The sequence below is a fragment of the Kitasatospora sp. NPDC052868 genome (assembly GCF_044547105.1).
Classification (GTDB): Bacteria; Actinomycetota; Actinomycetes; order Streptomycetales; family Streptomycetaceae; genus Kitasatospora.
In genome coordinates this window covers 1-57,671 of the sequence record NZ_JBITZW010000004.1, presented here as the reverse complement: position 1 = coordinate 57,671, position 57,671 = coordinate 1, and the positions used below count along the sequence as shown (strand labels likewise).

Genomic DNA, 57,671 nt, shown 5'->3' with positions numbered 1-57,671 from the left:
GTGCGCTGCTCGGTGACGGCGTAGATCTCCGCCTGCGCCGCGTTGACGATCTCGTCGACGTCGCCCTCGGCCGCGTAGCCCATGCCGGCGATCCGGGTGCCGGCCTCGACCAGCCGGCGCAGCACGGCGCGCTCGTGGACGATCTCGGCGTAGTACTCGGCGTTGGCGGCCGTGGGGACGGAGTTGACCAGGGTGTGCAGATAGCCCGGGCCGCCGACCCGGACCAGCTCGCCGCGCTTGGTCAGCTCGCCGGCCACGGTGATCGGGTCGGCCGGCTCGCCCCGGGCGTACAGGTCGAGGATCGCGCCGTGGATCAGCTCGTGGGCCGGGCGGTAGTAGTCGGCGGGCTTGAGCACCTCGACCACGTCGGCGATGGCGTCCTTGGAGAGCAGCATGCCGCCGAGGACGGACTGCTCGGCGGCGAGGTCCTGCGGGGGCACCCGCTCGAAGCCCTCCAGGCCCTCGGAGCGCTCGCCGTCGCCCTGGCGCTGCTTGCCGCCGTCGCGCTGGAAGCCGCCGCCGGAGCCCTTGCCGCCCTTCTGGAAGCCGCCGCCCTTCTGGAAGCCCTCGCCCTGGCCGCCGCCCTGGCCGCCACTGCGCGACCGGGAGACCGGGAGCCGGTCGCCGGGCCCCTCCGGGAAGGGCCCGTCGGCGTAGCCGGCCGGGAAGGGGTCGTCAGCGGTCTGCCAGTCCTCCTCCGGCGGCGGGGCGTCGTGGTCGTCGTACTGGGGGCCGGTCACGCGTGTTCCCCGATCAGCGAGTGGTGCGAGTTGGAGCGAGCCTTGCCGGTGGCTGGTGAAGCGGAGCTGCGCTCCTCTTTGTACGCCACCGCACCGACAAATCGGACGCCGAGGCGGGTGGGAGTGTCGGGCGGACGGCCCACGCTAAGGCGCCGGACGCCCTTCAGCCAAGGTGGTTATCCACAGGGGGTGTGGACGATGGGTCCCGCGCTGTGGAGAAGTACCGCAAACCTGTGGACGCCCCTGTGGAAAGCCCTGTGGATAACCAGACCATCGATCCACCGTCAACCCGCTGACCTGGGAATCCCTCTTCCCCGGGCTGTGCATGAGAAATTCTTCACACACAGGCGAGTGGCCCGGCCCACACACCCGCTCGGCGTAGTCGCTCACAATTGCGAGTAATGATCCCTAGGGGCTGGCACCTCTTACCTGTGGATGAGTAGCCTGGAGCCCATGACCCTGCCCTCCACCGATCGCCGCCGACACGACCGGGAGATCCTCTCCCTGGCGGTCCCGGCCTTCGGCGCCCTGGTCGCCGAGCCGCTCTTCCTGATGGCCGACTCGGCGATCGTCGGCCATCTCGGCACCTCCCAGCTGGCCGGGGTCGGCGTCGCCTCCGCCGCCCTCACCACCGCCACCGGGGTGTTCGTCTTCCTCGCCTACGCCACCACGGCCGCGGTGGCCCGCCGGATCGGCGCCGGCGACCGCCGGGCCGCCATCCAGCAGGGCATCGACGGCATCTGGCTGGCGCTGGCCCTGGCCCTCGGCGTGGTCGCCCTGACCCTGCTGCTGGCCCCCTGGATGGCCGGGGTGCTGGGCGCCTCGGACACCGCCGCCCCGTACGCCGTGACCTATCTGCGGATCAGCGCGCTCGGCATCCCGGCGATGCTGATGGTGATGGCGGCCACCGGCGTGCTGCGCGGACTCCAGGACACCCGCACCCCGCTGCTGGTGGCCATCGCGGGGTTCGCCGCCAACCTCGCGCTGAACGCCGGCCTGGTGTACGGCGCCGGGCTCGGCGTGGCCGGCTCCGCCTGGGGCACCGTGCTGGCACAGACCGGGATGGCCGCCGCCTACCTCTTCGTGGTGGTCCGCGGCGCCCGCCGGGAGCGCGCCTCGCTCCGGCCCGACCCGGCCGGCATCCGGGCCTGCGCCAGGGCGGGCGGTCCGCTGATGGTCCGCACCCTGAGTCTGCGGGCCATCCTGATGATCGCCACCGCGGTCGCCGCCGGGCTCGGCGACAAGGAGATAGCGGCCCACCAGATCGCCATGACGCTGTTCCTCTTCGTCGCCTTCGCCCTGGACGCCATCGCGATCGCCGGCCAGGCCATCATCGGCCGCTACCTGGGCGCCGCGGACGTCCCGGGGGCCAGGGCGGCCACCCGCCGGATGGTCGAGTGGGGGATCGGCTCGGGCGTACTGCTCGGGCTGCTGGTGGTGGTCGCCCGGCCGCTGTACGTGCCGCTGTTCACCCCCGACCCGGCGGTGCAGGCGCAGCTGAACTCCGTCCTGCTGCTGCTCGCGCTCTGCCAGCCGGTCTCCGGCCTGGTGTTCGTGCTGGACGGCGTGCTGATGGGCGCCGGGGACGGCACCTTCCTGGCCTGGGCGATGGTCGCCACCCTCGCGGTCTTCGCCCCGGTGGCCCTCGCCGTGCCCGCGCTCGGCGGCGGGCTGGCCGGGCTCTGGTGGGCGATGAACCTCTTCATGCTGGTGCGCGGCGGGTTCCTGTGGTGGCGCGCCCGCGGCGGCCGGTGGCTGGTGACCGGAGCCGTCCGCGCCTGAGCGGGCCCGCCCCGGAAACGACCGAGGGCCGGACTCCCCCGAAGGGGAGCCCGGCCCTCAGGCCACTGCTACTGAACGGACTCAGGCAGCGACGACGGCGACGTCGAGGTTGGCCTGGACGTCGGCGTGCAGCTTGACCGAGACCTTGTGGGTGCCCACGGTCTTGATCGGCGAGGCGATCGCGACGGCGCGCTTGTCCACGGCCGGGCCGCCGGCGGCCTTGATGGCCTCGACGACATCGGCCTGGGTGACCGAGCCGAACAGACGGCCGGCCTCGCCCGAGCGAACGGCCAGCTTGACCTGGACGCCCTCGAGCTTGCCCTTGACCTCGGTAGCGGCCTCGAGCGTCTGGATCTCGTGGATCTTGCGGGCGCGACGGATCGCGTCGACGTCCTTCTGGCCGCCCTTGGTCCAGCGGATGGCGAAGCCACGCGGGACCAGGAAGTTGCGGGCGTAGCCGTCCTTGACCTCGACGACCTCGCCGGCGGAGCCGAGACCCGGCACCTCGTGCGTGAGGATGATCTTCATTACTTGGTCACCCTCTCTTAGCGCGCGGTGCTGGTGTAGGGCAGCAGCGCCATCTCACGGCTGTTCTTCACGGCCGTGGCGACGTCACGCTGGTGCTGGGTGCAGTTGCCGGTGACCCGGCGGGCACGGATCTTGCCACGGTCGGAGATGAACTTCCGCAGCAGGTTCGTGTCCTTGTAGTCAACGTAGTTGACCTTGTCCTTGCAGAAGACGCAAACCTTCTTCTTCGGCTTGCGAGCAGGCGGCTTCGCCATTGTGTGCTCCATTTGGGGTTCACGGCCCGGCTGGCGTCTCACGACGCCGGCCGCCGGGCCGCACGAAATCTGTCAGCTCTTAGAACGGGGGCTCTTCCGAGAAACCGCCGCCGGACGGGGCGCCCCAGCTGCCGCCACCCTGGTTTCCACCAGAGGGAGCGCTGGAAGCCCACGGGTCGTCGGACGGGCCGGACTGGCCGCCACCGGAGTTTCCACCCCAGTTGCCGCCGCCCTGCTGGCCGCCACCGCCGCCCCAGTTACCGCCCTGGCCGCCGCCGCCCTGCTGGCCGCCGCCGAAGCCGCCGCCACCGGGAGCACCGGACCGGTTGGCCCGGGTGACCTTCGCGGTCGCCGAGCGCAGGCTCGGACCGACCTCGTCGACCTCGACCTCGAAGACCGTCCGCTTCTCGCCTTCCTTGGTCTCGTAAGACCGCTGGCGCAGTCGGCCCTGCACGATGACGCGCATGCCGCGCTGCAGCGACTCGGCGACGTTCTCCGCCGGCTGCCGCCAGACGTTGCACGTGAGGAAGAGGCTCTCGCCGTCCTTCCACTCGTTCGTCTGACGGTCGAAGGTGCGGGGGGTGGACGCGATGCGGAACTTCGCGACCGCCGCACCCGACGGGGTGAAGCGCAGCTCGGGGTCGTCGACGAGATTGCCGACGAGGGTGATGACGGTCTCGCCTGCCATGGTGGTGATGACCTCTCCGGAAGAGTTCCGTTCACCGCTGTTTCACGTGAAACAGCGGACGCGAGCTACCCGAGGCCCGAGGGCCTCAGAGGTGGCTCAGTGGGTGTCCGGGCGCAGGACCTTGGTCCGGAGAACCGACTCGCTCAGGCCAAGCTGGCGGTCGAGCTCCTTGACGACCTCAGGCGTGGCCTTGAGGTCGATGACCGAGTAGATGCCCTCGGACTGCTTGTTGATCTCGTAAGCCAGACGGCGACGGCCCCAGGTGTCGACCTTCTCCACCTTGCCGCCGCCATTGCGGACGACGGTGAGGAAGTTCTCGATCAGGGGGGCGACAGCGCGCTCCTCAACCGAGGGGTCGAGGATGACCATCAGCTCGTAGTGACGCATGTGTAACCCACCTCCTTTGGACTCAGCGGCCACGGTCTCTCCGTGGCAGGAGGGTTGTGCAGCGTCGGCACCGGAGTAGTGACGACACCGGCTCACCGTAGCGGCCGGGTCCGACACTCGGGCCCCATCGACCCGGAAGAGGGCGCAAGGGGGCACAACTACACCAGTGCAGACCGCACAGCCTACCCGCACCCGTACGGCCGAACAAAATGCATAGGGGTTGTGATCCATGCCCCAACCGCCGCAATCTGGACGGAACGGGTTTCCTGCTCGTTCGTCTCCTCGCCTGGAGGTGGGTCTCATGGCCCAGTCCATCCACCGGTTCCCCGCCCTCACCCTGAACACCGACGGCCACCGGCACCCCCGAGAGAACGCCCTGGTCGGCGTCACCGCCGTACTGGGCCTGCTGGCCTTCACAACCTCGTTCTTCCACGGTCTCCATGTGCTGAGCTCCTGGAGCGGGCTCTTCGGCGTCGTCACCGGTCTCTGGGGGCAGTTCGTCTCCGTGACCACGGCCGAGCGCTTCGTCCTGATCATCTCGCTCGTCGCCTCGGCCTTCGGCCTCTACCTGGGTCTGGCCCGGGGCGGTCTCTGGGGCTAGGGCCTGCTCCGCCAGGCCCCGGCCCCGTCCTTCCACGCGGAACCCCTGGCGCCCCCGTCGCGTACCTACCTAAGGGCAGGAAGGCGCCGGGGGCGCCGCCGCGCCCACAGCCGAAGAGGTGCCGGAGGATAAAGTCACCCCCGGGAACCTGGGGCCCACCGAGCCCGACCGACGAGGAGCACCGAGCATGAGCCTGCGCCTGAGGACGATCACCCGCGAGGAGCACCTCGCCTTCATCAGGAGCCGCGCCTCGGCCAGCCACATGCAGGTGCCGTCCTGGGGCGATGTGAAGGCCGAGTGGCGCACCGAGTCGATCGGCTGGATCGACGACTCCGGTCAGATCGTCGGCGCCGGCCTGGTGCTCTACCGCCAGCTCCCGAAGGTCAAGCGCTACCTGGCCTACCTGCCCGAGGGCCCGGTGATCGACTGGTTCGACCGCGACCTGGACCGCTGGCTGTCGCCGATGCTGGCGCACCTGAAGTCGCAGGGCGCCTTCTCGGTGAAGATGGGCCCGCCGGTGGTGATCCGGCGCTGGAACGCGCCGACCATCAAGGAGGCCATCGCCGGCAAGCAGGCCAAGCGCCTGCGCGACATCGAGGCCGACTGGTACGAGCCGCGCGCCTTCGAGGTGGCCGACCGGCTGCGCAAGGCGGGCTGGCTGCAGGGCGAGGACGGCGGCGCCGGCTTCGGCGACGTGCAGCCGCGCTACGTGTTCCAGGTGCCGCTGGCCAACCGCTCGCTGGACGACATCCAGAAGGGCTTCAACCAGCTCTGGCGCCGCAACATCAAGAAGGCCGAGAAGTCCGGCGTCGAGGTCGTCCAGGGCGGCTACGACGAGCTGCCGATCTTCCACCAGCTGTACCTGGTGACGGCCGAGCGCGACCGCTTCACCCCGCGCCCGCTGGCCTACTTCCAGCGGATGTGGAAGGCCCTCACCGCCGAGGACCCGAACCGCATGCGGCTCTACATCGCCTACCACGAGGGCGAGCCGCTGGCCGCGACCACGATGCTGGTGGTCGGCGAGCACGTCTGGTACTCCTACGGCGCCTCGGCCAACCACAAGCGCGAGGTCAAGCCGTCCAACGCCATCCAGTGGCGGATGATGCGCGACTCCTACGCCCTCGGCGGCGGGGTGTACGACCTGCGCGGCATCAGCGACACGCTGGACGAGAACGACCACCTGTTCGGCCTGATCCAGTTCAAGGTCGGCACCGGCGGCCAGGCCGCCGAGTACCTCGGCGAGTGGGACTTCCCGCTCAACAAGCTGCTGCACAAGGCGCTCGACCTCTACATGTCGCGCCGCTGAGCCGCTTGCGCCCCGCCGTGCCCCTCACCCCCTGGGAGATGACCCGATGACGCTGTCGCTCTACCTCGACACCGACCGCTGGCGCACCCACCAGCGCACCGTCCTGGCCGAGTTCCCCGGCCTGGTGCCGGTGGCGAAGGGCAACGGCTACGGCCTGGGCAACCACCGGCTGGCCGAGGAGGCGACCCTGCTGGGCACCGGCGTGCTGGCCGTCGGCACCGCCTACGAGGCGGCGGACGCCGCCGACTGGTACGGCGGCGAGCTGCTGGTGCTCACCCCGTACCGGGTCGGCGAGGAGGTGCTGCCGCTGCCGCACGCCCGGGTGATCCGGACGGTGGCGAACCTGGCCGGGCTGCGGGCGCTGCACGGCGCCCGGGTCGTGGTGGAGTGCATGACCACCATGCGCCGGCACGGGGTGGGCGCGGCCGACCTGCCCGCCGTCGCCGCCGAGCTGGACGGCGTCTCCTTCGAGGGCCTGGCCCTGCACCTGCCGATGGACCGCCCGGACGGCTCGGACCCGGTCGACGAGGTGGCGTACTGGGTGGACACCGCCCGGGCCGCCGGCGTGCCGGTGCACACCGTGTTCGTCAGCCACCTCGGCGCGGCGGGCATGGGGCAGCTGGCCCAGCGCTACCCGGACACCGTCTTCCGGGCCCGGATCGGCACCCGGCTCTGGCTGGGCGACCACGGGGCGCTGGAGGTCCGGGCGACGGTGCTGGACGTCACCCCGGTCGTCAAGGGCGACCGCTACGGCTACCGCCAGCACCCGGCGCCTTCCGACGGCCACCTGGTGGTGGCGGCCGGCGGCACCGCGCACGGCATCGGCCTGGAGGCGCCGAAGTACGTCCAGAGCATGTCCTCCCGGGCCAAGGGCATCGCCCGGGCCGGGCTGGCGACGGTCAACAAGACCAAGTCGCCGTACAACTGGTCCGGCAAGCAGCTCTGGTTCGCCGAGCCGCCGCACATGCAGGTCTCCCTGCTGTTCCTGGACAACGAGACCAAGCCGCCGGTCGTGGGCGACGAGCTCGCCCTACAGGTCCGGCACACCACCACGCACTTCGACCGCGTGGTGGACCGCTAGGCCCGTGGCCCAGGCCCCGTCGGTCGGACCGGCCCGAGGGCCCGTCCGACCGGGGGTCCGCCCTACCGTTCGGTGCTGTCGGCCGGTTCCGGCGCGGTCGGCTCGTCCAGCCACTGCTCGGGACCGGCCGGCGCGTATCCGGCGTAGGTCGCCTCCTCCTTCAGCTGCCGGGCGGTGCCCAGCACGAAGACGTCCGGCGCGTGGTCCAGCACTCCGCCGGACGGGTCGTCGCTGCCGTCCCAGCGCACCGGGTCGCGGTCGGGCAGCAGGATGTCCCGGATCACCACCCCGCACAGGTAGAGCGTTCCGAGCAGGTGCAGGACGATCGCGAAGTGGTACCAGGACTCGCCGATGCCCTGCTGCTTGGCGCCGGTGACGAAGCCCAGGTGGGACCAGATGCCGAGGGTGTACAGCACCTCGCAGGCCTGCCAGATCAGGAAGTCCCGCCAGCGCGGCCGGGCCAGCACCGCGAACGGGATCAGCCAGAGCACGTACTGCGGCGAGTAGACCTTGTTGGCCAGCACGAACGCGGCCACCACCAGGAAGGCGAGCTGCGCGAAGCGCGGGCGGCGGGGCGCCGAGAGGGCCAGCCAGCCGATCCCCAGGCAGCAGAGCACCATCAGCACCGCGATGAAGGTGTCCAGGTTCTCCAGCCCGACGCCGCGGGTCTGCATCAGGATCAGCCAGAAGGACCCGTAGTCCTCCTTGCGGTGCTTGCTGAAGACGTAGAAGGTCGACCAGCCCTGCCAGTTGGCCATCATGATCGGCAGGTTGACCAGCACCCAGGCGCCGACCGCGCCGCCCAGCATCGCCCGGAACTCGCGCCACCGGCCTGCCCGCCAGCAGAGCAGCAGCAGCGGGCCGATCAGCAGCACCGGGTAGAGCTTGGCGGCGGTGGCCAGGCCGATGAAGACACCGGCCCAGACCGGGCGGGAGCCGGACCACCAGGCCATCGCGACGGCGGCCAGCGCGACCGCCAGCAGGTCCCAGTTGACGGTGGAGTTCAGCAGCAGGCAGGGGGCGAGCGCGAACAGCAGGGCGTCCCAGGGGCGCCGGCGGTGGGTGCGCGACAGGGCGACCACCGCGACCACCGCGCAGGCCATCAGCAGGCCCGCGTTGATCGCCCAGAACCACTGCTCCTGGCTCTGGGTACCGCCGCCGCCGGGCGTCAGCCAGGCCGCCACCTGCATGAACAGACCGGTCAGCACCGGGTATTCGAGGAACTGGAGGTCACCCGAGGTGCCCGGGATCCGGTCGATGTACGGGTGCAGGCCGGCCGCGAAGCCGCGTCCGGAGAACAGGTGCGGGATGTCGCTGTAACAGGCGTGCACGTACTGCGGCGATCCGGGCTGGAACCAGGCGGTGTTGTAGCAGGGCAGCTTCTGCGCCATGCCCAGCACCGAGACCACGATCACCACCAGCGCGAGGAAGCGCGCCGGCACCCACCAGGAGACGCCCAACAGGGCGCGCCGGCCGGGCGGGCCGCCGATCACCTCGCTTCCGGCCGCCGCGACCGGATCCTCGTCCGCCGGGACGACCACGGTGTTGGCCGGCGGGGCGGGCGGTCCGGCCGGGTCCTCGGCGGGCGCCGCCAGGACGGGCCCGGCGGCCTCGACAGGCCCGGTCTGGCCGACGGATTCGTCACGCGCGCTCGACGTCATGCCGGACATCCTGCCGCACCTCCCCCACCAGGACGAGGAGGCCCCCTGAGCGGCACGGGACCGGTCCGGCGAATCATGACGAAACGGCGGTGGCGCCCCTCTGTGGAGGGGCGCCACCGCCGTTCGGAACCGTTCACCGCCGATCGTCAGGGTGCCATGCCCTGCTGGGCGCCGCTGCTCGCCGACGGCGAGGTGGTCGGCTTCGGCGGCTTGGTGCTGGTCGGGCTGGGATCGCTGGTCGACGCGGACGGGGAGGGCTGCTGGGAGGGGCACAGCCCGGGGATGAGGCAGCTGGGCGAGGCTCCGCCACCGCCGCCACCGCCACCGCCGCCACCCGGGTGGGTCGACTTGGTCTGCGTCGGGGTCGGCACGGTACCCGGGCAGTCCACGCCGGGCACGCAGGCCGGCGGCTGGGTCTGCGTCGGCTGCTGCGGCTGCGGCTGCTGCGGCTGCTGGGCGCCCGGGTCCGGGGCGGTGGTCGCCGCGGACTCCGTCATCGTCGGCGAGGGCGAGGCGCTCGCGGTGCTCGGCGCGCCCGAGGAGTCCACCTGGCTGCCGACCGGCTGCGGGGCGGGGAAGTCCATCTTCTTCTCGTTGGCCAGGGCGACCTTCATGTACCGGGTGAAGATGTCCGTCGGGGTGTCACCACCGTGGATCGAGTCCTTGCCGCCGGTGCCGTTGAGCGAGAGCCGCTCGTGCTTGGTCGGGTCCTCGCGCCACATCGCGACGCTGGTGGCCAGCTGCGGGGTGTAGCCGACCCACCAGGCCGACTTGTTCTGGTCGGTGGTACCGGTCTTGCCGGCCACCGGGCGGCCCAGCGTGTTGCTCAGCTTGCCGGTACCGTTCTTGGCCACGTTCACCAGCACGTCGGTGACGTTGTCCGCGACGGCCGGCTCCAGCGCCTGCTTCAGCTCGGGCTTGCCGAAGCCGGCCAGCTCCTTGCCGCTGACCTCGACCTTGGTCACCGAGTAGGGGTCGGCCTGCTTGCCGCTGGCCGCCAGGGTCGCGTAGGAGTCGGCCATCCGGATCGGGCTCACGGTGGAGGTGCCGAGCGCGAAGGTCGGCGTCTTGGGGTCGGCGAAGCTCTCCTTGCGCACGCCCATCGCCTCCGCGATGTTGGCCACGTTCTGACCCCCGACGTCCTGGTTGAGCTGGACGAACGGCACGTTGTACGAGTACTGCATGGCCTGCCGCAGCGAGACGTAGCCGCGCTTGCCGCTGTCCTCGTTCTTCTGCCGGTAGGGCTTGCCGTCGTCGCCGATCACCAGCGAGCCGTCCGGCTTGTGGATCTCGGACTTGTCGTCGGAGAGGTAGCGGCTGTCCGCGTTGATCCGCTTCGGCTTGCCCTGCTCGTCGGTCGAGGTCTGCACGCCGATCTGCATCGCGGCGGCCAGTACGAAGGGCTTGAAGGTCGAGCCGACCTGGACGCCCTTGGCGTCCGCGTTGTTGTCGAAGTGCTGGTTCTCCACACCGTCGCCGCCGTATATGGCGACGACCGCGCCGTCGCCGGGGCGGACGCTGGCGGCACCGAACTGGACCCAGTTGTCCTGCTCGGGGCGCTTCTGAAGGTTGAGCGTCTCGCCCTTGACGTCGTCCACGGCCTTCTTGAGGGCGTCGACCTTGTCCTTCTCGAAGGTCGTGTAGATCTTGAAGCCGCCCTTGTCGATCGCCCGCGCGTCGATCTTGGGGTCCTTGCTCATGACGTACTTGTTGGCGGTGTCGACCAGGTAGCTGATCTCACCGTTCATGTTGGACGGCGGCTGGACCTTGATCGGCTCCGGGAACGTGGTGCACTTGGCCCGCTCCTCGGGGGTGGCGTTCTTGGTCTCCACCATCCGCTTCAGGATCCAGTTCCAGCGCTCCTCGGCGCGCTCGTGGTTGCCCTTGAGCGACGGGTCGTAGAGCCCCGCACCCTTGAGCAGCCCGGCCAGCATCGCGCTCTGGCAGAGGTCCAGGTCCTTGGCGTTGACGCCGTAGTACGCCTGCGCGGCGGCCTGGGCGCCCTCCGCACCGCGACCGAACCAGCTGGTGTTGAGGTAGCCCTTCAGGATGTCGGGCTTCTCGGTCGTCTGGTTGATCTTCAGGGTGATGAAGAACTCCTTCACCTTGCGGTCAAGGGTCTGCTCCTGGGTGAGGTACGCGTTCTTGACGTACTGCTGGGTGATCGTCGAGGCGCCCTGCGTCTCGCCGCCCGTGGCCATGTTGTAGACGGCGCGCATCATGCCCACGGGGTCGATGCCGCTGTCGGTGCGGAAGGTCGAGTTCTCCGCCGCGATCACGGCGTTCTGCAGGTTGGGGCTGATGTCCGCGAGCTCGACGATCTGGCGGTTGGCCTCGCCCTTGCGGGTCATCTCCGAGCCGTCGGCCCAGTAGTAGATGTTGTTCTGACCCTTCACCAGGTCCTTGAGCGGAGGGACGGTGGTGCTCTGGTAGATGAAGAACACCCCGCCGACGCAGACCGCGAAGACCAGCAGGAACGCGGAGAGCCACTGCCGCCAGGACGGCAGCCAGCGGCGGACGCCCTGCTTGCCGAAGCGCGGGTAGTCGATGAAGCGCTTCTTGCCGGGCGGGCCCGGCTTGCCGCCCCGGCCCGCCGGAGCCGCCGCCGCACCCGCGGCGCCGCGCTTGCCGCCCTTCTGACCCGCCTTGCGCATCTCGGCACGGGTCATCCGGGGCTGCTGGGCGGTTTCCCGGCCCCCCGAGGAGCGCCGCCCGCCGAGTCCGCCCGAGCTGAGCTCGTCGCCTCCGGCCCCGACCGGGCGGCCGTTGTCACCCGGAGGCTGTCCGCCGCCGCCGTCGGGCGACCTTCGCCGTCGTTCGCTCATGTTTCCAGCTACTCCTCGCCAGGCCGTCGAGCCTGAAGGCACGGTTCACGTCCAATGCCCGCAACCGCCCTAACCCCGGAGGTGGTCCTCGTGCACACGCGACAGCGTACGCAGCCGAGATATCCACCTAATCGGGCATCAGGCACCAAACGCCACAAATGGGCGGCAGATCATTACACGGCCGTTGCCAAGCACACCCGCGCGTCGCCTTGTGATCACATTCACGCGTGCCCCCCTTGCCCCTTCGAGGACCCAGGTTTACTGTTCTCGATATATCGAGCCGATACATCGGAACGGCATACCTCCGGATACGGCGGTACCGCGGTCCGGCCGGGAGGAAGGAGGACGACGGCATTGAGCAGGCGCTCAGGAGTGCTGGAGTTCGCCGTTCTCGGTCTGCTGCATGACGCACCGATGCACGGATACGAGCTGCGCAAGCGGCTCAACGTCCTGCTCGGCTCGTTCCGCGCGTTCTCCTACGGGACGCTCTACCCGTGTCTGAAGAGCCTGGTGGCCCAGGGTTTCCTGGTCGAGGACAACCCGGACGTCGCGTACGTCCCGGCCACCGCGCTCAACGGCAAGCGGTCCAAGATCGTCTACCGGCTCTCCCCCGAGGGCAAGCAGCGCTTCGAGGAACTGCTGGCCGACTCCGGCCCCGACGCCTGGGAGGACGAGCACTTCGGCGTCCACTTCGCGTTCTTCGGCCAGACCGACCGGGCGGTACGGATGCGCGTCCTGGAGGGGCGCCGCAGCCGGCTGGAGGAGCGCCTGGAGCGGATGCGCAACTCGCTCGCCCGGGCCCGCGAGCGGTTCGACGACTACACCGTCGAGCTGCAGCGGCACGGACTGGAGTCGGTGGAGCGCGAGGTCCGGTGGCTCAACGAGCTGATCGAGACCGAGCGGGCCAACCGCACCGGCCGCCCCGGGGCCCCCACCGGCGGGCCCAACACCGCAACACCCCCCACGACTTCGGACGGCCGTGGCCAGGAGGACGGGTCCTCGGACCCGCCCGGGCCACCGTACGACCGCCCGGGGCGCTCCGCCCAGGAGCGCTGACACCGCGTCAGCCCTGTGCCACGCGGCAGGAGTGGGCGCCTCGCGCGCCCGTCACAGCAGTCATCGAAGAAGCAGGACGAGCACCGCCGAGTCTCGGCGGCGCTCATGAGATCACAGGGAGCAACCGGAATGGGTTCGGTTCGCGTAGCCATCGTTGGCGTGGGCAACTGCGCCGCCTCGCTGGTGCAGGGTGTCGAGTACTACAAGGACGCCGACCCGGCCGGCAGGGTCCCCGGGCTGATGCACGTCCAGTTCGGTGACTACCACGTCAGCGACGTGGAGTTCGTCGCCGCGTTCGACGTCGACGCCAAGAAGGTCGGCTTCGACCTGGCCGACGCCATCGGCAACAGCGAGAACAACACCATCAAGATCTGCGACGTGCCGCCGACCGGCGTCACCGTCCAGCGCGGCCACACCCTCGACGGCCTGGGTAAGTACTACCGGGAGACCATCGAGGAGTCCGACGAGGCCCCGGTCGACGTCGTCCAGGCCCTCAAGGACCAGCAGGTCGACGTCCTGGTCTGCTACCTGCCCGTCGGCTCCGAGGCCGCGGCCAAGTTCTACGCCCAGTGCGCCATCGACGCCAAGGTCGCCTTCGTGAACGCCCTGCCGGTGTTCATCGCGGGCACCAAGGAGTGGGCGGACAAGTTCACCGAGGCCGGCGTGCCGATCGTCGGTGACGACATCAAGTCCCAGGTCGGCGCCACCATCACGCACCGCGTGATGGCCAAGCTGTTCGAGGACCGCGGTGTCGTCCTCGAGCGCACCATGCAGCTGAACGTCGGCGGCAACATGGACTTCAAGAACATGCTCGAGCGCGAGCGCCTGGAGTCCAAGAAGATCTCCAAGACCCAGGCCGTCACCTCGCAGATCCGCGACCGTGAGCTGGGCGCCAAGAACGTCCACATCGGCCCGTCCGACTACGTGGCGTGGCTCGACGACCGCAAGTGGGCCTACGTCCGCCTTGAGGGTCGCGCGTTCGGCGACGTCCCGCTGAACCTGGAGTACAAGCTCGAGGTCTGGGACTCCCCGAACTCCGCCGGTGTCATCATCGACGCCGTGCGCGCCGCGAAGATCGCCAAGGACCGCGGCATCGGCGGCCCGATCCTGTCGGCGTCCTCGTACTTCATGAAGTCCCCGCCGGTCCAGTACTTCGACGACGAGGCCCGCGAGAACGTCGAGAAGTTCATCAGCGGCGAGGTCGAGCGCTGAGCATCGGGCTGACTGCTCGTAAGCTCTGAACGGACCCATGGTCTTGGACCATGGGTCCGTTCACCTTTTCCCGGCGAATGTTTCACGTGAAACACCGACCGGTTCCATGGCAATCTGGGCGGGTGGCGATCACGGAGAACGGCAGCACCACCCACCGGCCCGCGCAGCGCGCCACCCTCCTCGGCCTGCTCCGCGGCCGCGACTTCCGCCGGCTGCTGACCGCCCGGGTGCTCTCCCAGCTCTCCGACGGCGTCTTCCAGGTCTCGCTCGCCGCGTATGTGGTGTTCTCCCCGGAGAAGCAGTCCTCCCCCGCCGACATCGCCTCGGTCCTGGCCGTGATGCTGCTGCCGTTCTCGGTGATCGGCCCGTTCGCCGGCGTGCTGCTGGACCGCTGGCGGCGCCGCCAGGTGCTCTACTTCGGCAACCTGGCCCGGTTCGGGCTCGGCCTGGTGACCGGCGCCCTGCTGCTGGCCGAGGCCCCGTCCTGGCTGTTCTTCGCCTCCGCCCTGCTGGTCACCGCGCTCAACCGGTTCATCCTGGCCGGCCTGTCGGCCGCGCTCCCCCGGGTGGTGCCCCAGGAACAGCTGGTGACCGCCAACGCGCTCTCGCCCACCCTCGGCACGGTCGCCGCGGCCTCCGGCGGGGGCCTCGGCTTCGTGCTGCACCAGGTGATGTCCCCCGGTCCCCGGGCCGACGCCGCCCTGGTGACGGTCGCCGCGCTGCTCTACCTCTCGGCCGCGCTCGCCGCCCGCCGGATGGGCCGGGACCTCCTCGGGCCCGAGCACCGCACCGACCGCCCCCCGCTCGGCCGGGCCCTCGCCCAGGCCACCCGCGAGCTGGGCTCGGCCGTCCGGCACCTGGTCCGCGACTGCCGGCCCGCGGTGCACGCGCTGGCCGCCGTCACCGCCGCCCGGTTCTGCTACGGCGTGCTGATCGTCGTCGTGGTGATGCTGGCCCGCTACACCTTCAACGACCCGGCGGACAGCTCGGCCGGGCTGGTCACCCTGGGCCAGGCGGTCGGGCTCTCGGCGGCCGGGTTCTTCCTCGCCGCCGTGGTCAGCCCCTGGTGCACCCGCCGGCTGGGGCTGGCCGGCTGGATGACGGTCTGCCTGGCGGCGCCGGTGGTGTTCGTCCCGGCGCTCGGCCTGGGCTTCTCCCTGGTGCCGTGCCTGATCGCGGCGCTCCTGCTCGGCGTGGTCACCCAGGGCACCAAGATCTGTGCCGACACCGTGGTCCAGGAGTCGGTCGAGGACGAGTACCGCGGCCGCGTGTTCGCCATCTACGACGTGCTGTTCAACGTCGCCTTCGTGGCCGCCGCCCTGGTGACCGCCCTGGTGCTGCCGATCTCCGGACGCTCGGTGCCGGTGGTCCTGGGGGTCGCCCTGGTCTACGGGCTCTCCGCCCTGTGGTACTTCCGGGCCGCCCGCCGTACCGGGCCCATCCCCGGTGACCAGGCCTCCTGAGAACCCGCACACCCTCGAAACCCGTCGCGTCCGAGCGAGTCGCTAAGGTACGTCAGATCTGTCGGAGCCACAGCACTCTGTCTCGGGGGACAACCTGATGAGCACACCGCCTAATCCGTACGGCCAGCCGCCGCAGTACGGCTATCCGCAGGGACCGCCGGCCCCTCAGCCGTACGGTGCACCGGCTCCTCAGCCCTACGGTGCGCCGGCTCCTCAGCCCTACGGTGCACCGGCTCCGCAGTACGGGCCGCCGCAGGCGGTGCCGGCCGGCTACGGCCACCCCCAGCCCCAGCCCGCTCCGCCGGCCTACGGCTACCCGGCCCCGGCCCCCCAGCCCGCTCCGCCGTACGGGCAGCAGCAGCCGTACGGTGCCCCGCCCGGCGGCCAGCCGCCGTACGGCCAGCCGCCCCAGTACGGCCACCCGCAGGCTCCGCAGCCGCCCGCCGCGCCGGCCCGCAAGACCGGTGCCAAGGCCAAGCTGAAGGTCGTCGGCATCGTGCTCGGCGGTATCGCGCTGATCGTCGGCTACTTCGTCAGCGGGCCGAGCGTGAGCAGCGCCAAGGTCGGCGACTGCGTCAAGGCCAGCGGCTCGCGCGACGTCGACATCGTCAAGTGCACCGACAGCAAGGCGAACTACAAGGTGCTGGCGAAGTTCACCGACAGCACCGACACCACCCGCTGCCGGCAGACGGCGGGGACGACCAGCACGGTCTCCGGCAAGAGCGGCCGGCGCTGGAACAAGAAGCGCTACGTGCTCTGCCTCGGCCCGCTGACCACCGGCGTGCCGCCGGTCAAGACGTCGTCCTGACCGCCCCACCACCACGACCTTCCCCGGGGGACCCCACCATGTCCGTTCCACCTCCGCAGATGCCGTACGGCGCCCCGCCGCCCTCCGACGGCAGCAACCCCTATGCCACCGGCAACCCGTACGGGGCGCCGGCCGGTGCCCCGCCGGTGCCGCCGCAGGCCGGTCCGCCGCCGGGCTACGGCTACCCCGCCGCTCCCCCGCCCGGCCCCGCGCCCGCGTACGGCGCGCCCGCCCCGGCGCCCGGCTACGGCTACCCGCAGGCCGCGATGGCCCCGCAGGGCGGCCCGGTCTGCCGCTTCTGCGGCGGCTTCCCCGCCGTGGACACCACGGTCCGCGGGCACCAGGGGATCATCATCATCATGCGGTTCCTGAAGCAGCCGGGACCGTTCTGCCGCACCTGCGGCACCGCGGTGGTGCGCGACATGTCGGCCCGCACGCTGGTCCAGGGCTGGTGGGGCTACCTGTCCTCGATCATCACGCCGATCACCCTGCTGCGGAACCTGGCGGCCCACAACAAGATCAAGCAGCTGCCGCCGCCCGTCCCCGGCACCCACGGCCCGCAGCTCGACCCGGGCGTCCCGCTGACCAAGCGCCCGCACATGCTGATGCTGGTGCTGCCGGTGCTCTCGATCACCTCGTTCATCATCCTGGTGACCACCGGCGCGCTGGTCGGCGCGAACAACGACACTCCCCGGCCGATCCGCAGCATCGCGATGCCCACGGTGTCCGTCCCGGCCTTCCCCAGCCCGTCGTTCTCGATGCCGCCGATCCCGGAGATCACCACCCCGGCGGTCCCGAAGTCCTCGGCCCCGCCGGCGGCCTCCTCGGTGCCCAGCGACATCGACCGCGCCAAGGTCGGCGACTGCCTGCGCAACGAGAACGGGACGACCGCCACCCACGACACCAAGCCGCGGATCACGATGCTGCCCTGCAGCGACTCGCGGGCCCAGTACAAGGTGCTCCGCAAGCTGCTCGCCACCAGCGACGACAAGGGCTGCGACGCCGTGCCCGACTCGGACAGCAGCTACACCCGGGAGTCCACCAGCTCGGCCCTGAGCTTCGTGCTCTGCCTCCAGTCGGTGAACGCCTGACGGCACCGGGCGGCAACGCGCAAGGGGTGGCACCGGAGTCCGGTGCCACCCCTTTTGGGTCGGGCGCGGCTCAGCCCTGCTGCTCCGCCCACCAGGCGCGCAGCGCGACGACGGCCTCGTCCTGCTCCATCGGGCCGTGCTCCAAGCGCAGCTCCAGCATGTGCTTGTAGGCCTTGCCGACCTGGGGGCCGGGCCTGAGGTCGAGCAGCTCCATGATCTGGTTGCCGTCCAGCGCGGGGCGCACGGCGTCCAGCTCCTCCTGGTTGCGCAGCTCCTCGATCCGCTGCTCCAGGCCGTCGTAGGTGCGGGATAGCGCGGCGGCCTTCTTGCGGTTGCGGGTGGTGCAGTCGGAGCGGGTGAGCTTGTGCAGGCGCTCCAGCAGCGGGCCGGCGTCGGTGACGTAGCGCCGCACCGCGGAGTCGGTCCACTCGCCGCCGCCGTAGCCGTGGAAGCGCAGGTGCAGCTCCACCAGGCGGGAGACCTCCTCGGTGAGCTCCTTGGAGTACTTCAGGTCGCGCATCCGCTTGCGGGTCATCTTGGCGCCGACCACCTCGTGGTGGTGGAAGGAGACCCGGCCGTCGGACTCGAAGCGGCGGGTGCGCGGCTTGCCGATGTCGTGCAGCAGCGCGGCCAGCCGCAGGCTGAGGTCGGGGCCGTCCTGCTCCAGGTCGATGGCCTGCTCCAGCACGGTGAGCGAGTGCTCGTACACGTCCTTGTGGCGGTGGTGCTCGTCGCTCTCCAGGCGCAGCGCGGGCAGCTCCGGCAGGACGTGGTCGGCCAGGCCGGTGTCGACCAGCAGCCGCAGGCCCTTCACCGGGTGGGCGGACAGCAGCAGCTTGTTGAGCTCGGCCTGGACCCGCTCGGCGGAGACGATGGTGATCCGCTCGGCCATCGCGGTCATCGCGGCGACGACCTCGGGGGCGGGCTCGAAGTCGAGCTGGGCGGCGAAGCGGGCGGCCCGCATCATCCGCAGCGGGTCGTCGGAGAAGGACTCCTCCGGGGTGGCGGGGGTGCGCAGCACCCGGGCCTCCAGGTCGTCCAGGCCGTGGTGCGGGTCGACGAAGCCGCGGCCGGGCAGGTCGACGGCCATCGCGTTGACGGTGAAGTCGCGGCGGACCAGGTCCTGCTCGATGGTGTCGCCGTAGGTGACCTCGGGCTTGCGCGAGGTGCGGTCGTACGCCTCGGAGCGGTAGGTGGTGATCTCGATCAGGAACGAGCCCTGCGGGGTGTCCTTGCGGGCGCCCACGGTGCCGAAGGCGATGCCGACGTCCCACACGGCGTCCGCCCAGCCCTTGACCAGCTTGAGGACCTGCTGCGGCCGGGCGTCGGTGGTGAAGTCCAGATCGTTGCCGAGGCGGCCCAGCAGGGCGTCCCGGACGGAGCCGCCGACCAGCGCCAGCCGGTGCCCGGACGCCTCGAAGCGGCGGGCGATCTCGTCGGCGACCGGGGACACCCGCAGCAGTTCCTGCAGGCCCAGCGTCTGCGCCTCGCTCAGGCCGGGGACGACCTGGGTGGCGGTGCTGGAATGATGGGCGCCGGACTCATGGGCGGTGGACTCATTGGCAGTGGACACGGCTCACAAGGGTACGTGCCCCGAAGGGCCCGCCGCCCGCGCGTTTTCCGGCGTCCCACCGCAAGACCCGCAACACTGCACCCCCGGCTGCATCGTTACCATGCCGGTGGAACGAGTCTCGGGCAGCGCTGAGGGGCCGCCGGGCCGCGTGCCGTCACGGTCGGCCGAACGCCGTCCGGCCGCGGTTCTCACGGCTGATCGTTTCGGCCGACCGAGCACCCCAGCAGCATCCCCAGCAGCAGAGCATCAAGCAGCGAGCGATCGAGAACGGCGAGGGCGAAGCGCGTGAGCGAGCCGGCACGGCACTCGGGCCTGGAGGCGTACGGACATCCTGGACGTGCCGGGAGTGCCGCCGACGGGCGCCCACCCGGGCGCCGTGCGGTCCGGGTGGCCAGGCGGGCGGCGGCCGCCCTCGGAGCGGCGCTCGCGCTGCTGGCGGCCACGCCGCAGGCCGGGGCGCTGCCCGCCACGGGAGCCCGGCCGTCGGCGGAGTCCGGGGTGACGGCCGAGTACCCGGTGGTGATGACCATCGAGAGCGTCGAGCAGCCGGTGGCCACGCCGAACGGCACCGTGACGATCAAGGGCCATGTCACCAACGCCGGGAAGTCCGTGCTCAAGTCGGCGCACGCGGCGGCCCGCAAGCCCTGGGCGGGCAAGCCCCTGAACACCCGCAGCGACCTGGCCGCGGTGGCCGCCCGGACCAGTCCGGTCGGCGCGGACGGCATCGAGCTGGACAGCCCGCAGTACGCGCTGAACGAGCTGGGCCCGGGCCAGAGCCAGGCGTACACCCTGGGGATCGCGGTGAGCGACCTCCAGCTCTCCGGCGAGGGCGTGTACGAGCTCGCGGTGGACGTCTGGGGCTCGACCGCGGACAACCAGCGGGACCGCCCGCTGGGCATCGCCCGCACCTTCCTGCCGTACGACGACCCGGCGCCGAGCGAGGCGCAGCCGTCCAGGGTGACCACCCTGTGGCCGCTGGTGCACGCCCCGGTGCTGGCCGCGCAGACCGCCTCCGAGAACGACCAGAGCATCCCGGTGCTGCGCGACGACAGCCTGACGGCGGAGTTCTCGCCGGGCGGGCGGCTGTACGAGCTGGTGGACACCGGGGCCAAGCTGCCGGGGCTGACCTGGGTGGTCGACCCCGACCTGCTGGACACCGCGTTCGCGATGACCAGGGCGTACAAGGTGCAGAAGCCCGGCACCCAGGGCCAGTCGGCCAAGGAGGACAACGTCGTCCCGGGCACCGGCCAGGCCGCCGCGACGGCCTGGCTGGACAAGCTGCGGGCCGCCGTGGCGAAGTCGGGCAGCCAGGTGGTGGCGCTGCCGTACGCCGACCCGGACATCGCCTCGATCGCGCACAACGGCGCCGATCTGCCGGGCGTCGACGCCGCGCTCGGCAAGGCGTCCACCGCGGGCCGGCTGACCGTCGAGGGCCGGCTGTCGGTGGACACCCGGGCGGACGTGGCCTGGCCGTACCAGGGCTACCTGGACCAGCAGATCGCCGGCATGACGCAGCGCACCGGCAGCAGCCTGGTGCTGGTGAACGGGGCGAGCCTGCCGGAGTCGGACGGGCTGAAGTACACGCCGACCGCGCCGCGCCCGATCGGCAACGGCCAGACCGGGGTGGTCGCCGACAGCACGGTCTCCGAGCTGTTCGAAACCGATCTGAACACCCCGCAGGCGCAGAGCGAGGCCGTGCAGCGCTTCCTCGCCGAGACCTTCGTGATCTCCCGGCAGGAGCCGCAGAACCCGCGCGGCCTGCTGGTGATGCCGCCGCGCGAGCTGACCGCGAACAACGCCAAGGCGCTGGCGACGGCCCTGCTGACGGCGCAGGCCGGCAAGTGGGTGGAGCCGGTCAAGCTGGACGTGCTCGCCGCGGGCCCGGCCGATCCGAAGGCGAACTCCGCCGTCCCGGCGGCCACCGACTACCCGGCGCAGGCGCGCGCCTCGGAGCTGTCCTCGCTGGAGCTCACCGACACCATCAGGATCCAGAGCGAGCTGGACAAGCTGATGCGGATCCTCACCCTGCCGCAGCGGGTGCGCGGTCCGTTCAGCGCGGCCATGGTGCGCTCGATGTCCACCGAGTGGCGCTCCCAGCCGCCCGCTGGCAGCACCTACCGCGACGGCGTGTCGACGTACCTCGGCGAGCTGACCAAGGCGGTGAAGGTGCCGAAGAAGACCGTCATCACCTTCGCCGGCGACACCGGCGTGCTGCAGGTCAGCGTCCGCAACGACCTCACCCAGACGGTCACCAACCTCGAACTGGTGCTGACCCCGGCCCAGCCCAACCGGCTCAAGGTCGGCGCGCCGGAGCCGATCGTGCTGCCGGCCGCGCAGAGCGTCACGCTGCGGTTCGCGGCCGAGGCGCACAACAACGGGCCGGTCGCCATGACCGCCCAGCTGCGCACCACCGGTCCGGACTCACAGCCGTACGGCGAGCCGGTGACGTTCACGGTGGAGGTCACCTCGGTGACCAACGGCGTGCTGTACGTCTTCGGCGGCGGCCTGGTGCTGCTCCTGCTGGCGGGCCTGCGCTTCTACCGCCAGCGCAAGCGGCGGGGCCCGGCGGAGGACGGCGACGAACCGCTCGGCGCCGAGCCGGCGGCTGACGGACCGGCCGGCGGCACGGGCGGTGACCCGGACGGCGCCACGAGCGGCGGAGCGGTGCGGCCCGGGGAACGGCCCGCCACCGACGGGGGCGGGGGCCCCGGAGGTGAGGGACCTGCGCAGACACCGCGCGGCAGGACCGCAGATGGCCGGGATCGGGCCACCGGTGATGAGAAGGTTGGTCCTTGATACCGCCGACACCGCCCGACTCCGGGCCGGCCTCCCCCACGACAGCGAAGAGGTGACATGACCGGGCGCAGCGATGAGCGGCCGCCGGGCCGCGGTGAGGGCCGGCCGGGTGCCGAGTCGCCGTCCGGCGACTGGTACGTGGCCGACACCTACGCCCAGGACCCGTACGCGGCCGACGCGTACCAGGGCCACCAGGACGGCCAGGACCCGTACGGCATGCAGACCGCCCGGCCCGCCGAGCCCCAGCAGCCGGTCGCGGCGTACGACGTGCCGCCGCAGCTTCCGCCGCAGGGCGGCGGCTACCCGACGCCGGTGCCGGCGAACTCCTTCGCCCCGCCCGTCCCGCCGGTGCAGCCCGGCTGGGACACCCCGCCGCAGGCGGCCTGGCAGGAGGGCGCCCCCGGGTGGGAGCAGCCGGCCGCGCCGGCCGACCAGTGGGGCGGGCAGCACCAACAGCACCAACAGCACCAGCCGCCGCAGCACCAGCAGTGGCAGCCGGGCCCGGCGCACTCCGCCTGGGACTCCGAGAGCACCGAGTACGTGGGTGTGGACGCGCTGTTCGGCGCGGGCGGCGGCGGCCCCGGCCAGACCGAGGCGGCCTCCCGTCCGCACGTGCCGCAGCCCCCGCAGTCGCCGCTCGGCCACGCCCCGATGGCCCCCGCGGCGCCCGTGGCACCCGTCCCCCCCGTGCCGCAGTCCCCGCTGGGCCAGCCGCTCCTGCCGCCGGCCCCGTACCCGCATGCCGGCGCCTACCCGGGCCACCACGGCGGCGGCCAGGACGGGCAGCGCCCGTTCGTCCCGCCGATCGAGTTCGACCCGCCGCTCTCCGAGGAGGAGGCCACCATGCAGGTGGCCGCCGTCCAGGTACCGCCCGCGGTGGAGCCGCTGGACGAGCTGGCGGCCGAGCCGCACGCCCCCCAGGCGCCCGCGGCCGGCGGCGGCAAGGTCGCCAGCCTGCTGAACTCCAGCGCGATCATGGCGGCCGGCACCCTGGTCTCCCGTGGCACCGGCTTCCTGCGCACGATGGTGATCACCGCCGCGATCGGCGTCAGCGTGATGGGCGACTCGTACAACGCCGCCTACACCCTGCCGACCCTGCTGTACATCCTGATCGGCGGCGGCGCCCTGAACGCCGTGTTCGTGCCGCAGCTGGTCCGCAGCATGAAGAACGACGAGGACGGCGGCACCGCCTACGCCAACCGGCTGCTCACCCTGGTGATGGTCGGGCTCGGCGCGGTGGTCCTGCTGGCCGTGGTCGGCGCCCCGCTGCTGGTGCAGCTGATCTCGCACCCGATGATGGCGAACCCGGCCCGCGCCGACACCACCGTGGCGATGGCCCGCTACTGCCTGCCGACCATCTTCTTCATGGGCATCCACGTCGTGATGGGCCAGATCCTCAACGCCCGCGGCCGCTTCGGCGCGATGATGTGGACCCCGGTCCTCAACAACATCGTGGTGATCTTCACCTTCTCCGCCTACCTCTGGGTGTACGGCGGCTTCGGCACCACCGGGGTCACCCCCGAGACGATCTCCCCCGAGGGCGTCCGGCTGCTCGGCATCGGCACCCTGGTCGGCCTCGCCGTCCAGGCGCTGGCGATGATCCCGTACCTGCGGGCGGCGGACTTCCACTACCGGCCGCGCTTCGACTGGCGCGGCCACGGCCTCGGCAAGGCCGGCCGGCTGGCCAAGTGGACCTTCTTCTTCGTGCTCGCCAACCAGGCCGGCTACCTGGTGATCACCCAACTGGCCACCGCGGCCGGCAGCGCCGCCGAGCACGGCGGCCACAACGGTGTCGGCCTCGCCGCCTTCTCCAACGCCCTGCTCATCTGGCAGCTCCCGCAGGCCGTCATCGTGGTCTCGCTGATGAGCGCGGTGCTCCCCCGGCTCTCCCGGGCCGCCGCCGACGAGGACGCCGGCGCGGTGCGCGACGACATCTCGTACGGCCTGCGGACCACCGCCGTGGCGGTCGTCCCGGGCGCCTTCCTGTTCCTCTCGCTCGGCCCCGCGATCGGCCGCTCGATCTACGGGGTCGGCGGCAACGAGGTCGCCCTGGACAGCGCCACCAACGTGGGTCTGATGCTCTCCGCCTTCGCGCTGGGCCTGATCCCGTACTCGGTGCAGTACGTGATGCTGCGCGGCTTCTACGCCTACGAGGACACCCGGACCCCGTTCTCCAACACCGTCTGGGTGGCGGCCTGCCAGGCCGGCTTCTCGCTGCTCTGCTGGGTCGTCCTCCCCGCCGAGTGGACCGTGACGGGTATGGCATTCGGGTACGGTCTGGCGTACGCCGTCGGAGTGGCGGTGGCGGTACCCAAGCTGAAGAAGAAGATCGGCGGGCTGGACACCAAGCGGATCGGCAAGACCTACACCAGGCTGATCACCGCCTGTGTGCCGGCCGCGCTGGTCGGGCTGGGCGTCAGTCTGGCGGTGCAGCAGGTCATCGGCGGCTGGCTGGGCAGTGTGCTCACCATCGTCCTGGCCGGCGCCCTCCAGATCGCCGTCTTCACCCTGATCGCGAAGAAGCTGCGGATCGAGGAGCTGAACGCGATGCTGGGCATGGTCCGCGGCCGACTGGGCCGCTGACCGCTCGTACCAACCGGTCGTACCGGCCGGCGCCCTGATCGGGCGTCAACCGGACGGCCGGGGTTCTCCGCCCCGTCGGGGCGGGCACTGGGCCGCCATCCGGTCCGGGAATCCCCCGGACCCGGATGGCGGCCCAGTGCCGGATCTGCACCACATCTCTCCACCATCACGCAACCGCGAGGCCCTTTCAGCGGTCGTACCGGTGGAGAAGAGTGGGCACAATTGTCCTGGAGCGCAGGGCGGCCAACCTCTACGCTCCAGCGACTCTCTCAGGCCGGGGCGACACAAGGGGAGGCAGGACCACGGTGGCTGATGGCACCAAGGCGGTCGTCGACACGTCAGCAGCTGGCGGCGCGGCGGACGAGGCCGCACTGGCCGCGGCGATCGACGAGCTCGCCGATGAGGCGGCCTCGGCGGCCGGGGGCACCGAGCGCGCCCCGAGCGACTCCGAGCCCTCCCCGAGCGGGGAGGAGACCTCGGAGATCACCGCACCGCTGTCGGCCAAGGAGATCGCCGCCGAGCTGTCCGCCGGCGACGCCGCCGCGGCCAAGCGGCGGGCGGACGCGGCAGCGGCCGGGGCGGGCGCCGGAAAGGCCGCCGCGCGCCCCCCGCAGGACCCGCAGCCCACCGTCGACACCCGCGACACCGGCACCCTGCCGCGCACCCTCCCCGCCCCGCTGCGGCACAGCGGTGACACCATCGGCCACCGGTACCGGCTGGAGGAGTGCATCTCCCAGGCCGAGACCTTCAGCAGCTGGCGGGCGGTCGACGAGAAGCTGCGCCGGGCCGTCGGCGTCCACCTGATGGCGGCCGGCCACCAGCGGGCCCGCGCCGTGCTGGCCGCCGCCAAGTCCGCCGCGCTGCTCGGCGACCCGCGCTTCGTCCAGGTCCTGGACGCCGTCCAGGAGGGCGAGCTGGTCTACGTCGTCCGGGAGTGGCTGCCGCACGCCTCCGACCTCGCCAAGCTGCTCGCCACCGGCCCGATGGAGCCGCACGAGGCGTACCAGATGGTCCGCCAGGTCACCGACGCGGTCGCCGCCGCGCACCGGCGCGGCCAGGCCCATCTGCGGCTCACCCCGCGCTGTGTGCTGCGCACCGACAGCGGCCAGTACCGGATCAACGGCATCGCGGTCGACGCCGCCCTGCGCGGGCTGCCCGCCGGTGGCGGCGAAGGTGACGGCGGCACCGCCGACGACGCCGCGCGCACCGACACCCGCGCCATCGGCGCCCTGCTGTACGCCGCGCTGACCCACCGCTGGCCGTTCCCCGAGGACCGCTACGACCTCCAGGGCCTGCCCAGAAGCCTCGGCGACGTGCCGCCCGACCAGGTCCGGGCCGGCGTCCACAAGGGCCTCTCCGAGCTGGCCGCCCGCGCCCTGTTCGACCACCCCCCGCACCACGCCGAGCCGATCACCACCCCCGAGCAGCTCGCCAAGGCCATCGCGCTGATGCCGCGCATCCGCCAGCCGGAGCCGGAGCTGCCCGCCTACACCGCGCCGCCCCGGCACAACACCCACGCGCTGCCCACCGCGCCCAACCCGACCCGGGTGGTCGCCGCCCCCGGCACCGGCCCGGTCCCGATGGCCCAGCCGGTCCGGCGCAGTCGGCGCCGGCTGCGCCGGGTGGTCAAGGCGACCGCCTGGACGGTCGCCCTCGGCGCGATCGGCGTCGGCTCCTGGCAGCTGGTCGACAGCCTGCGCAGCACCGGGCCCACGGCGGCGGCCACCCAGCCCGCGAGCGGCACCAGCTCGGCCCCTGTGCAGGCGGCCGCGCACACCCCCGTGCCGATCCAGGTCAAGGAGGCCCAGTCCTACGACCCGGTGGGCACCAATCCGCCGAGCAACTACCTGACCGACAAGGCCTTCGACGGGGACCCGAACACCGTCTGGATCAGCTCCTGGTACCAGGACCCGTTCGGCCCGAAGCCGCTCCCCCGGGAGGGCACCGGCCTGCTGATCGACCTCGGCACGCCGCAGCCCGTCAGCTCGGTGAACGTCCAGTTCGCCGGCTCCACCACGGCGGAGCTCAGGGTCCCCGGCGCACAGGCCGCCGGGAACCCGCAGAAGGCCCAGCCGAACGCCTTCACCGTGGTCGACAAGGGCAGCGGCACCAGTGTCGACTTCGCCGCCCAGGCGCCGGTCACCACGCGCTACCTCTTGCTCTGGATGACCAGCCTGCCGAAGGATAACGACGGCAGGTTCCGCGGCCACGTCGCCGACGTCAAGGTCTTCGGCTGACCGCACCGGCGCGGACGGCCCGGACGACCAGCCCGGACGACCCGGCGCGGGACGGCCCGGCACAGGACATCAGGACGGCACAGGACGGGGAGGGGCGGTGGCAGTGACGGACGGCGCGGACCGGACGGACGACGACGCGACCCTCCTCGCCCGGCACGTCGCCGGCGACCGGGAGGCCTTCGGCCTGCTGGTGAACCGCCACCGGGACCGGCTCTGGGCGGTCGCCCTGCGCACCCTGGGCGACCGCGAGGAGGCCGCCGACGCCCTCCAGGACGCCCTGGTCTCCGCGTTCCGCTCCGCCCACACCTTCCAGGGCCGCTCGGCCGTCACCACCTGGCTGCACCGGATCGTGGTCAACGCCTGCCTGGACCGCGCCCGGCGCACCGCCACCCGCCGCACCAAGCCGCTGGACGACGACCCGCAGCGGCTGGACTCCCTGGTCGGCTCCGCCGAACCGGCCGACAGCCCGGTGGTCCGCGCCGAGGTGCGCCGGGAGGTCACCGCGGCGCTCGCCGAGCTCCCGGTCGAGCAGCGGGCCGCGCTCGTCCTGGTCGACATGCAGGGCTACCCCGTCGCCGAGGCCGCCGAGCTGCTCGGGGTGCCGGTCGGCACCGTGAAGAGCCGCTGCGCCCGCGGCCGCGCCCGGCTGCTGCCGCTGGTCCGCCACCTCCGCGAGGACGGCGGCGGCGCGGCGGCGGCCGCCGTTCCACGTGAAACCACGACCGCCCGACCGGGCGGCGGACCGGTCCGCGGCGGCGCCTCCGGGCCCCCCGGGAACCCACCGGCCGCCCGCACCGTCACAGGGACAGGCCCGGACACCGGCCGACCGATCCTGGAAGGAGACGCGAGCACGCGATGACTGCCCCCCTCTCCTCCCCCGACCCCACCGGACCGCACCCCGGCGTCGACGAGCTCGCCGACCTCGCCGAGGGGCTGGTCGAGTCGGCCGAGACCGCCGAGGCGCTGCGGCGCCACCTCGCCGACTGCCCCGAGTGCCGTGAGACGACCGAGGCGCTCGCCGAGGTGCAGGCACTGCTCGGGGCCGCCGAGGCGCCGCCGATGCCCGCCGACATCGCCGAGCGGCTCGACGCCGCGCTGGCCGCGGCCGCCACCGAGACCGACGCCGCCGAGGCCGTCGACAAGGCCGTACGCGGCCCCCAGGAGCCCTCCCGACCGGGCCACCGGGGCGAGGGCCCGACCCGGCCGGCACGCCCCGCCACAGCGGCCTCCGCGCCGCCCGGGCGCCCCGCCGCGGGTACCCCGTCGACCGCCCCCGGCAGCCCCGGGCCGGGCCGCACCCGCCGACGCCGGGCCCGGCTGCTGCTCGGCGCCGCCGCCGCACTGTTCGCGGTCGGCCTCGGCGGCGCCCTGCTGCTGCAGCCGGACGACCGGCGGTCGTCGAGCACCAGCGCGGCCCGCGCCGACGCCCCGGCCGCCACCTCCGTCCCCGCCGCCGGCACCCCGCCCCGGCCCGAGGCCGACGGCGGGACGGCCTACCGCGAGGACGCGCTGGCCGCCCAGATCCAGCAGCTGCTCGCCCAGGGCGGCCGCCCCGGCAGCCCGGCCGCCAAACCCTCCGCCGGACCGCCGGTCGACGGCGAGCAGGGGATCCGCGGCCACAGCGCCACCGCCTGTCCGGCCCCCGTCGACGGCACCCCGCTGGCCACCGACCGGGGCAGCTTCGCCGGCGCCCCGGCCGAGGTCCTGGTGTACGCCGTGCCCGGCCACCCGGACCAGCTGGACGTCTACCTCCGGACCCCCGACTGCGGGCCGGTCCTGCTGCACCGGACCGTCCCGACCCGCTGAGCGGAACATGCGGCGTTCCGCGCCCCGCGATCCGAACGATCCACGCCCGGCGCGACCCGACGCTCCCAGAGTTCGGGCACCTGGTACTGATCCGCCTGGGAATGCGGGAGACTGGTCAGTCGTTGTCCCGGGCGGCGGAGCAGGACCGCCCTCCCCGCACTAGCGCGGGTCGCGATGCGAACCAGGAGATGCAGTGAGCGACGTCCGTAACGTGATCATCATCGGTTCCGGCCCGGCCGGCTACACGGCTGCGCTCTACACCGCCCGAGCCTCCCTCAAGCCGTTGGTCTTCGAGGGTGCCGTCACCGCCGGTGGCGCGCTGATGAACACCACCGAGGTCGAGAACTTCCCGGGCTTCCGGGACGGCATCATGGGCCCCGAGCTGATGGACAACATGCGGGCGCAGGCCGAGCGCTTCGGCGCCGAGCTCATCCCGGACGACATCGTCTCGGTCGACCTCACCGGTGACATCAAGACCGTCACCGACTCCGAGGGCAACGTCCACAAGGCCCGCGCCGTGATCGTCACCACCGGCTCGCAGCACCGCAAGCTGGACCTGCCGAACGAGGACGCGCTGTCCGGCCGCGGGGTCTCCTGGTGCGCCACCTGCGACGGCTTCTTCTTCCGCGACCAGGACATCGCGGTGGTCGGCGGCGGCGACACCGCCCTGGAGGAGGCCACCTTCCTCTCGCGCTTCGCCCGCAGCGTCACGATCGTCCACCGCCGCGACAGCCTGCGCGCCTCCAAGGCGATGCAGGAGCGCGCCTTCGCCGACGAGAAGATCCGCTTCGAGTGGAACAGCGCCATCGAGGCGATCCACGGCGACCCGAAGCTGACCGGGGTCACCCTTCGTGACACCGTCTCCGGCGAGACCCGCGAGCTGCCCGTCACCGGCCTGTTCATCGCGATCGGCCACGACCCGCGCACCGAGCTGTTCAAGGGCCAGCTGGAGCTGGACGCCGAGGGCTACCTCAAGGTCGAGGCCCCCTCCACCCGCACCAACATCCCGGGTGTCTTCGGTGCCGGCGACGTCGTCGACCACACCTACCGCCAGGCCATCACCGCCTCCGGCACCGGCTGCGCGGCCGCGCTGGACGCCGAGCGCTACCTGGCCTCGCTGGCCGACCTGGAGGCCCAGGCCGCCGCGACCGTCGCGGTCTGATCCGCCCCACCGACCGATCCCCCGCGGGGGTGTTCCACGTGAAACACCCCCGCGCCGGCCAGGCAGAAACAGAACGGGTCCGCCCGTTGTTCTCCTGGCAGCAGCCCTCTTTGCCGTTTGACCCTGAGGAGTCCCCGTGGCCGGCGCCACCACCACCGTCACCGACGCGACGTTCAAGGCCGATGTCCTGGACAGCGAGAAGCCCGTACTGGTCGACTTCTGGGCCACCTGGTGCGGCCCGTGCCGCCAGGTCGCCCCGATCCTGGAAGAGATCGCGGCCGAGCACGCCGACAAGCTGACCATCGCCAAGCTGGACGTCGACAGCAACCAGCAGACCGCCGCTCAGTACAACGTGATCTCGATCCCGACCCTGATCGTCTACAAGGGCGGCGAGCCGGTGAAGTCCATCACCGGTGCGCGTCCGAAGGCCGCGCTGCTGCGCGAGCTGGCCGAGTTCATCTAGGTCCTGACCGGGCCTGGGCCCGGCCGACGACCGCGCGAAGGCGGCGCTCCCCCCACCGGGGAGCGCCGCCTTCGTCGTTCACACCGCGGCGCCCGGGCCGGCCGGGCCGGAGCTCAGAACGGCCGCAGCGCCGGCTCCTTGCGCGCCCCGCCGAGCAGCCGCTCCAGCGCCCCCTCCACATCGCCCCGCCAGGAGAGCGTGGCCCTGGCCTCCAGCCGCAGCCTCGGGTAGCGGTGGTGCGGCCGTACGGTCTTGAAGCCCACCGCCAGCAGGTGGTCGGCCGGCAGCACGCAGCTCGGCGGCTCCCGTCCGACCGCGCCGAAGGCCTCGATCGCCCGGACCCCCCGCCCCAGCAGATCCTTGGCCACCGTCTGCACCAGCACCCGGCCGAGCCCCTGGCGCTGGAAGCCCGGCACGACCCGGCTGATCATCAGCTGGACGGCGTCCGGAGAGACCGGACTGGTCGGGAAGGACTGCGAGCGCGGGACGTAGGCGGGCGGGGCGTAGAGCACGAACCCGGCCGGGACGTCGTCCACATAGACGATCCGGCCGCAGGACCCCCACTCCAGCAGCACCGCGGAGATCCAGCCCTCCTTCTCCAGCTCCGGCTTGCCCGACTCCACCGCCGCCCGTCCGCTGACCGGATCCAGCTCCCAGAACACACAGGAGCGGCAGGTCGTCGGCAGGTCCGCGAGGTTGTCCAACGTCAGCGGAGCGATCCGGCGTCCCATCCCCCGCACCTCCTCGTCCACTCCACAGTCGAGCATTCCCCCGAATGCCGATGGGTGCATGTTCCACGTGAAACCCGGCTCACGTACAACATGCACCCATCGGCAGTACCACTCCCCCGGAGTGGCTCAGCTCTGCGACAGCCGCAGCCCGTCCTCGCCCGGGGCCAGGCTGTCCAGGATCCGGTTCAGGTCCTCCACCGATCCGAACTCCAGGACGACCTTGCCCTTGCCGAGCCTGCCGCCGCGCTGCGAGACCTCGACCTTGACCCGGGTGTCGAAGCGGTCCGAGAGCCGGCTCGCCAGGTCGTTGAAGGCCGGGGAGAGCAGCTTGCCCGCCTTCGGCCCGGCCGGGCGCTGCGGCTTCTCCTCGCTGTCGATCAGCCGGACGATCTCCTCGGTGGTGCGCACCGAGAGGCCCTCCGCGATGATCCGCTTCGCCAGGTGCTCCTGGCGCTCGGCGTCCGGCACGCCCACCAGCGCCTTGGCGTGCCCGGCGGTCAGCACACCCGCGGCGACCCGGCGCTGGACGGCCGGCGAGAGCTTCAGCAGCCGCAGGGTGTTGGTGACGTGCGGGCGCGAGCGGCCGATCCGGTCGGCCAGCTCGTCGTGCGTGCAGGAGAAGTCCCGCAGCAGCTGGTCGTAGGCGGCGGCCTCCTCCAGCGGGTTCAGCTCCGCCCGGTGCAGGTTCTCCAGGAGGGCGTCCAGCAGCAGCTTGTCGTCCTCGGTGGCCCGGACGATCGCCGGGATCTGCTCCAGCCCGGCCTCCCGGGAGGCCCGCCACCGGCGCTCGCCCATGATGAGCTCGAAGCGCTCGGGCGCGACCTGGCGCACCACCACCGGCTGGAGCAGGCCCACCTCCTTGATGGAGGCGACCAGCTCGGCCAGCTTGTCGGCGTCGAAGACCTCGCGCGGCTGGCGCGGGTTGGGGGTGATCGCGTCCAGCGGCAGCTCGGCGAAGAAGGCACCGACCGCCTGGGCCGGCTCCGCCGTCGCCGTCTCCCGGTCGGCCTGCTCCCGCAGGCTCTCGGCGGCCGCCCGGGCCGCCACCGTGCCGCGGCCGGTCGGCACCACCGGCACCGCCGCCGGTACCACCGTGTCGGCCACCGCCACCGCGACCGCCGCGGGCTGCGTAGCCACCGCGCCGTCCTCCGGCGTCGCGGCCGGGATCAGCGCCTTGAGTCCTCGTCCGAGACCCCTGCGACCACTCACCGATTGCCCTCCGTCGTGCTGTGCTGTGCCATCGGGGCATCCTGCCCCGGCTGGCCATCCCGCTGCTGGCCGTCCCGCTGCTGGCCCACCAGTGAACCACCGCTCCCGGCGACCACCGCCCGCATCGCGAGTTCCCGGGCGGCCTCCAGATAGGAGAGCGCCCCGGTGGAGCCGGGATCGTAGGTGAGCACCGTCTGACCGTAGCTGGGCGCCTCCGAGATGCGCACCGAGCGCGGGATCGCGGTCTGCAGCACCTCCTGCTGGAAGTGCGTCCGGACCTCCTCGGCCACCTGGGCGGCCAACCTGGTCCGGGCGTCGTACATGGTGAGCAGGATGGTGGAGACGTGCAGCGTGGGGTTGAGGTGCGCCCGGACCAGCTCGACGTTGCGCAGCAGCTGGCCGAGACCCTCCAGCGCGTAGTACTCGCACTGGATCGGGATCAGCACCTCCTGGCCCGCGACCAGGGCGTTGACCGTCAGCAGGCCCAGCGAGGGCGGGCAGTCGATCAGGATGTAGTCCAGCGGCTGCTCGTACGCGGCGATGGCGCGCTGGAGCCGGCCCTCCCGGGCCACCAGCGAGACCAGTTCGATCTCCGCGCCGGCCAGGTCGATGGTGGCGGGGACGCAGAACAGCCCCTCGACGTCCACCACCGGCTGCACCACGTCGGCCAGCGGCTTGCCCTCCACCAGGACCTCGTAGATCGACGGCACCTCGGCGTGGTGGTCGATGCCGAGTGCGGTGGAGGCGTTGCCCTGCGGGTCGAGGTCCACCACCAGGACCCGCAGTCCGTGCATGGCGAGCGAGGCGGCCATGTTGACGGTGGTGGTGGTCTTGCCCACCCCGCCCTTCTGGTTGGCCACCACGATCACGCGGGTGGCGGCGGGCCGGGGAAGCCCCTCCCCCGCCCGTCCGATCGCCTGGACCGCAGCCTGGGCAGCACGCGCGATGGGCGTGTCATCGATCTGGTCGATGGTCTCCGAGTCCTGCATGGGGGTCAGTGTTTCACGTGAAACCGGAGCGGCAACAGTCGCCGCCCGGATGAGACCGAGCCCGCGGCGAAGCCGCTTGTCGAGACCGTCTGAAAGCAGGGAGCGACGTTTCACGTGAAACACCATGCCCGCTATGTCGGAAATCTGACGGTGCGACACTCCGATGGGCGGCAGTCCCCCTGATGGCCGCCCGGATGTCACCCGGGCGCCGCAGAAGCCGCACGAACGGAACGAGCGGCACGAGCGGCACGAACGGGCGGACAGCAGAGCGGGCGGACAGCAGAGCGGGCGGGCGGTCCGAGGACCACCCGCCCGCTCTCCCGGCTTCGCTCAGCGCCCGCGGCGCCGTCCGCCCCGGGTCCGGTCGCCACCGCGCACGGGGGCCCCGGCGTTGCGCCCGGCCCGGGCCGCCTTGGCCCGCCTGGTCGCCGCCTTCACCCCGCCCGGGCTCTCCCCCGCTTTGACCTGGACCACCCGGGTCGAGGTCTCCAGGGTGCCCTCGCCCACCGAGATCACCGTCCACTCGACGGCGCCCAGCTTGGTCAGCCCGGCCCGCGAGTCCGCCAGCTCCTGCTCGGCGCTGTCGCCCTTGAGCGCCAGCATCTGGCCGTGCGGGCGGAGCAGCGGCATGCCCCAGCCGGCCAGCCGGTCCAGCGGTGCGACCGCGCGGGCCGTCACCACGTCCACCGCGATCTTGCCGACCATCTCCTCGGCGCGGCCGCGCAGCACGGTGACGTTCTCCAGCTGCAGCTCGCGGACCACCTCCTCCAGGAAGGTGGTCCGGCGCAGCAGCGGCTCCAGCAGGGTCACCGACACGTCGGGCCGGGCCAGCGCAACGGGGATGCCCGGCAGGCCGGCACCGGAGCCGACGTCGCACATGGTCGACCCGGGCGGCAGCAGCTCGGCGAGCACGGCGCAGTTCAGGACGTGGCGGTCCCAGAGCCGCGGCACCTCACGGGGGCCGATCAGACCGCGCTGGACACCCGCCGTGGCCAGCAGCTCGGTGTAGCGGACGGCGGCGTCGTAGCGCTCGCCGAACACCTCCCTGGCCACGGCCGGCGCCTCGGCCAGCCCCTCGGCGGCCGCACCCTCGACAGCCGGACCGTCCGAGGCCGGGTTGACGTCACCCGTCCCGGGCTCTCCCGCAGCCGTGCTCTCCGTGTCCATCTCAGCCTCTCCGCTCCCCGGATCCACCGACCCGCGCTTCGCACCGTTTCACGTGAAACATCTCCCGCCGGGCCGCGGCCCCGCAGAGGGACGACGACCCCGCCCGCACAAGGCGGACGGGGTCTCAGTCGCCAACCGGTCGTTCCGACGCCCCCGGCCGTGTGGGGCCGGGCGTCGGTGCCACCTGCTGTCAGGCCGGCAGCACGACCACGAACCGCTGGGGCTCTTCGCCCTCCGACTCACTGCGCAGACCCGCCGCGGCCACCGCGTCGTGGACGACCTTGCGCTCGAACGGGGTCATCGGCCGCAGCTTGACCTGCTCACCCGTGCTCTTGACCTGATCCGCGGCCTGGGCGCCGAGCGTGGCCAGCTCGGAACGCTTGCGGGCCCGGAAGCCGGCAATGTCCAGCATGAGGCGGCTGCGCTCGCCGGTCTCCCGGTGGACAGCCAACCGGGTCAGCTCCTGCAGCGCCTCCAGCACCTCGCCGTCCTGGCCGACCAGGCGCTGCAGCGCCCGGTCGTTGCCGTCGCCGACGATGGAGACCAGGGCGCGGTCGCCCTCCACGTCCATGTCGATGTCACCGTCGAGGTCGGCGATGTCGAGCAGACCCTCCAGGTAGTCCGCCGCGATGTCGCCCTCCTGCTCCAGGCGGGAGATGAGGCTGTCGTCGGCGCTGGCGGCGGCCTCGGCCTCGACGGCGGAGGTGGTGCCTTCCGTCACTGATGGACTCCTTCGGAGATGGGCCCGGGTGGTGGGCCGGAAACGAGGATCGGGGGGCCGCCCGGTCGCTCCGGGGGCGGGGCCGGTCGGGTCAGGACTTCTTCTTCGGCCGCTGGCCGCCCTGCCCACCACGCTTCGGCTGCTGCCGGGTGCCCGGCCGGGTGGCACCGGGCTTGGTGCCACCCGGCTTGCCCGTACCCTGCTTGGCCGCGGCCGACTTGGCGTCGCCGGACTCCGCCGGGGCGGCGTCCACGGGCTCCTCCGTCTGCTCCGGGGCGTCCTTGGTCAGGCTGGCCGTCTGGGTGCCACCGGTGTGCTGGCGCTGGGCCTTGGTCTGCTTGCGCGGCTGCTGGCGGCGGACCTGCACCGACTCCTCGACGACGGCCTCGGCGGAGGCGGTCGACTTCTTCGGGGGGAGCAGGCCGAACATGGCGCCCTTGATCACGGTGCCGTCCGGGTTGATCCGGCCGGCCTTCTTCAGCCGCGCCTGACGCTCGTCCCACGCCTTGCTGCCCGGCGTCGGGTTGTTGCGGATGACGATCAGCTGCTGGCCCATCGACCAGACGTTGGTGGTCAGCCAGTAGACGAGGACACCGACGGGGAAGTTGATGCCCATCACGGCGAACATGATCGGGAAGACGTACATCAGCATCTTCTGCTGCTGCATGAACGGCGTCTTGACCGAGAGGTCGACGTTCTTGGTCATCAGCTGGCGCTGGGTGATGAACTGCGACAGCGACATCAGGATGATCATCACGGCCGTGACGATCTTGACGCTGATCTCGGTGCTGCCGAGGAAGGTCGCCGACAGCGGGGCACCGAAGATGTGCGCCTGGCCGGCGCTGGTCAGCAGGTCACCGTGGATGACGCCGATCGGCTCGCTCTTCGCGACCTTGGCGAGCACACCGTAGAGGGCGGTGAAGAACGGCGCCTGCACGAGGATGGGAAGGCAGCTGGAGAACGGGTTGGTACCCGCCTCCTTGTACAGCTTCATCATCTCTTCGGACTGGCGCTGCTTGTCGTTCTTGTAGCGCTCCTGGATGGCCTTCATCTTCGGCTGGATCGCCTGCATGGCCCGGGTCGCCTTGATCTGCTTCACGAAGAGCGGGATCAGGCAGATCCGGATCACGACCACCATCGAGGCGATGGCCAGACCCCAGGCCCAGCCACCGTCCGGGTCGAAGACGTGGCTGTACAGCGAGTGGAACTGGACGATGATCCAGGACACCGCTGTGTACAGGGGGTTCAGGAAGGAGAAGGTCACCGGTCAGGCTCCTTGGACATTGGGATTGGCCGCACAGGGCCAATGGTCGCCGGGCCCTCGGGGTCCGGACCGGCGGGGGGTGTGGTCACCGGCTGACCGACGGCGGACCTGCGGCTCAGCAGATCGCGCAGCCGGCGGTGCCACACCGGATGCTTGCGTGGCGGGACATGGTCCACCCCGCCGGGCGTCCACGGATTGCAGCGCAGGATGCGCCACGCGGTCAGGCCGCCGCCCTTGACCGCCCCGTGCACCTTCACGGCCTCGAAGCCGTAGTGCGAGCAGGAGGGGTAATAACGGCAGACCGGACCGAGCAGTGGGCTGATGGTCCACTGGTAGACCCGGATCAGACCCATCAGCAGGTACTTCATCGCCCTGCTCCCGTCGGCGCCGCGGCGGCGGGCTCCGCCTTCAGCAGCCGCTTCAGCGCCGCGTCAAGATCGCGTTCAAGATCCTGGTACGAGGCGGACGCGGCCTGGGGCAGCGCACGCACCACTATCAGGCTACCGGCGGGCAGCCTGGAGAGACGATCACGGACGAGATGGCGCAGGCGCCGCTTCACCAGGTTGCGGACGACCGCCGGACCGACGGCCTTGCTCACGACGAAACCCGCACGCGCCGAAGGAGTCCCCTCGGCGACGTGCGGGCGGGAGTCGCTGGTCCGGTCGGCCTGCCCCTTGAGGTCCCCGTCTCTACTGAGATGGACGACCAGAAGGGGCCGGCCGGCCCGGCGACCGCGTTTCACCGCGGTCGCGAAGTCCTGGCGCCGCCGCAGCCGGTTTTCGGAGGGCAGCACAACAGACTCTTGGCGCGAATCAGGCGGAGATGGCGCTGCGGCCCTTGCCACGGCGGGCGGCCAGGATGGCACGGCCGGCACGGGTACGCATACGCAGCCGGAAGCCGTGGGTCTTCGCGCGACGACGGTTGTTCGGCTGGAAGGTGCGCTTGCTCACTCGGGGGCTCCTGAGGTGAATCGTAGGATGACGGGTGATCGCTTGGCCGTCACCGTGCGTCCGCGTGATCTCCCCTGATACGGAAATCCGGCCCATCACCCCAGTTCGGCTGGGGTTCAGGCAATCCACGGCGCCCGTGCTGCGCGCCTTATGGAGCGGGCGGACCCGCGGACATGCGGCAGCGGCCATCGACAACTCGACCTGGTTACGGTACGCGGGACGAGGCACGAGGGTCAAACCAGCCGTTCACACCCTGGCGCCGGAACACCGCATCCCCCGCTCTTCGCCCACAGCCTGTGGACAACGACTTGATCCCGCTCTGTTCGCTGACTACCGTTGCAGGACTTGTCTGGTTTGTTCTTCATCAACGGACCGCAGATCCACAGTCTCTTGATCCACCACCCCCTGCTGGAGCCGCGGGGAACCGAGAAAGCGTGCACCAGTGGCTGATGTCAACAGCGACCTTGTCCCGGTCTGGGCGCGGGTCGTCGAGCGGCTGGTCAGCGACCCGGACGTCGGGGAGATGGACAAGCAGTGGGTGCAGCGCACCCAGCCGATGTGGATGATGCACGACACCGCCCTGCTGGCGACCCCCAACGAGCGGGCCAAGCAGGTCCTGGAGGGCCGGCTGCTGCCGCAGCTCACCGAGGCCCTCAGCCGTGAGCTCAGCCGTCCGGTGCGGATCGCCGTGATGGTCGACGCCAACGCGGTGCCGACCACCCCCGCGTCCGCCGCACCCGCCGAGCCGTACCCGGGCGCCGAGGACACCGGCGAGTACGACGAGCCCGCCTACGAGCGCCCCTACGAGCAGGACTACGAGCGCGGCCGGTACGACACCGGCGGCTACGAGCAGCGCCCGGCCCCCTACGGTCCCCCCGGCGGGGCACCGGCCTGGCCGGGCGGCGAGAGCTCCCCCGCCTGGGAGGGCCGCCACGGCTACGCCGAGCAGGGCCCGTCCTACCCCGACTCCCCGCCCGTCTACCGCGAGCCGGAGGAGCCCGGGCGCCACCCGCAGCGCCCGCTTCCCGGACCGCCCGCGACCACCCAGGGCGACCTGTTCGGCGGTGCCTACGGCCCCGGGCCGAACGAGCAGCCCCGGACCGGCCCCGGCCGCCGCTCCCCCGCGGGCCGACCGGCCCCCGGCCGCCCCGCGGACAAGTCCGCCGGCGAGCGCGCCCCGGAGCGCCCGGGTGTGCCCGGGGTGCCCCCGCCGCCCGGCGCCCCTCCGGCCGGCGGCTCCCGCAAGGACGAGCCGGCCGCGCGGCTGAACCCCAAGTACCTCTTCGACACCTTCGTCATCGGCGCGAGCAACCGCTTCGCGCACGCGGCGGCGGTGGCCGTCGCCGAGGCTCCGGCCAAGGCGTACAACCCGCTCTTCATCTACGGCGAGTCCGGGCTGGGCAAGACCCACCTGCTGCACGCCATCGGGCACTACTCGCGCAGCCTCTTCCCGGGGACCAGGGTGCGGTACGTGTCCTCGGAGGAGTTCACCAACGAGTTCATCAACTCGATCCGGGACGGCAAGGCGGACGCGTTCCGCAAGCGCTACCGGGACATGGACATCCTGCTCGTGGACGACGTGCAGTTCCTGGCGAGCAAGGAGTCCACGCAGGAGGAGTTCTTCCACACCTTCAACACCCTGCACAACGCCAACAAGCAGATCGTGCTGTCCTCCGACCGGCCGCCCAAGCAGCTGATCACGCTGGAGGACCGGCTGCGCAACCGCTTCGAGTGGGGTCTGATCACCGACGTCACCCCGCCGGAGCTGGAGACCAGGATCGCGATCCTGCGCAAGAAGGCGATCCAGGAGCAACTGAACGCCCCGGCCGACGTGTTGGAGTTCATCGCGTCCCGGATCACCCGCAACATCCGGGAGTTGGAGGGCGCCCTGATCCGGGTCACCGCCTTCGCCAACCTCAACCGGGCGCCGGTGGACCTGGAGTTGGCCGGCATCGTCCTCAAGGACCTGATCCCGGGCGGGGACGAGGACGCCGGGCCGGAGATCACCGCGCAGGTCATCATGCAGCAGACCGCCGCCTACTTCGGGTTGGGCGTCGACGACCTCTGCGGATCCTCGCGCAGCCGCGTGCTGGTGACGGCCCGTCAGATCGCCATGTACCTCTGCCGGGAGCTGACCGACCTCTCGCTGCCGAAGATCGGCGCCCAGTTCGGCGGCCGCGACCACACCACGGTGATGCACGCGGACCGCAAGATCCGCTCGCTGATGGCCGAGCGCCGCTCGATCTACAACCAGGTCACCGAGCTGACCAACCGCATCAAGAGCTGACCCTCCCAGGGCCGTTGAGGGCGTCGGGGGCGGTGCACGGTGTGCACCGCCCCCGAGTCGTTCCCGGGCGGTTCCCGGGCCGGCGAAAGGGCGTCAGGAGCGATCCTGGCGCCCTTTCGCATGTCCACAGGTGTGTATCGCCGATCCGCTGGGCATGGATGCCGGTGACGGACGCTCCGCCAGTGCACAGCCCGCGCCGAACGTCTGACCAGGGATTCGAACTCCCCGGGCGCGCAGGGCCGAAATCCACAGGTGAGCGGGGTTCTCGACCGTCCACAGGCCACCGGGCTGCGAGTTATCCAGAATTCCTCCACAGGCCGCCCACCGCTACGCTCTTCCGCGCAGGTCAGGTGCCTGTGGACTTGTGCACAACGGTTATCCACAGGGTGTGGACAATTGGCGGGCCGTCAGGGGGCCATCCGGGTTATCCACCGGTTGTCCCCAGGGCCGGACGGGTTATCCCCAGGTTGTCCACAGTGGCGTCCACAGTTCGACAACCTTGGGCAGGCGTTCATGCCCTGGTGTGAAAGGCGTCACGCGATGTTGACCGGAGCCCGTGGATAACCATGGCAGGATCTGGGGACAGCGCTGGGGATAACCTGTGGATACTCAGGGTGTCCTGTGGGTAACGCTCCGCCGTCCACAGCGGGCCGTGTCCGTCCACAGCTCCCGTCCACACCTCCTGTGGACAAAAAACCGGGTCTGACCTGCGCAAACAGGGTTATCCACGGTTTCCACAGGCCCTACTACTACCACTACACCTATAGACCAATCGACTCGTTCAAAAGCAGGTGGGGTCGAAATCTGTGGACAACGGATCCCCGACATCTGTTCGGCTTGCTTCCGCCCGTCTGCCCCGTCTGTCGGTGGAGTACGTCAGACTGTCCTCGGCGACTGGAAGCGGAGTGGCAGAGCTCGGCGGTCAGCCGCACCGACGATCAAGATCAGACGAACCAGACAGCGAGCGGGAGCGCTCGACCCAGGAGGCGGTTACCGGTGAAGTTCCGGGTGGAGCGTGACGTCCTCGCGGAGGCGGTGGCCTGGGCTGCCCGCAGCCTCCCGGCACGGCCGCCGGTGCCGGTGCTGGCCGGCCTGCTGCTGACCGCGCAGGAGGGCAGCCTGGCGCTGTCCGGCTTCGACTACGAGGTCTCGGCCCGGGTCGAGCTGGAGGCCGACATCGAGGAGGCCGGCACCGTGCTGGTCTCCGGCCGGCTGCTGAACGACATCTCGCGCAACCTGCCCAACCGGCCGGTGGAGATCTCCACCGACGGCCAGCGGGTCAGCGTGGTCTGCGGCAGCTCCCGGTTCACCCTCCCCACCCTCCCGGTGGACGAGTACCCGGCCCTGCCCCAGATGCCCACCGCCACCGGCACCGTCCCGGGCGACGTCTTCGCCTCGGCCGTCAGCCAGGCCGCGGTGGCCGCCGGCCGTGACGACACCCTGCCGGTGCTCACCGGTGTGCGGGTCGAGATCGAGGGCGACCGGATCACCCTGGCCGCCACCGACCGCTACCGCTTCGCCGTCCGCGAGCTGCTGTGGAAGCCCGAGCAGTCGGACATCTCCGCGGTCGCCCTGGTGCCCGCCAAGACCCTGCAGGACATCGCCAAGTCCCTCGGCAGCGGTGACAGCGTCTCGATCGCGCTCTCCTCGGGTGGTGCGGGCGAGGGCCTGATCGGCTTCGAGGGTGCCGGCCGCCGGACCACGACCCGCCTGCTGGAGGGCGAGTTCCCGAAGTTCCGCAGCCTCTTCCCGACGGAGTTCAACGCCATCGCGGCGATCCAGACCCAGCCCTTCCTGGAGGCGCTCAAGCGCGTCTCGCTGGTCGCCGAGCGCAACACCCCGGTCCGGCTGAACTTCGAGGAGGGCGTGCTCACCCTGGAGGCCGGTTCGGGCGACGACGCCCAGGCCACCGAGCGGGTCGACGCCTCGCTGGAGGGCGACGCCATCTCGATCGCCTTCAACCCGGGCTACCTGGAGGAGGGCCTCAAGGCCATCGACTCCGCCTACGCCCAGCTGAGCTTCACCACGCCGACCAAGCCGGCCCTGCTCAGCGGCAAGCCCTCGGTGGACGCCGAGGCGGACGAGGCCTACCAGTACCTGATCATGCCGGTCCGCCTCTCCGGCTGAGCCGACCGCCCACCCGCGACGGTTACCCACAGGCTGTGCACACCGCCTGTGGACGGCCTCTCCCCCGGTCGGCCCGACGGGCGGGGAGGCCCGAGGGGCCCGGTATCGGCCCCCGCCTCCGGTGCGACGCCCGGGCAGGCGGGGGTTTGACGCCGGGCCCCAGGCCGTTCAGCGCGTAGGCTCGGCACTGCGCGGCAACGGCGCCGCCGCCAGCCAGGCATGTCACCACAGGTAAGGACTTGGTCATGGAGCTCGGCCTCATCGGTCTCGGCAAGATGGGCGGCAACATGCGCGAGCGGATCCGCCGCGCCGGCCACACCGTCATCGGCTACGACCGCAACCCGGACATCTCGGACGTCGAGAGCCTCCAGGAGCTCGTCACCAAGCTCCAGGGCCCGCGCGTGGTCTGGGTCATGGTCCCCGCCGGGGCCGCCACCCAGGCGACGGTGGACGAGCTCGCCGAGCTGCTCTCCCCCGGTGACGTGGTGGTCGACGGCGGCAACTCCCGCTGGACCGACGACATCAAGCACGCCGAGTCGCTGGCCGCCAAGGGCATCGGCTTCGTCGACTGCGGCGTCTCCGGCGGCGTCTGGGGCCTGGAGAACGGCTACGCGCTGATGTACGGCGGCGACGCCGAGCACGTGGCCAAGGCCCAGCCGGTCTTCGACGCACTGAAGCCCGAGGGCGACTTCGGCGCGGTGCACGCGGGCGCGGTCGGCGCCGGCCACTTCGCCAAGATGGTCCACAACGGCATCGAGTACGCGATGATGCAGGCCTTCGCCGAGGGCTGGGAGCTGCTGGAGGCCGCCCCCGAGGTCACCGACGTGCGCGAGGTCTTCCGCAGCTGGCAGGAGGGCACCGTCATCCGTTCCTGGCTGCTCGACCTGGCCGTCCGCGCCCTGGACGACGACGAGCACCTGGCCAAGCTCAAGGGCTGGGCCGCCGACTCGGGCGAGGGCCGCTGGACGGTCGAGGCCGCGATCGACCACGCCGTGCCGCTGCCCGCGATCACCGCCTCGCTCTTCGCCCGCTTCGCCTCCCGCCAGGACGACTCGCCGCAGATGAAGATGATCGCCGCGCTGCGCAACCAGTTCGGCGGCCACGCGGTCGAGTCGAAGTAGTCCGACCCCCGCAGGGATATCCACAGAAGGCGAGCGCAGTCCACAGCCATGCACGTCGCGCATCTGTCGCTCGCCGACTTCCGCTCCTACGCCCGGGTCGAGGTGCCCCTCGACCCGGGCGTGACGGCCTTCGTCGGGCCCAACGGCCAGGGCAAGACCAACCTGGTCGAGGCGATCGGCTACATCGCCACCCTGGGCAGCCACCGGGTGGCCACCGACGCCCCGCTGATCCGGCTCGGCGCGGAGCGGGCCGTGGTCCGCGCCTCCGTGGTGGCCGGGACCAGGAGCACGCTGGTCGAACTGGAGATCACCCCGGGCAAGGCCAACCGGGCCCGGATCAACCGCTCGGACAACGTCCGCCCGCGCGATGTGCTCGGGGTGCTGCGCACCGTGCTGTTCGCCCCCGAGGACCTCAGCCTGGTCAAGGGCGATCCGGGTGAGCGTCGGCGCTTCCTGGACGAGCTGCTGACCGCCCGCGCCCCGCGGCTGGCCGGCGTCCGGCAGGACTACGAGCGGGTGCTCAAGCAGCGCAACGCCCTGCTGAAGACCGCCGCGATGGCCCGCCGGGCCGGCGGCGGCAAGGGCGCCGACCTCTCCACCCTGGAGGTCTGGGACGGCCATCTGGCCCGGGCCGGAGCCGAGTTGACCGCCTTTCGGATCCAGCTGGTGGCCGCCCTGCAGCCGCTGGTGGCGGCCGCGTACGGGCAGCTCGCACCGACCGGCGGCGAGACCGTGCTGGAGTACCGCAGCTCCTTCGAGGGCGGGCTGCCGACCAGTCGGGAGCAGGCCGAGGAGCAACTGCTGCAGGCCCTCCAGTCGGCGCGCAAGCAGGAGGTCGAGCGCGGGCTGACGCTGGTCGGTCCGCACCGCGACGAGCTGCAGCTCAGACTCGGCCCGCTGCCCGCCAAGGGCTACGCCAGCCACGGTGAGTCCTGGTCGTTCGCGCTGGCCCTGCGGCTGGCCTCGTACGAGCTGCTTCGTGCCGACGGCGGTGAGCCGGTGCTGATCCTGGACGACGTGTTCGCCGAGCTGGACGCCGCCCGCCGGGACCGGCTGGCGGAGCTGGTCGCGGGCGGCGAGCAGGTCCTGGTCACCGCGGCGGTCGCCGAGGACGTGCCGAAGGCGCTGGCCGGGGCCCGCTACACGGTCGCGGACGGCGCCGTGCAGCGGGTCGACGGCTGACCCCGGCCGCGCCGCGCACCGTCCGCCCGCTCCCGTAGGCTGGACGGCCACCGGCGCGCGTCCGCGTCCGTTGTCCACAGGCTGGGGAAAGGAGATCGCCGTGAGCGATCCGGCGGAGCACTCCCCGAAGCCGGGCGCCGGACCGTCCGGGATCGGACCGTCCGGGATCGGACCGTCCGGGATCGGGCAGCCGGGCGGCGGCGAGCTGACCGGGGCCGATCTGGCCCGCTCGGCGCTGCGGGCGGCCCGGGCGCAGGCCCGCCAGCGCGGTGAGCAGGTCCGGGAGAAGCGCGAGGCGAAGCGGACCGGTCTGCGCAGCGGTGCGCGCTCGGACGGCCGGGACCCGGTGCCCTTGGGGGCGGCGCTGAACCGGCTGCTGACCGAGCGGGGCTGGGAGTCCTCGGCGGCGGTCGGCGGGGTGATGGGCCGTTGGGGGCAGATCGTCGGCCCGGACATCGCCGCGCACTGCGAGCCCAAGTCCTACGACGACGAGGCCGCGGTGCTCACCGTGCAGTGCGACTCCACCGCCTGGGCGACTCAACTGCGCTGGCTGGCACGTCAGTTGGTGGCCCGTCTGAACCACGAGCTGGGGCACGGCACGGTCAAGACGATCAAGGTGCTCGGTCCGGCCGCGCCCGCCCGCGGCTACGGGCGGCTGCGTGCGCCGGGGAGCAAGGGCCCGGGCGACACCTGGGGGTGAGCCGGGCCGGCCCGGCCGGGAGCGGACCCGTAGCCTCCGGAACCCCTGACGGCCCTTCCAGGCGGTCTGGGCCCCCGGGGCGAGTATCGGGACATGTGCAGAGGGGATTCAGGGCGGCGTATCTGCCCTCAGAGGCTGCCAAACGCCCATCTATGTCAGTCGTACCGGTAGACTGAAGGCCAAACACTGTTGCTAGTGGCAACCGAGTCGAAACGCTGTGGTCGCACGCCCGCCCGCACGGGGCAGGGGATGCGGCCCGTGCTGTGCCAGAGAGGGCGCTTCGTGGCCGATTCCGGCAACCCCAGCCAGATCCCAGACCAGACCGACCAGGCGAGCGAGAGCACCTACACCGGAAGCAACATCCAGGTGCTGGAAGGCCTCGACGCCGTCCGCAAGCGCCCCGGCATGTACATCGGCTCGACCGGTGAGCGTGGCCTGCACCACCTGGTGCAGGAGGTCGTGGACAACTCCGTCGACGAGGCGATGGCCGGGTACGCCGACACCATCGACGTCACGCTCCTCGCCGACGGCGCGGTCCGCGTGGTCGACAACGGCCGAGGCATCCCGGTGGACATCGTCCCCGGTCAGGAGAAGCCGGCCGTCGAGGTCGTGCTCACCGTCCTGCACGCGGGCGGCAAGTTCGGCGGTGGCGGCTACGCGGTCTCCGGCGGTCTGCACGGCGTCGGCGTCTCCGTGGTGAACGCCCTCTCCACCCGGCTCGCGGTGGAGATCCACAAGGACGGCAACCGCTGGACCCAGGAGTACAAGATGGGCGCGCCGACCGCGCCCCTGGTCAAGGGCGAGGAGACGGACCTCACCGGTACCACCGTCACCTTCTGGGCCGACCCGGACATCTTCGAGACCACGGTCTACTCCTTCGAGACGCTCTCGCGGCGCTTCCAGGAGATGGCGTTCCTCAACAAGGGCCTGTCGATCTCGCTGACCGACGAGCGCCCGGAGCACGCCGACGAGGACGGCAAGCCGCTCTCGGTGACCTACAAGTACGACGGCGGCATCGCGGACTTCGTCACCCACCTCAACTCCCGCAAGGGCGAGGTCGTCCACCCCTCGGTGATCGACTTCGAGTCCGAGGACAAGGACAAGGCGATCTCCGTCGAGGTCGCCATGCAGTGGAACTCCTCGTACACCGAGGGGGTCTACAGCTTTGCCAACACCATCCACACGCATGGCGGCGGCACCCACGAGGAGGGCTTCCGCGCCGCGCTGACGGGCCTGGTCAACCGCTACGCGCGGGACAAGAAGCTGCTCCGCGAGAAGGACGACAACCTCTCCGGCGAGGACATCCGCGAGGGTCTGACCGCGATCATCTCGGTCAAGCTCGGCGAGCCGCAGTTCGAGGGCCAGACCAAGGACAAGCTGGGCAACACCGAGGCGAAGACCTTCGTCCAGCGGGTCGTCCACGAGCAGCTGAACGACTGGCTGGACCGCAACCCCAACGAGGCTTCGGACATCATCCGCAAGTCCATCCAGGCCGCCACCGCGCGCGTCGCCGCCCGCAAGGCCCGCGACCTGACCCGTCGTAAGGGCCTGCTGGAGTCGGCCTCGCTGCCGGGCAAGCTCAGCGACTGCCAGTCCAAGGACCCGGCCGAGTGCGAGATCTTCATCGTCGAGGGCGACTCGGCCGGCGGCTCGGCCAAGCAGGGCCGTGACCCGCGGGTCCAGGCCATCCTGCCGATCCGCGGCAAGATCCTGAACGTCGAGAAGGCCCGGATCGACAAGGTGCTGCAGAACACCGAGGTCCAGGCGCTGATCTCGGCCTTCGGCTGCGGCATCCAGGAGGACTACGACGAGGCCAAGCTCCGCTATCACAAGATCGTTCTGATGGCGGACGCCGACGTCGACGGACAGCACATCCGCACCCTGCTGCTCACCCTGCTCTTCCGCTTCATGCGGCCGCTGGTCGAGGGCGGGTACGTCTACCTGGCGATGCCGCCGCTGTACAAGATCAAGTGGGGCAAGGACGACTTCGAGTACGTCTACTCCGACCGCGAGCGCGACGCCGTGATCGCGGCGGGCGTGGCGGCCGGGCGCCGACTGCCCAAGGACGACGCGATCCAGCGCTTCAAGGGTCTCGGCGAGATGAACGCCGAGGAGCTCCGGGTCACCACCATGGACCAGGCCCACCGCCTGCTGCAGCAGATCACCCTGGAGGACGCGGCCCGCGCCGACGACCTCTTCTCCGTCCTGATGGGCGAGGACGTCGAGGCCCGCCGCTCCTTCATCCAGCGCAACGCCAAGGACGTCCGCTTCCTGGACGTGTGACCGGGGGCCAGCCCCCGCCAGCACAGTCCAGTCACGCGTGAAAGGAAACTGACCACCAGTGGTCGACGACAACCGTCCCGACGGCGAGCAGCCGGACGCCAGCACCGCCACCACCCTGTCTGACAGCGAGGCGGGCTTCGTGTCCCGGGTCGAGCCGATCGAGCTCGAGACCGAGATGCAGCGCTCGTACCTCGACTACGCGATGAGCGTCATCGTGAGCCGTGCGCTGCCCGAGGTCCGCGACGGCCTCAAGCCGGTGCACCGGCGCGTGCTCTACGCGATGTACGACGGCGGGTACCGCCCCGAGAAGGGCTACTACAAGTGCGCCCGCGTCGTCGGCGACGTCATGGGCAACTACCACCCGCACGGCGACACCTCGATCTACGACACCGTGGTCCGGCTGGCCCAGCCCTGGTCGCTGCGGATGCCGCTGGTGGACGGCAACGGCAACTTCGGCTCCCCGGGCAACGACCCGGCAGCGGCGATGCGCTACACCGAGTGCAAGATGATGCCGCTGGCCATGGAGATGATGCGGGACATCGACGAGGAGACCGTCGACTTCGCCGCCAACTACGACGGCCGCTCGCAGGAGCCCACCGTCCTGCCCGCGCGCATCCCCAACCTGCTGATCAACGGCGCCACCGGCATCGCGGTCGGCATGGCCACCAACATCCCGCCGCACAACCTGCGCGAGGTCGCCTCCGGTGCGCTCTGGGCGCTGGAGCACCCGGAGGCCTCCAGCGAGGAGCTGCTGGACGCCCTGATCGAGCGGATCAAGGGCCCGGACTTCCCCACCGGCGCGCTGATCGTCGGTCGGCGCGGCATCGAGGACGCCTACCGCACCGGGCGCGGCTCGATCACCATGCGCGCCGTGGTCGAGGTCGAGGAGATCCAGGGCCGCCAGTGCCTGGTCATCACCGAGCTGCCGTACCAGGTGAACCCGGACAACCTCGCGCTGAAGATCGCCGACCTGGTCAAGGACGGCAAGGTCGCCGGCATCGCCGACGTCCGCGACGAGTCCTCCTCGCGCACCGGCCAGCGCCTGGTGATCGTGCTCAAGCGCGACGCCGTCGCCAAGGTCGTGCTGAACAACCTCTACAAGCACACCGACCTGCAGACCAACTTCGGCGCCAACATGCTGGCCCTGGTCGACGGCGTGCCGCGGACGCTGTCGCTGGACTCCTTCATCCGGCACTGGGTCAACCACCAGGTCGAGGTCATCGTCCGGCGCACCACCTTCCGGCTGCGCAAGGCCGAGGAGCGGGCGCACATCCTGCGCGCCCTGCTGCGCGCCCTGGACATGATCGACGAGGTCATCGCGCTGATCCGGGCCTCGGCCAGCGCCGACGCCGCCCGCACCGGCCTGATGGGGCTGCTCTCCATCGACGAGCTCCAGGCCAACGCGATCCTGGAGATGCAGCTGCGCCGGCTGGCCGCCCTGGAGCGCCAGCGGATCATGGACGAGCACGACGAGCTGCAGCGCAAGATCGACGAGTACAACGCGATCCTGGCCTCCCCGGTCCGCCAGCGGGAGATCATCTCCGAGGAGCTCACCGCGATCGTCGAGAAGTACGGCGACGAGCGGCGCTCCACCCTCATCCCCTCCGACGGCGACCTCTCCATCGAGGACCTCATCGCCGAGGAGGACATCGTCGTCACCATCACCCGTGGCGGCTACGTCAAGCGGACCCGCTCCGACCTCTACCGCTCGCAGAAGCGCGGCGGCAAGGGCGTGCGCGGTGCCCAGTTGAAGCAGGACGACATCGTCGACCACTTCTTCGTGACGACGACCCACAACTGGATCCTGTTCTTCACCAACAAGGGCCGGGTCTACCGCGCCAAGGGCTACGAGCTGCCCGACGCCGGGCGCGACGCCCGCGGCCAGCACGTGGCCAACCTGCTGGCCTTCCAGCCGGAGGAGCACATCACCCAGGTGATGGCGGTGCGCACCTACGAGGACAAGCCGTACCTGGTGCTCGCCACCCGGGCCGGGCTGGTCAAGAAGTCCGCGCTGAAGGACTACGACTCCCCGCGCTCCGGCGGCCTGATCGCGATCAACCTGCGCCAGGACGAGCAGGGCCGGGACGACGAGCTGATCGGCGCCGAGCTGGTCTCCGCCGAGGACGACCTGCTGCTGGTCTCCAGGAAGGCCCAGTCGATCCGGTTCACCGCGACCGACGACGCGCTGCGGCCCACCGGGCGCGCCACCTCGGGCGTCAAGGGCATGTCCTTCCGCGAGGACGACGAGCTGCTCTCGATGAACGTGGTCCGAACGGGGACGTACGTCTTCACCGCCACCGACGGTGGCTACGCCAAGCGCACCGGGGTGGACGAGTACCGTGTCCAGGGACGCGGCGGCTACGGCACCAAGGCGGCGAAGATCGTCGAGGGCCGGGGCTCGCTGGTCGGCGCCCTGGTGGTCGACGACAGCGACGAGATCATGGCGATCACCCTGTCGGGTGGGGTGATCCGCACGAGGGTTTCCGAGGTTCGTGAAACCGGACGTGACACCATGGGCGTCCAACTGATCAACCTCGGAAAGCGCGACGCGGTCGTGGGTATGGCCCGCAACGCGGAGGCCGAGGACGAGGAGCTGGCGGAGGACGAGACGGCAGACGCCGAGTCCACCGCCGAGGTGGCCGAGGGTACGGAGACGGCGGGCGGCGAAGCAGCCCAGGCCTGACCCCTACCGCGACGGCCGGTGCCGCCGCGCCCTGACCCGGCGCGGTGGCACCGGCCGCCGACCAGTTCCGGGCAATCCCGCCGGGCGCTGGGTGACGAGTGACGACGCAGGGCGGTCCGCCGCCCTGGTGGGAAGTGCGGGAGGACCAGTGAGTGGAGCCACGGGTGCTGCGGGAGGAGCCACCGGCGGCCGTCCGGGCGCAGCACAGGGCGGCGGGGGGTACGGGGTGCCGCAGCCGCCGGCCGAGCACCCCTCCGCGTCCACGTCGCTGATGCCGCCGGTCGGTTCGGCGGGCCAGGGCGGGGCGGCCTACGGCGGCCAGCCGACGCCCCCGCCGCCGCCGGGCGCGCCGGCGGGCGGTTCGGGTGGGTTCTCCCAGCCGACCACGTACGCCAAGGGGCAGCCGACGCCGCCGCGGGGCACCAGGGTGACCGGCAACACCCCGCCCGGCGGTACGCCGGTGCCGGGTGCGGCCCGCCGCCCCGCCGGTCCGCCGCCCGCCGGTCCGGGCCTGGGCCGGACCCGCAAGGCGCGGCTGCGGGTGACCAAGGCCGACCCGTGGTCGGTGATGAAGGTCAGCTTCCTGCTGTCGCTGGCGGTCGGGATCATCATCATCGTGGCGGCCGCCGTGCTGTGGATGACGCTGGACTCGCTCGGCGTGTTCGACTCGCTGACCAAGACCCTGAAGGACGTCACCGGCTCGGACGCCAGCGGCGGCCTGAACCTGATGGACTACGTCGGCTTCGGCAAGGTGATGACCTTCACCTCGCTGATCGCGGTGGTGGACGTCGTGCTGCTGACCGCGCTTGCCACGCTGTCGGCGTTCATCTACAACGCCGCGGCCGGCTTCACCGGCGGTATCGAGCTGACCCTCGCCGAAGAGGACTGATCCGGCTGCGCGGACGGTTCCCTGACCTCCGGTCAGGTTTTCGTCCGCAGGCGGAATGAGCGGGCCCCGCAGGCTGTTGCAGCCTCCGGGGCCCGTTGGCATTCGGGTGACAGCCAGCCCTCGCGGCGTGCCGCCCGGATCGGCGCCAGTCGCGGTGGGATTAGCTGGGTGGCGCTCGTGCCGAGTTTCCGACTGCCGCAGGCCGCCCCCCGGTCCGACCGGCCGGGGCAGGTACGGCTGTGCAGGTACGGCTGGACGGAGGCGCGGGATGGCTCAGCTCGCAAGGCAACTCGTCGAGGCCCTGGAGGGGCTCCTGGGGGTCCAGGTGCCGCTGCGGGTGCAGGCCTGGGACGGCAGTACCGCCGGGCCGCCGGGGGCCCCCACCGTGGTGCTGCGCAACCGCCGGGCGCTGCGCCGGATGCTCTGGCAGCCGGGGGAGCTGGGCCTGGCCCGCGCCTATGTGTCCGGGGATCTGGAGGTGGCCCCGGGCAGCGACCTCTACGAGGTGCTGACGGCCGTCGCGCACTTCGCCGAGCTCCCCGAGATCCGGCTGCTGGAGCTGGGCCCGTCCGACGTCCTGGGGGCCAGGGGGCGGCGGGTGGTCGGCGCCCTGCTGCGGGCCGGTGCGCTGGGCCCGCAGCCCGCCCCGCCGGCGGAGGAGGCCGGGTCGGTCACCGGGCGGCTGCACAGCCGCAGCCGGGACCGCGCGGCCATCAGCCACCACTACGACGTCGGGAACGACTTCTACGGCCTCGTGCTGGGCCCGTCGATGGTCTACTCGTGCGCGTACTGGGTGCCCGCCGCCAAGAGCCTGGAGGCGGCCCAGGAGGCCAAGCTGGACCTGATCTGCCGCAAGCTGGGCCTGCGGCCGGGGATGCGGCTGCTGGACGTCGGCTGCGGCTGGGGCTCGCTGCTGCTGCACGCGGCGCGGCACTACGGCGTCACGGCGGTCGGCGTCTCCATCTCGGCCGAGCAGGTCGAGCTGGCCCGCCGGCGGATCGAGGAGGCCGGCCTGGCGGACCGGGTCGAGGTCCGGCTGCAGGACTACCGGGAGATCCCGGACGGCCCGTTCGACGCGATCTCCAGCGTCGGCATGGCCGAGCACGTCGGCTCCGCGCAGTACCTGGTCTACGCCGAGGGGCTGTACGGCCTGCTGGCGCCCGGCGGCCGGCTGCTCAACCACCAGATCGCCCGCCGGCCCGACCGCCGGGGCGAGCCGTACCGCCCCAGCCCGTTCATCGACCGGTACGTCTTCCCGGACGGCGAGCTCTCCCCGGTGGGCTCCACGGTGGCCCGGCTGGAGGAGGCGGGCTTCGAGGTCCGCGATGTGGAGTCGCTGCGCGAGCACTACGGGCTGACCCTGCGCGAGTGGGTGGCCAACCTGGAGGCGCACTGGACGCAGGCGGTCGGCCTGGTGGGCCGCGGCCGGGCCCGGGTCTGGCGGCTGTACATGGCGGCCTGCGCGCTCGCCTTCGAGGAGAACCGGATCGGCATCAACCAGATCCTCGCCGTGCGCACCGGTCCCGAGGGCGCCGCCCACCTCCCCGCCACCCGCGAGGAGTGGCTGCTGCGCCCGGCCGCCGCCCCCCACCAGCAGCCCTCCCCCGCCCGCCCCCGGCCGGTCGCCGCGACCCCCACCGACCCGGATTTGGGAGATCGGCCGACGGTCCGCTAATCTTTGAGTGCGGCAAGGGCCTATAGCTCAGACGGTTAGAGCGCTTCCCTGATAAGGAAGAGGCCACAGGTTCAAGTCCTGTTAGGCCCACCACCGCGAAGGGCCCGGAGTGATCTCACTCCGGGCCCTTCGGCGTTTCCCCGGCCGTTGCCGGAACCGTGGGCCGGGCCCGGGGGTTCTACGGGTAGGGCCTGTGGAGAGGTGGTGGCGGTATGGCGCTGTTCTGGGCCATGAGCATTCCCGGACTGGTCTGCGCGCTGGTGGCGCTGGCCTTCGTGGACCAGCTGGCGCTGCGGGCCCGGCGGTCCCGCCTGGTGCCCTGGCGGGGGACGGGCCGGGAGGGGCAGATCTCGTCGACCGGGTTCGAGCAGCTGCACGCGCAGTTCGCGGCGGGCAAGCAGCACGAGTTGGACGAGCGGCGCAGCACGCTGATGCTGCGCGACGAGGAGGGCGAGGGGGCCCCGCCGCGGACCAGAGTGGACCTGTCGGCCGGTACGGCCGTGGTGGTGCCGCCGACGCGGCCGTGAGCGGTCGGCGCCGGGCCGACCGTACGACAGGAGGGATGGCGTCAATCCTCCGACCGGACCGGTCGGTTGGAGGCAGCGGTGGCTGGTCACGATTGGGACACCGGTGTGTATCATCGGCCGCAAGGGCAGTCTGGCACCCGACAGCCCGTTCGTGCTCGAAACAACTCATGGACTCGTCGGCCCGGCCATTCCGGTCGGAGCACGGCTGTTGAGTCCGCAACGCAAGAAGGACGAGGTCCCGCGGTGAAGAAGCTTCTCCTGGTCGCCCTGGTCGCCCTCGGCGGCTTCTTTGTCTACCGTCAGGTCCAGGCGGACCGCGCCGAGCAGGACCTGTGGACCGAGGCCACCGACCCGGTCCCGGCCGGTCGCTGAGGACCCGGACGATCTGACGATCGACGATCTTCGGGGGCGCCGCAGGGTGCCTCCCGGGCCGGTCGGCCCGGTCCTGTGACCGGGTCGGCCGGCGCTTCGCGCACCGGCCGGTCAGCCGGTGCGGGATACCGCGTGGGATTCCCGCCGGGACCCGGTACGCTAGTTCCCGGCGGTACGCGCGGTGCCGTCGAGGGGCTTTAGCTCAGTTGGTAGAGCGCTGCCTTTGCAAGGCAGATGTCAGGAGTTCGAGTCTCCTAAGCTCCACGTGCACAAACGCCCCGGACCGATCATGGTCCGGGGCGTTTGACATCTCAGGCTGACATCAGCGCCCCGGCCGGAGCAGCCGGTCCACCTTGTCGAGTGCTTCTCGTTGGGTGTCCTGCGTCACGTGGGTGTAGACCTCCATCGTGATGCCGAACCGACTGTGTCCGAGGATCTCCATCACCACACGGGGTGAGACACCGCAGGCGATCAGCAGCGAGGCGCACCCGTGCCGGGCGTCGTGCATCCGGATCACCGGCACACCCGCCGTGGCAGCGATGCGCCGGAACGACCGGTAGAAGTTGGTCGGCTCCACCGGCCGGCCGGTCCGGGTGGTGAAGACGTAGCCGGTCTCCTCCCACGTCTCCCCCGCCGCCCGGCGCTGCTCGGCCTGGCAGATCCGGTGCCAGCGCAGGGCCACGACACAGATGGTCGGCAGCGGGATCGGCCGGGACTTGCTGCTCTTCGTCGTGTCCTCGTACAGCTCGCCCCGGACGCGCTGCAACTGGCGGCCGACCCGCAGTACGCGGTTCTCCAGGTCCACGGAGGACCAGCGCAGCCCGCCGATCTCGCCCCGGCGCATGCCCAGAGCCACGGCCAGGACGAACGAGGCGTAGAGCGGGTCCGTACGGGCCGCCCTGAGGAACGTCAGGGTCTGCTCCAGGGTCCAGGGCCGAAGCTCCCGGGAGACGACCCGGGGCGGGATCACCAGACTGGCCACGTTCCTCGTGATCAGCTCCTCCCGGCAGGCTGCCGTCAGGGCGGACCGCAGGATCTTGTGCGACTCCCGGGCGGTCGCCGCGCTGGCCTGCTTGGTGACCTTGGCGAGGAACGTCCGCACGTCGCGCGGGGTGAGCCCTTCGAGGCTCTTGGTCCCCAGCAGGGGCACCAGGTAGAGCCGAAGGTGCGTCTCGTACTTGGCCGCCGTGGTCTTCTTGCGCTGGGCCTGGACAAAGTGCTCCAGCCAGTAGGGCAGCCACTCGGAGAGCTTGGCTGACCTGGTCGGGGTCGGGATGCCCTGGCGGTCGCGCTGGACGAGTTCCAGGCGCTTCTGGTCGCACTCCTCCCAGGTCTTGCCGTAGACGTACTTCCGGGCCCGGGTACCGTCCGGCTGGACCACGTAGACGGCGGCCTGGTAGCGGCCGTCCTTTCGTTTGGTCACGGTGCCGGCGCCGTTCGGGTTGCGCTTGGCCATTAGAGGCTCCTGCTCTGGGTGCGGACGTAGGTGGTGAGGTCGTCGGCGGCCACGCGGCGGGCGCGGCCGATGGTGAAGCTCGGCAGGGTGCCGGAGCGGATGAGGTCGTAGACCTTGCTGCGGCCGAGCCGGAGCGCGGCCATGACTTCGGGGATGGTGAGCACTTCGGCGGCCGGGCTGGCCAAGGTTTCCTCCTGGGCGAGTTAGCTGCGGTGGGACAGGGAGGGAGGTTGCCCGGGGCGCCGAAGGGTGGGTTTCGGGGCCGTTGGCGGGGGTGCTCGGTGCGCCTCCCTGCCTCCCTGTGGCGCTGTTCGTACCGGTGGGAGCGGGTTTGGTGGCCAGGGAGGCAGTCAGGGAGTTCTCCCTGTCTCCCTGGTGCCTCCCTGTGGTGGTTCGGGCGGTCCGATGGCTCTGGTCGGTCGTGGTGAGCGATTGCGGCGGGTGTCAGGCCAGGTGTCAGGGCTGGGTGTCAGGGGTGGTGTCAGGTGCCGTCAGTGGTGGTCTGACAGCGCGTTTGCCTAGGGGTTTGGGTGTCAGCGGGTGTCAGGTGTCAGGGGGTGTCAGAGCGGCTTGCGGCGGGCGGGGCGGGGTCGAGTGCGGTGCCTGGTGCTAGCGACAGGCGGGGGTGTCTGGGGTGCGCTGCGAGCGGGTTTCGGGGTGTCGCGGCGGGGTGCCCTTGATCGCTGGGTGGCTGGTCAGGGCCTGGTTCGCCTGCTAGCGGGGGTGCTAGGTCTAGCGGGGGCGGACGCTAGGCCCGGTGGCGGTTCCGGGACCCGGCCGGTGCGCGGCGGGGAGAGGGGCGGGGCTTTGTGCGGTGGATGCGTTGTCCGAGGTGCGGATTTCTGCGTCACCGCGACATCAGCGTCATCTGGGCCTGTGACCTGGAGTTTTGAGTGACGTAGCGGCGGGGGGCTGCGTCACCGGTGCGTCACCGCTGCGTCCACGCCCATGACGCGCGACGGCTCCCCGTGGCGTGGGTTGTCCGAGGTGCGGATTTCTGCGTCATTGCGACATCAGCGTCATGCGGGCCTGTGACCTGGGGTTTTTCTTGACGCAGTGGTCGGGGTCTGCGTCATCGGTGCGTCATGGGCTGCGTCATGGCATGTCGCACATGTCGCAGGATGACGCAGCGGTTGCCGTCTGCGTCATGGTTGTTGCTGCAGGTCAGGGGCCGTTTTCCGGCCCGCATGACGTACATGTCGCAGCGTCTTCCTACTTAGGAAAGAAAGGAGGGGCTTTTGTAGTTGGGGTGTGTCGTGCGGTGCGGGGCCGGGGGTGACGCAGACAGGGTCTGCGGGTGACGCGGTGACGCAGCGGTGACGCAGAGAATGCCGTCTGCGTCACCCTCGTTGTCGCAGGTCAGAGGCAGTTTTTCGGCCCTGGGTGACGCGGTGACGCAGAGCTTCCCTACTTAGGAAAAAAAGAAGGGCTGTTCTTGTAGTAGTCGCGCGTCTCAGAGCGTGATGAAGGAGCCGCTGCGCGGCACGACCTTTGGCGGCTTCGCCGAACAGCAAGAGGAGCACCCGGCGCCGGGCGCCCCGGTGCTCTTCTTGCTTGTCCGGCGCGCCGGGCGTCCGGTTTTCTGGACATGGCGGCCGCTCCCGGGCGGGTGGTCAGGTGCGGGTCCTGGTCCAGGGGGAGCGCTCCCGGCTGCTGGACGGGGCTGCGGCGGCGACGGCGGACAGGCCGGCGGGCAGTCCGGTGGTGGCCAGGTAGGCGCGGAAGGCGTTGCGGGGGATGCGGACCTGGCCCCGGCCGTTGCCGACGCGGTAGGCGTCCAGGGTCCCGCTGCGGGCCATGCGCCAGACGGTCTCCTGGGACAGCCGCAGGGCGAACGCCACCTGGGGCACGGTGAGGTAGTCCGTCGGGTCCACGAGCGGGGCCGGGTCGGTGGTCGGCGGGGTGGTCATGCGGGTCTCCTCGGTCGGGTAGCGAGTAGGGGTTGGGGTCGGGTCGAGTGCGCACGGGCGCTCACAGGCGCTCACGGCGCCGCGTTCACCGCTCACGGGCGGGCCCGTTTCAGGTCCGTCGGGCACGGCTTCAACCACGCGGGCGGCCGTTTCAGCGGCGGGGTGTGTGGGGTGGTGAACAGCCGACCGGACGGCGCTCACGGTGCGGTGTTCACCGCTCACCACGGCGCCGGTTTCAGGTCCATTGGCGCCCGCTTCAGCGGCGGCGGCCAGGGCTTCAGGTCCGGGGGGCGGCGGTTCAGGGGCGCGGGAGTCGGCCCCGGTGTGACTGGTCACAGCCACTCCTCATGGGTCGGTATTCGGGCCGGTAGTCGGGGCGTTCACCGGTGCGCGGTCGGGATGTTCGCTGGTGAACGGGTCGACTGTCGGTCGGGTCGGGATCGCTGGTCATGGGGCGACCGATGCTTGGGGGTAAAGGGCGGGAAGCGCTTCCCGGAACGCGGGAACGGTCGGCGGGTAGCGCCGGGAACGGTCCCGTGAGCGGCGGTGAACGGTCGGGTGTTCACCGGGTCGGTCGGGTGCCTGAAAGTCGGCCGACTGGCACTGAAACGCGGGTCGCCGACCGGCCGGGTGAGCGAGCAGTGAGCGCCCGTGGGCGCCGGTGAGCGCTCACCCGGGTCGGGGTGTTCAGCCGGTGGGCGCGACCCGGGCGGCGGCCGGTTCGGGGGCGGTGACGCCGAAGATGTGGGTGATGACGGTGCCGAGGCGCACCGCGAAGTCGTGGAGGCTGGAGGCGCGGCGGCCGGTGTAGATGTCCATGGCCATCCCGGCGAAGTCCTCAGCCACCTCAAGGCCGGTCTGCGCCAGCGTGAACCACAGGCACTCCATGATCTTGGCTTCGTTGCCGGTCTTCAGGTCCTCCCGCATCAGCGTCGAGCCGGGGGTGAAGAGCAGGCGGCCGAGGATCTCCGCGAACGACAGGTGCAGGGTCATCTGCACCGCCACGCGCGGGGCGCTCTCGCCGTCGTCCGGGTCGCCGAACACGCTCACCTGGGGGCGGATCGGGCCGACGGTCAGTGGCTGGGTGGCGAGCGAAGCGTGCATGATGGAACTCCCTTCGTGGGGCGTGGAGCGGCGGCTTTCTTGGCGGATGGGCGCCGCTCCACTGCGTGTTTGGGCAGTTCAGAGCACATCTTGTCCCTGTTGAACCTCTGGCTCAACTGGTAGGTGCAAGCTGCTGAACATGATGGTGCCGTTACTCAGGGCAGTCGTCAAGTCCTCTGGTCCAACATGTAGGGACCAGTTGACTGGATGCGTCATGATGG

The 57,671-nt window shown here is 71.5% G+C and carries 48 protein-coding genes and 2 tRNA genes (1 of these 50 running past the window's edge); 29 read left to right on the top strand and 21 right to left on the bottom strand.

Annotated elements, in window-relative coordinates:
• A protein-coding gene (gene dnaB / locus ACIGZJ_RS08850) for a replicative DNA helicase (RefSeq protein WP_392930334.1) crosses the window boundary here: on the bottom strand, window positions 1-740 show its beginning. It extends 874 nt beyond the left edge of the window; only the first 740 of its 1,614 coding nucleotides appear in the window; it begins with the start codon at window positions 738-740; its stop codon lies off the left edge, out of view.
• A 453-nt stretch (window positions 741-1,193) separates the two neighbouring features.
• Between dnaB and ACIGZJ_RS08845 the strand changes: the two genes are divergently transcribed.
• The gene (locus ACIGZJ_RS08845) at window positions 1,194-2,522 is read left to right on the top strand and encodes an MATE family efflux transporter (protein WP_396456578.1); all 1,329 of its coding nucleotides are present in this window, start codon (window positions 1,194-1,196) and stop codon (window positions 2,520-2,522) included.
• An 81-nt stretch (window positions 2,523-2,603) separates the two neighbouring features.
• Here ACIGZJ_RS08845 and rplI read toward each other — a convergent pair whose 3' ends face one another.
• From rplI to rpsF, 4 genes are all read right to left on the bottom strand, one after another.
• The gene (gene rplI / locus ACIGZJ_RS08840) at window positions 2,604-3,050 is read right to left on the bottom strand and encodes a 50S ribosomal protein L9 (RefSeq protein ID WP_209415674.1); all 447 of its coding nucleotides are present in this window, start codon (window positions 3,048-3,050) and stop codon (window positions 2,604-2,606) included.
• A 17-nt stretch (window positions 3,051-3,067) separates the two neighbouring features.
• Window positions 3,068-3,304 (bottom strand): 30S ribosomal protein S18, encoded by a 237-nt coding sequence (gene rpsR, locus ACIGZJ_RS08835; RefSeq protein ID WP_030304537.1) that lies wholly within the window; start codon window positions 3,302-3,304, stop codon window positions 3,068-3,070.
• Between the two features lie 79 nt (window positions 3,305-3,383).
• Entirely contained in the window at window positions 3,384-3,992 is a 609-nt protein-coding gene (locus ACIGZJ_RS08830; RefSeq protein ID WP_392930329.1) for a single-stranded DNA-binding protein, read from the bottom strand.
• A 96-nt stretch (window positions 3,993-4,088) separates the two neighbouring features.
• Window positions 4,089-4,379, bottom strand: a complete 291-nt coding sequence (rpsF, locus tag ACIGZJ_RS08825; protein ID WP_148643846.1) for a 30S ribosomal protein S6 — start codon at window positions 4,377-4,379, stop codon at window positions 4,089-4,091.
• Between the two features lie 301 nt (window positions 4,380-4,680).
• On the opposite strand from rpsF, the gene ACIGZJ_RS08820 reads away from it, so the two are divergent.
• The 3 genes from ACIGZJ_RS08820 to ACIGZJ_RS08810 all read left to right on the top strand — a co-directional run bounded on the left by ACIGZJ_RS08820 (window position 4,681) and on the right by ACIGZJ_RS08810 (window position 7,367).
• Entirely contained in the window at window positions 4,681-4,980 is a 300-nt protein-coding gene (locus tag ACIGZJ_RS08820) for a hypothetical protein (protein ID WP_396456577.1), read from the top strand.
• A 187-nt stretch (window positions 4,981-5,167) separates the two neighbouring features.
• Entirely contained in the window at window positions 5,168-6,286 is a 1,119-nt protein-coding gene (locus ACIGZJ_RS08815; protein ID WP_392930324.1) for a lipid II:glycine glycyltransferase FemX, read from the top strand.
• Between the two features lie 46 nt (window positions 6,287-6,332).
• Complete coding sequence (locus ACIGZJ_RS08810) at window positions 6,333-7,367, top strand: alanine racemase (protein ID WP_387947623.1); 1,035 nt, start codon at window positions 6,333-6,335, stop codon at window positions 7,365-7,367.
• A gap of 62 nt (window positions 7,368-7,429) precedes the next feature.
• On the opposite strand, the gene ACIGZJ_RS08805 is transcribed toward ACIGZJ_RS08810, so the two are convergent.
• Window positions 7,430-9,028 (bottom strand): glycosyltransferase family 87 protein, encoded by a 1,599-nt coding sequence (locus tag ACIGZJ_RS08805; RefSeq protein WP_396456576.1) that lies wholly within the window; start codon window positions 9,026-9,028, stop codon window positions 7,430-7,432.
• 146 nt (window positions 9,029-9,174) lie between these two features.
• Window positions 9,175-11,853: a transglycosylase domain-containing protein gene (locus tag ACIGZJ_RS08800; protein WP_396456575.1), complete on the bottom strand. Its 2,679-nt coding sequence runs from the start codon at window positions 11,851-11,853 to the stop codon at window positions 9,175-9,177.
• Window positions 11,854-12,207: 354 nt separating this feature from the next.
• On the opposite strand from ACIGZJ_RS08800, the gene ACIGZJ_RS08795 reads away from it, so the two are divergent.
• The 5 genes from ACIGZJ_RS08795 (at window position 12,208) to ACIGZJ_RS08775 (ending at window position 17,483) form a co-directional block, all read left to right on the top strand.
• The gene (locus tag ACIGZJ_RS08795) at window positions 12,208-12,909 is read left to right on the top strand and encodes a helix-turn-helix transcriptional regulator (protein ID WP_396456574.1); all 702 of its coding nucleotides are present in this window, start codon (window positions 12,208-12,210) and stop codon (window positions 12,907-12,909) included.
• A 129-nt stretch (window positions 12,910-13,038) separates the two neighbouring features.
• A complete protein-coding gene (locus tag ACIGZJ_RS08790) occupies window positions 13,039-14,121 on the top strand; it encodes an inositol-3-phosphate synthase (RefSeq protein ID WP_396456573.1) in 1,083 nt (360 codons plus the stop codon).
• Window positions 14,122-14,249: 128 nt separating this feature from the next.
• Window positions 14,250-15,584 carry an MFS transporter gene (locus ACIGZJ_RS08785; protein WP_396456861.1) on the top strand — a complete coding sequence of 445 codons (1,335 nt, stop codon included), beginning with the start codon at window positions 14,250-14,252 and terminating at the stop codon, window positions 15,582-15,584.
• Window positions 15,585-15,681: 97 nt separating this feature from the next.
• Complete coding sequence (locus ACIGZJ_RS08780; protein WP_396456572.1) at window positions 15,682-16,392, top strand: hypothetical protein; 711 nt, start codon at window positions 15,682-15,684, stop codon at window positions 16,390-16,392.
• 38 nt (window positions 16,393-16,430) lie between these two features.
• Window positions 16,431-17,483, top strand: coding sequence for a hypothetical protein (locus ACIGZJ_RS08775; RefSeq protein WP_396456571.1), 1,053 nt, complete (start codon window positions 16,431-16,433; stop codon window positions 17,481-17,483).
• A 70-nt stretch (window positions 17,484-17,553) separates the two neighbouring features.
• On the opposite strand, the gene ACIGZJ_RS08770 is transcribed toward ACIGZJ_RS08775, so the two are convergent.
• Window positions 17,554-18,978 carry a CCA tRNA nucleotidyltransferase gene (locus ACIGZJ_RS08770; RefSeq protein ID WP_396456860.1) on the bottom strand — a complete coding sequence of 475 codons (1,425 nt, stop codon included), beginning with the start codon at window positions 18,976-18,978 and terminating at the stop codon, window positions 17,554-17,556.
• 465 nt (window positions 18,979-19,443) lie between these two features.
• Between ACIGZJ_RS08770 and ACIGZJ_RS08765 the strand changes: the two genes are divergently transcribed.
• The 7 genes from ACIGZJ_RS08765 (at window position 19,444) to trxA (ending at window position 30,103) form a co-directional block, all read left to right on the top strand.
• Window positions 19,444-21,852: a DUF6049 family protein gene (locus tag ACIGZJ_RS08765; protein WP_396456570.1), complete on the top strand. Its 2,409-nt coding sequence runs from the start codon at window positions 19,444-19,446 to the stop codon at window positions 21,850-21,852.
• A 57-nt stretch (window positions 21,853-21,909) separates the two neighbouring features.
• Window positions 21,910-24,435 carry a murein biosynthesis integral membrane protein MurJ gene (gene murJ, locus ACIGZJ_RS08760; RefSeq protein ID WP_396456569.1) on the top strand — a complete coding sequence of 842 codons (2,526 nt, stop codon included), beginning with the start codon at window positions 21,910-21,912 and terminating at the stop codon, window positions 24,433-24,435.
• A 305-nt stretch (window positions 24,436-24,740) separates the two neighbouring features.
• Complete coding sequence (locus tag ACIGZJ_RS08755) at window positions 24,741-26,672, top strand: protein kinase family protein (RefSeq protein WP_396456568.1); 1,932 nt, start codon at window positions 24,741-24,743, stop codon at window positions 26,670-26,672.
• Window positions 26,673-26,775: 103 nt separating this feature from the next.
• Complete coding sequence (gene sigM, locus ACIGZJ_RS08750) at window positions 26,776-27,531, top strand: RNA polymerase sigma factor SigM (RefSeq protein WP_396456859.1); 756 nt, start codon at window positions 26,776-26,778, stop codon at window positions 27,529-27,531.
• A complete protein-coding gene (locus tag ACIGZJ_RS08745) occupies window positions 27,528-28,478 on the top strand; it encodes an anti-sigma factor family protein (protein ID WP_396456567.1) in 951 nt (316 codons plus the stop codon). The genes sigM and ACIGZJ_RS08745 overlap by 4 nt, the downstream gene beginning before the upstream one ends.
• Window positions 28,479-28,671: 193 nt before the next feature.
• Entirely contained in the window at window positions 28,672-29,640 is a 969-nt protein-coding gene (trxB, locus tag ACIGZJ_RS08740) for a thioredoxin-disulfide reductase (protein WP_396456566.1), read from the top strand.
• Window positions 29,641-29,776: 136 nt separating this feature from the next.
• The gene (gene trxA / locus ACIGZJ_RS08735; RefSeq protein WP_392930298.1) at window positions 29,777-30,103 is read left to right on the top strand and encodes a thioredoxin; all 327 of its coding nucleotides are present in this window, start codon (window positions 29,777-29,779) and stop codon (window positions 30,101-30,103) included.
• 113 nt (window positions 30,104-30,216) lie between these two features.
• Here the strand turns inward: trxA and ACIGZJ_RS08730 are convergent, their stop codons facing one another.
• The 9 genes from ACIGZJ_RS08730 to rpmH all read right to left on the bottom strand — a co-directional run bounded on the left by ACIGZJ_RS08730 (window position 30,217) and on the right by rpmH (window position 37,134).
• Entirely contained in the window at window positions 30,217-30,834 is a 618-nt protein-coding gene (locus ACIGZJ_RS08730) for a GNAT family N-acetyltransferase (RefSeq protein WP_392930296.1), read from the bottom strand.
• A 126-nt stretch (window positions 30,835-30,960) separates the two neighbouring features.
• Window positions 30,961-32,043, bottom strand: a complete 1,083-nt coding sequence (locus tag ACIGZJ_RS08725; protein WP_396456565.1) for a ParB/RepB/Spo0J family partition protein — start codon at window positions 32,041-32,043, stop codon at window positions 30,961-30,963.
• The gene (locus tag ACIGZJ_RS08720; protein ID WP_396456858.1) at window positions 32,040-33,083 is read right to left on the bottom strand and encodes a ParA family protein; all 1,044 of its coding nucleotides are present in this window, start codon (window positions 33,081-33,083) and stop codon (window positions 32,040-32,042) included. The genes ACIGZJ_RS08725 and ACIGZJ_RS08720 overlap by 4 nt, the downstream gene beginning before the upstream one ends.
• A 279-nt stretch (window positions 33,084-33,362) precedes the next feature.
• A complete protein-coding gene (gene rsmG, locus ACIGZJ_RS08715; RefSeq protein WP_396456564.1) occupies window positions 33,363-34,199 on the bottom strand; it encodes a 16S rRNA (guanine(527)-N(7))-methyltransferase RsmG in 837 nt (278 codons plus the stop codon).
• Window positions 34,200-34,389: 190 nt separating this feature from the next.
• Window positions 34,390-34,920, bottom strand: a complete 531-nt coding sequence (locus ACIGZJ_RS08710; RefSeq protein WP_392930290.1) for a protein jag — start codon at window positions 34,918-34,920, stop codon at window positions 34,390-34,392.
• A gap of 91 nt (window positions 34,921-35,011) precedes the next feature.
• The gene (gene yidC / locus ACIGZJ_RS08705) at window positions 35,012-36,184 is read right to left on the bottom strand and encodes a membrane protein insertase YidC (protein WP_396456563.1); all 1,173 of its coding nucleotides are present in this window, start codon (window positions 36,182-36,184) and stop codon (window positions 35,012-35,014) included.
• Window positions 36,181-36,552, bottom strand: a complete 372-nt coding sequence (gene yidD / locus ACIGZJ_RS08700) for a membrane protein insertion efficiency factor YidD (protein WP_396456562.1) — start codon at window positions 36,550-36,552, stop codon at window positions 36,181-36,183. Before yidD ends, yidC begins: the two co-directional genes overlap by 4 nt.
• Window positions 36,549-36,977, bottom strand: coding sequence for a ribonuclease P protein component (gene rnpA / locus ACIGZJ_RS08695; RefSeq protein ID WP_392930284.1), 429 nt, complete (start codon window positions 36,975-36,977; stop codon window positions 36,549-36,551). The genes yidD and rnpA overlap by 4 nt, the downstream gene beginning before the upstream one ends.
• A gap of 19 nt (window positions 36,978-36,996) precedes the next feature.
• Complete coding sequence (rpmH, locus tag ACIGZJ_RS08690; protein WP_148643823.1) at window positions 36,997-37,134, bottom strand: 50S ribosomal protein L34; 138 nt, start codon at window positions 37,132-37,134, stop codon at window positions 36,997-36,999.
• 442 nt (window positions 37,135-37,576) lie between these two features.
• Between rpmH and dnaA the strand changes: the two genes are divergently transcribed.
• The 13 genes from dnaA (at window position 37,577) to ACIGZJ_RS08625 (ending at window position 53,244) form a co-directional block, all read left to right on the top strand.
• Window positions 37,577-39,421, top strand: a complete 1,845-nt coding sequence (dnaA, locus tag ACIGZJ_RS08685; RefSeq protein WP_392930281.1) for a chromosomal replication initiator protein DnaA — start codon at window positions 37,577-37,579, stop codon at window positions 39,419-39,421.
• A gap of 996 nt (window positions 39,422-40,417) precedes the next feature.
• Window positions 40,418-41,548: a DNA polymerase III subunit beta gene (dnaN, locus tag ACIGZJ_RS08680; RefSeq protein ID WP_396456561.1), complete on the top strand. Its 1,131-nt coding sequence runs from the start codon at window positions 40,418-40,420 to the stop codon at window positions 41,546-41,548.
• Between the two features lie 245 nt (window positions 41,549-41,793).
• Window positions 41,794-42,669 (top strand): phosphogluconate dehydrogenase (NAD(+)-dependent, decarboxylating), encoded by an 876-nt coding sequence (gene gnd / locus ACIGZJ_RS08675; RefSeq protein WP_380575565.1) that lies wholly within the window; start codon window positions 41,794-41,796, stop codon window positions 42,667-42,669.
• 48 nt (window positions 42,670-42,717) lie between these two features.
• On the top strand, window positions 42,718-43,851 hold the full coding sequence (recF, locus tag ACIGZJ_RS08670; protein ID WP_396456560.1) for a DNA replication/repair protein RecF: 1,134 nt from the start codon (window positions 42,718-42,720) through the stop codon (window positions 43,849-43,851).
• Between the two features lie 166 nt (window positions 43,852-44,017).
• The gene (locus ACIGZJ_RS08665) at window positions 44,018-44,551 is read left to right on the top strand and encodes a DUF721 domain-containing protein (RefSeq protein ID WP_392931017.1); all 534 of its coding nucleotides are present in this window, start codon (window positions 44,018-44,020) and stop codon (window positions 44,549-44,551) included.
• A gap of 258 nt (window positions 44,552-44,809) precedes the next feature.
• Window positions 44,810-46,834, top strand: coding sequence for a DNA topoisomerase (ATP-hydrolyzing) subunit B (gene gyrB, locus ACIGZJ_RS08660; RefSeq protein WP_392930277.1), 2,025 nt, complete (start codon window positions 44,810-44,812; stop codon window positions 46,832-46,834).
• 115 nt (window positions 46,835-46,949) lie between these two features.
• The gene (gyrA, locus tag ACIGZJ_RS08655; protein ID WP_396456857.1) at window positions 46,950-49,517 is read left to right on the top strand and encodes a DNA gyrase subunit A; all 2,568 of its coding nucleotides are present in this window, start codon (window positions 46,950-46,952) and stop codon (window positions 49,515-49,517) included.
• Between the two features lie 226 nt (window positions 49,518-49,743).
• Entirely contained in the window at window positions 49,744-50,406 is a 663-nt protein-coding gene (locus ACIGZJ_RS08650) for a DUF3566 domain-containing protein (RefSeq protein ID WP_396456559.1), read from the top strand.
• 268 nt (window positions 50,407-50,674) lie between these two features.
• Window positions 50,675-52,081: a class I SAM-dependent methyltransferase gene (locus ACIGZJ_RS08645; protein WP_396456558.1), complete on the top strand. Its 1,407-nt coding sequence runs from the start codon at window positions 50,675-50,677 to the stop codon at window positions 52,079-52,081.
• Window positions 52,082-52,097: 16 nt separating this feature from the next.
• Window positions 52,098-52,174: transfer RNA gene (locus ACIGZJ_RS08640), tRNA-Ile, on the top strand.
• Between the two features lie 119 nt (window positions 52,175-52,293).
• Window positions 52,294-52,608, top strand: a complete 315-nt coding sequence (locus tag ACIGZJ_RS08635) for a DUF6191 domain-containing protein (protein ID WP_396456557.1) — start codon at window positions 52,294-52,296, stop codon at window positions 52,606-52,608.
• Window positions 52,609-52,851: 243 nt separating this feature from the next.
• Entirely contained in the window at window positions 52,852-52,980 is a 129-nt protein-coding gene (locus ACIGZJ_RS08630) for a DLW-39 family protein (protein WP_014137031.1), read from the top strand.
• Window positions 52,981-53,171: 191 nt separating this feature from the next.
• A tRNA-Ala gene (locus tag ACIGZJ_RS08625) sits at window positions 53,172-53,244 on the top strand.
• A 58-nt stretch (window positions 53,245-53,302) separates the two neighbouring features.
• Here the strand turns inward: ACIGZJ_RS08625 and ACIGZJ_RS08620 are convergent.
• From ACIGZJ_RS08620 to ACIGZJ_RS08605, 4 genes are all read right to left on the bottom strand, one after another.
• Window positions 53,303-54,436, bottom strand: coding sequence for a tyrosine-type recombinase/integrase (locus ACIGZJ_RS08620; protein ID WP_396456556.1), 1,134 nt, complete (start codon window positions 54,434-54,436; stop codon window positions 53,303-53,305).
• Window positions 54,436-54,621 (bottom strand): helix-turn-helix domain-containing protein, encoded by a 186-nt coding sequence (locus tag ACIGZJ_RS08615; protein ID WP_396456555.1) that lies wholly within the window; start codon window positions 54,619-54,621, stop codon window positions 54,436-54,438. Before ACIGZJ_RS08615 ends, ACIGZJ_RS08620 begins: the two co-directional genes overlap by 1 nt.
• A gap of 1,428 nt (window positions 54,622-56,049) precedes the next feature.
• Window positions 56,050-56,346, bottom strand: coding sequence for a helix-turn-helix domain-containing protein (locus ACIGZJ_RS08610; protein ID WP_396456554.1), 297 nt, complete (start codon window positions 56,344-56,346; stop codon window positions 56,050-56,052).
• Between the two features lie 687 nt (window positions 56,347-57,033).
• On the bottom strand, window positions 57,034-57,450 hold the full coding sequence (locus tag ACIGZJ_RS08605; protein ID WP_396456553.1) for a hypothetical protein: 417 nt from the start codon (window positions 57,448-57,450) through the stop codon (window positions 57,034-57,036).
• Window positions 57,451-57,671: the final 221 nt, after the last annotated feature.

Bases quoted from the DNA above. Each gene is read 5' to 3' on its own strand.
- rplI (WP_209415674.1), bottom strand. From the start codon at position 3,050: ATGAAGATCATCCTCACGCACGAGGTGCCGGGTCTCGGCTCCGCCGGC.
- ACIGZJ_RS08800 (WP_396456575.1), bottom strand. From the start codon at position 11,853: ATGAGCGAACGACGGCGAAGGTCGCCCGACGGCGGCGGCGGACAGCCT.
- ACIGZJ_RS08820 (WP_396456577.1), top strand. From the start codon at position 4,681: ATGGCCCAGTCCATCCACCGGTTCCCCGCCCTCACCCTGAACACCGAC.
- ACIGZJ_RS08780 (WP_396456572.1), top strand. From the start codon at position 15,682: ATGAGCACACCGCCTAATCCGTACGGCCAGCCGCCGCAGTACGGCTAT.
- ACIGZJ_RS08805 (WP_396456576.1), bottom strand. From the start codon at position 9,028: ATGACGTCGAGCGCGCGTGACGAATCCGTCGGCCAGACCGGGCCTGTC.
- ACIGZJ_RS08745 (WP_396456567.1), top strand. From the start codon at position 27,528: ATGACTGCCCCCCTCTCCTCCCCCGACCCCACCGGACCGCACCCCGGC.
- ACIGZJ_RS08845 (WP_396456578.1), top strand. From the start codon at position 1,194: ATGACCCTGCCCTCCACCGATCGCCGCCGACACGACCGGGAGATCCTC.
- ACIGZJ_RS08610 (WP_396456554.1), bottom strand. From the start codon at position 56,346: ATGACCACCCCGCCGACCACCGACCCGGCCCCGCTCGTGGACCCGACG.
- ACIGZJ_RS08635 (WP_396456557.1), top strand. From the start codon at position 52,294: ATGGCGCTGTTCTGGGCCATGAGCATTCCCGGACTGGTCTGCGCGCTG.
- ACIGZJ_RS08605 (WP_396456553.1), bottom strand. From the start codon at position 57,450: ATGCACGCTTCGCTCGCCACCCAGCCACTGACCGTCGGCCCGATCCGC.
- ACIGZJ_RS08620 (WP_396456556.1), bottom strand. From the start codon at position 54,436: ATGGCCAAGCGCAACCCGAACGGCGCCGGCACCGTGACCAAACGAAAG.
- ACIGZJ_RS08775 (WP_396456571.1), top strand. From the start codon at position 16,431: ATGTCCGTTCCACCTCCGCAGATGCCGTACGGCGCCCCGCCGCCCTCC.
- murJ (WP_396456569.1), top strand. From the start codon at position 21,910: ATGACCGGGCGCAGCGATGAGCGGCCGCCGGGCCGCGGTGAGGGCCGG.
- rpsF (WP_148643846.1), bottom strand. From the start codon at position 4,379: ATGCGTCACTACGAGCTGATGGTCATCCTCGACCCCTCGGTTGAGGAG.
- yidD (WP_396456562.1), bottom strand. From the start codon at position 36,552: ATGAAGTACCTGCTGATGGGTCTGATCCGGGTCTACCAGTGGACCATC.
- ACIGZJ_RS08790 (WP_396456573.1), top strand. From the start codon at position 13,039: ATGGGTTCGGTTCGCGTAGCCATCGTTGGCGTGGGCAACTGCGCCGCC.
- ACIGZJ_RS08815 (WP_392930324.1), top strand. From the start codon at position 5,168: ATGAGCCTGCGCCTGAGGACGATCACCCGCGAGGAGCACCTCGCCTTC.
- ACIGZJ_RS08830 (WP_392930329.1), bottom strand. From the start codon at position 3,992: ATGGCAGGCGAGACCGTCATCACCCTCGTCGGCAATCTCGTCGACGAC.
- ACIGZJ_RS08645 (WP_396456558.1), top strand. From the start codon at position 50,675: ATGGCTCAGCTCGCAAGGCAACTCGTCGAGGCCCTGGAGGGGCTCCTG.
- ACIGZJ_RS08810 (WP_387947623.1), top strand. From the start codon at position 6,333: ATGACGCTGTCGCTCTACCTCGACACCGACCGCTGGCGCACCCACCAG.
- recF (WP_396456560.1), top strand. From the start codon at position 42,718: ATGCACGTCGCGCATCTGTCGCTCGCCGACTTCCGCTCCTACGCCCGG.
- gnd (WP_380575565.1), top strand. From the start codon at position 41,794: ATGGAGCTCGGCCTCATCGGTCTCGGCAAGATGGGCGGCAACATGCGC.
- rsmG (WP_396456564.1), bottom strand. From the start codon at position 34,199: ATGGACACGGAGAGCACGGCTGCGGGAGAGCCCGGGACGGGTGACGTC.
- rpsR (WP_030304537.1), bottom strand. From the start codon at position 3,304: ATGGCGAAGCCGCCTGCTCGCAAGCCGAAGAAGAAGGTTTGCGTCTTC.
- ACIGZJ_RS08730 (WP_392930296.1), bottom strand. From the start codon at position 30,834: ATGGGACGCCGGATCGCTCCGCTGACGTTGGACAACCTCGCGGACCTG.